The 57,671-nt window shown below is 56.6% G+C and carries 45 protein-coding genes and 4 pseudogenes (2 of these 49 running past the window's edge); 19 read left to right on the top strand and 30 right to left on the bottom strand.

Features of this window, described 5'->3' with window-relative positions; genetic code table 11:
• On the top strand, window positions 1-84 hold the final stretch of the coding sequence (locus tag ACVTFQ_RS27605; RefSeq protein WP_112950416.1) for a helix-turn-helix domain-containing protein. Its footprint begins 315 nt before the window's first position; the window shows 84 of its 399 coding nt (coding positions 316-399); its start codon lies off the left edge, out of view; it ends in the stop codon at window positions 82-84.
• Between the two features lie 282 nt (window positions 85-366).
• Complete coding sequence (locus tag ACVTFQ_RS27600) at window positions 367-1,470, top strand: NADH:flavin oxidoreductase/NADH oxidase (RefSeq protein ID WP_112950415.1); 1,104 nt, start codon at window positions 367-369, stop codon at window positions 1,468-1,470.
• An 824-nt stretch (window positions 1,471-2,294) separates the two neighbouring features.
• Here the strand turns inward: ACVTFQ_RS27600 and poxB are convergent.
• From poxB to ACVTFQ_RS27510, 18 genes and pseudogenes are all read right to left on the bottom strand, one after another.
• A complete protein-coding gene (poxB, locus tag ACVTFQ_RS27595) occupies window positions 2,295-4,022 on the bottom strand; it encodes a ubiquinone-dependent pyruvate dehydrogenase (RefSeq protein ID WP_112981857.1) in 1,728 nt (575 codons plus the stop codon).
• Between the two features lie 28 nt (window positions 4,023-4,050).
• Window positions 4,051-4,272 carry a hypothetical protein gene (locus ACVTFQ_RS27590; protein WP_112950412.1) on the bottom strand — a complete coding sequence of 74 codons (222 nt, stop codon included), beginning with the start codon at window positions 4,270-4,272 and terminating at the stop codon, window positions 4,051-4,053.
• A 687-nt stretch (window positions 4,273-4,959) separates the two neighbouring features.
• Window positions 4,960-5,046: pseudogene (locus ACVTFQ_RS27585) on the bottom strand (transposase); the annotation flags it as partial.
• A gap of 612 nt (window positions 5,047-5,658) precedes the next feature.
• Entirely contained in the window at window positions 5,659-6,345 is a 687-nt protein-coding gene (locus ACVTFQ_RS27580; RefSeq protein WP_470424293.1) for a VOC family protein, read from the bottom strand.
• Between the two features lie 50 nt (window positions 6,346-6,395).
• Entirely contained in the window at window positions 6,396-7,466 is a 1,071-nt protein-coding gene (locus tag ACVTFQ_RS27575; RefSeq protein WP_112950410.1) for an ABC transporter substrate-binding protein, read from the bottom strand.
• 24 nt (window positions 7,467-7,490) lie between these two features.
• Window positions 7,491-8,312, bottom strand: coding sequence for an ABC transporter permease (locus ACVTFQ_RS27570; protein ID WP_470424292.1), 822 nt, complete (start codon window positions 8,310-8,312; stop codon window positions 7,491-7,493).
• On the bottom strand, window positions 8,309-9,055 hold the full coding sequence (locus tag ACVTFQ_RS27565) for an ABC transporter ATP-binding protein (protein WP_470424619.1): 747 nt from the start codon (window positions 9,053-9,055) through the stop codon (window positions 8,309-8,311). Before ACVTFQ_RS27565 ends, ACVTFQ_RS27570 begins: the two co-directional genes overlap by 4 nt.
• A gap of 242 nt (window positions 9,056-9,297) precedes the next feature.
• A complete protein-coding gene (gene actP, locus ACVTFQ_RS27560; RefSeq protein ID WP_470424618.1) occupies window positions 9,298-10,923 on the bottom strand; it encodes a cation/acetate symporter ActP in 1,626 nt (541 codons plus the stop codon).
• A 26-nt stretch (window positions 10,924-10,949) separates the two neighbouring features.
• The gene (locus tag ACVTFQ_RS27555) at window positions 10,950-11,270 is read right to left on the bottom strand and encodes a DUF485 domain-containing protein (RefSeq protein WP_112950408.1); all 321 of its coding nucleotides are present in this window, start codon (window positions 11,268-11,270) and stop codon (window positions 10,950-10,952) included.
• Window positions 11,271-11,335: 65 nt separating this feature from the next.
• A complete protein-coding gene (locus ACVTFQ_RS27550) occupies window positions 11,336-11,746 on the bottom strand; it encodes a cupin domain-containing protein (RefSeq protein ID WP_112950407.1) in 411 nt (136 codons plus the stop codon).
• 20 nt (window positions 11,747-11,766) lie between these two features.
• A complete protein-coding gene (locus ACVTFQ_RS27545) occupies window positions 11,767-12,993 on the bottom strand; it encodes an FAD binding domain-containing protein (RefSeq protein ID WP_470424291.1) in 1,227 nt (408 codons plus the stop codon).
• 58 nt (window positions 12,994-13,051) lie between these two features.
• Window positions 13,052-13,771, bottom strand: a complete 720-nt coding sequence (locus ACVTFQ_RS27540) for a branched-chain amino acid ABC transporter ATP-binding protein (protein ID WP_112950405.1) — start codon at window positions 13,769-13,771, stop codon at window positions 13,052-13,054.
• Window positions 13,761-14,498 carry an ABC transporter ATP-binding protein gene (locus ACVTFQ_RS27535; protein WP_112982056.1) on the bottom strand — a complete coding sequence of 246 codons (738 nt, stop codon included), beginning with the start codon at window positions 14,496-14,498 and terminating at the stop codon, window positions 13,761-13,763. Before ACVTFQ_RS27535 ends, ACVTFQ_RS27540 begins: the two co-directional genes overlap by 11 nt.
• Window positions 14,498-15,472, bottom strand: a complete 975-nt coding sequence (locus ACVTFQ_RS27530; RefSeq protein ID WP_470424290.1) for a branched-chain amino acid ABC transporter permease — start codon at window positions 15,470-15,472, stop codon at window positions 14,498-14,500. Before ACVTFQ_RS27530 ends, ACVTFQ_RS27535 begins: the two co-directional genes overlap by 1 nt.
• The gene (locus ACVTFQ_RS27525) at window positions 15,469-16,320 is read right to left on the bottom strand and encodes a branched-chain amino acid ABC transporter permease (RefSeq protein ID WP_112982058.1); all 852 of its coding nucleotides are present in this window, start codon (window positions 16,318-16,320) and stop codon (window positions 15,469-15,471) included. The genes ACVTFQ_RS27530 and ACVTFQ_RS27525 overlap by 4 nt, the downstream gene beginning before the upstream one ends.
• 40 nt (window positions 16,321-16,360) lie before the next feature.
• Window positions 16,361-17,899 carry an aldehyde dehydrogenase gene (locus ACVTFQ_RS27520; RefSeq protein ID WP_112950401.1) on the bottom strand — a complete coding sequence of 513 codons (1,539 nt, stop codon included), beginning with the start codon at window positions 17,897-17,899 and terminating at the stop codon, window positions 16,361-16,363.
• A gap of 12 nt (window positions 17,900-17,911) precedes the next feature.
• The gene (locus tag ACVTFQ_RS27515) at window positions 17,912-18,895 is read right to left on the bottom strand and encodes an amidohydrolase family protein (protein ID WP_112982059.1); all 984 of its coding nucleotides are present in this window, start codon (window positions 18,893-18,895) and stop codon (window positions 17,912-17,914) included.
• A gap of 25 nt (window positions 18,896-18,920) precedes the next feature.
• Window positions 18,921-20,147, bottom strand: a complete 1,227-nt coding sequence (locus tag ACVTFQ_RS27510) for an ABC transporter substrate-binding protein (RefSeq protein ID WP_112950422.1) — start codon at window positions 20,145-20,147, stop codon at window positions 18,921-18,923.
• A 170-nt stretch (window positions 20,148-20,317) separates the two neighbouring features.
• Here ACVTFQ_RS27510 and ACVTFQ_RS27505 point away from each other — a divergent pair, with 170 nt between their 5' ends.
• The 4 genes and pseudogenes from ACVTFQ_RS27505 to ACVTFQ_RS27490 all read left to right on the top strand — a co-directional run bounded on the left by ACVTFQ_RS27505 (window position 20,318) and on the right by ACVTFQ_RS27490 (window position 23,604).
• Window positions 20,318-20,938, top strand: coding sequence for a TetR/AcrR family transcriptional regulator (locus ACVTFQ_RS27505; protein WP_112950399.1), 621 nt, complete (start codon window positions 20,318-20,320; stop codon window positions 20,936-20,938).
• Window positions 20,939-21,399: 461 nt separating this feature from the next.
• Window positions 21,400-22,517: pseudogene (locus tag ACVTFQ_RS27500) on the top strand (IS110 family RNA-guided transposase).
• Between the two features lie 308 nt (window positions 22,518-22,825).
• A pseudogene (locus tag ACVTFQ_RS27495) lies at window positions 22,826-23,108 on the top strand (transposase).
• A gap of 25 nt (window positions 23,109-23,133) precedes the next feature.
• Window positions 23,134-23,604 (top strand): transposase family protein, encoded by a 471-nt coding sequence (locus tag ACVTFQ_RS27490; protein WP_470424289.1) that lies wholly within the window; start codon window positions 23,134-23,136, stop codon window positions 23,602-23,604.
• A 252-nt stretch (window positions 23,605-23,856) separates the two neighbouring features.
• On the opposite strand, the gene ACVTFQ_RS27485 is transcribed toward ACVTFQ_RS27490, so the two are convergent.
• Entirely contained in the window at window positions 23,857-24,456 is a 600-nt protein-coding gene (locus ACVTFQ_RS27485; RefSeq protein WP_111565443.1) for a J domain-containing protein, read from the bottom strand.
• A gap of 554 nt (window positions 24,457-25,010) precedes the next feature.
• On the opposite strand from ACVTFQ_RS27485, the gene ACVTFQ_RS27480 reads away from it, so the two are divergent.
• The 3 genes from ACVTFQ_RS27480 (at window position 25,011) to ACVTFQ_RS27470 (ending at window position 28,772) form a co-directional block, all read left to right on the top strand.
• On the top strand, window positions 25,011-26,384 hold the full coding sequence (locus ACVTFQ_RS27480; RefSeq protein WP_413397614.1) for an ISNCY family transposase: 1,374 nt from the start codon (window positions 25,011-25,013) through the stop codon (window positions 26,382-26,384).
• A gap of 258 nt (window positions 26,385-26,642) precedes the next feature.
• A complete protein-coding gene (locus ACVTFQ_RS27475; RefSeq protein ID WP_470424288.1) occupies window positions 26,643-27,653 on the top strand; it encodes an IS30 family transposase in 1,011 nt (336 codons plus the stop codon).
• Window positions 27,654-27,758: 105 nt separating this feature from the next.
• Window positions 27,759-28,772, top strand: coding sequence for an IS30 family transposase (locus ACVTFQ_RS27470; RefSeq protein WP_470424287.1), 1,014 nt, complete (start codon window positions 27,759-27,761; stop codon window positions 28,770-28,772).
• A 379-nt stretch (window positions 28,773-29,151) separates the two neighbouring features.
• On the opposite strand, the gene ACVTFQ_RS27465 is transcribed toward ACVTFQ_RS27470, so the two are convergent.
• The 3 genes from ACVTFQ_RS27465 to ACVTFQ_RS27455 form a co-directional block, all read right to left on the bottom strand.
• On the bottom strand, window positions 29,152-30,468 hold the full coding sequence (locus ACVTFQ_RS27465) for a UDP-glucose dehydrogenase family protein (RefSeq protein ID WP_283193663.1): 1,317 nt from the start codon (window positions 30,466-30,468) through the stop codon (window positions 29,152-29,154).
• Between the two features lie 85 nt (window positions 30,469-30,553).
• The gene (locus ACVTFQ_RS27460) at window positions 30,554-31,477 is read right to left on the bottom strand and encodes a glycoside hydrolase family 16 protein (protein ID WP_112436884.1); all 924 of its coding nucleotides are present in this window, start codon (window positions 31,475-31,477) and stop codon (window positions 30,554-30,556) included.
• Window positions 31,478-31,504: 27 nt separating this feature from the next.
• The gene (locus tag ACVTFQ_RS27455) at window positions 31,505-32,653 is read right to left on the bottom strand and encodes a glycosyltransferase (RefSeq protein ID WP_112436883.1); all 1,149 of its coding nucleotides are present in this window, start codon (window positions 32,651-32,653) and stop codon (window positions 31,505-31,507) included.
• A gap of 335 nt (window positions 32,654-32,988) precedes the next feature.
• On the opposite strand from ACVTFQ_RS27455, the gene ACVTFQ_RS27450 reads away from it, so the two are divergent.
• On the top strand, window positions 32,989-34,014 hold the full coding sequence (locus tag ACVTFQ_RS27450; protein WP_470424286.1) for a glycosyltransferase family 2 protein: 1,026 nt from the start codon (window positions 32,989-32,991) through the stop codon (window positions 34,012-34,014).
• Window positions 34,015-34,027: 13 nt separating this feature from the next.
• Here ACVTFQ_RS27450 and ACVTFQ_RS27445 read toward each other — a convergent pair whose 3' ends face one another.
• Window positions 34,028-35,110 carry a glycosyltransferase family 4 protein gene (locus ACVTFQ_RS27445; RefSeq protein WP_470424285.1) on the bottom strand — a complete coding sequence of 361 codons (1,083 nt, stop codon included), beginning with the start codon at window positions 35,108-35,110 and terminating at the stop codon, window positions 34,028-34,030.
• A 61-nt stretch (window positions 35,111-35,171) separates the two neighbouring features.
• On the bottom strand, window positions 35,172-36,497 hold the full coding sequence (locus ACVTFQ_RS27440) for an NAD(P)-binding protein (protein WP_470424284.1): 1,326 nt from the start codon (window positions 36,495-36,497) through the stop codon (window positions 35,172-35,174).
• Window positions 36,498-36,766: 269 nt separating this feature from the next.
• On the opposite strand from ACVTFQ_RS27440, the gene ACVTFQ_RS27435 reads away from it, so the two are divergent.
• From ACVTFQ_RS27435 to ACVTFQ_RS27425, 3 genes and pseudogenes are all read left to right on the top strand, one after another.
• A complete protein-coding gene (locus ACVTFQ_RS27435; RefSeq protein ID WP_470424283.1) occupies window positions 36,767-38,749 on the top strand; it encodes a hydrolase in 1,983 nt (660 codons plus the stop codon).
• Between the two features lie 148 nt (window positions 38,750-38,897).
• Window positions 38,898-40,337 carry an oligosaccharide flippase family protein gene (locus ACVTFQ_RS27430; protein ID WP_470424282.1) on the top strand — a complete coding sequence of 480 codons (1,440 nt, stop codon included), beginning with the start codon at window positions 38,898-38,900 and terminating at the stop codon, window positions 40,335-40,337.
• A 239-nt stretch (window positions 40,338-40,576) separates the two neighbouring features.
• A pseudogene (locus ACVTFQ_RS27425) lies at window positions 40,577-40,777 on the top strand (helix-turn-helix domain-containing protein); the annotation flags it as partial.
• A gap of 520 nt (window positions 40,778-41,297) precedes the next feature.
• Here the strand turns inward: ACVTFQ_RS27425 and ACVTFQ_RS27420 are convergent.
• The 3 genes from ACVTFQ_RS27420 to ACVTFQ_RS27410 form a co-directional block, all read right to left on the bottom strand.
• Complete coding sequence (locus ACVTFQ_RS27420; protein ID WP_470424281.1) at window positions 41,298-42,953, bottom strand: Wzz/FepE/Etk N-terminal domain-containing protein; 1,656 nt, start codon at window positions 42,951-42,953, stop codon at window positions 41,298-41,300.
• A 10-nt stretch (window positions 42,954-42,963) separates the two neighbouring features.
• Complete coding sequence (locus ACVTFQ_RS27415) at window positions 42,964-44,976, bottom strand: glycosyltransferase (RefSeq protein WP_112436877.1); 2,013 nt, start codon at window positions 44,974-44,976, stop codon at window positions 42,964-42,966.
• 120 nt (window positions 44,977-45,096) lie between these two features.
• Window positions 45,097-45,822, bottom strand: a complete 726-nt coding sequence (locus ACVTFQ_RS27410) for a sugar transferase (RefSeq protein ID WP_112436876.1) — start codon at window positions 45,820-45,822, stop codon at window positions 45,097-45,099.
• A 319-nt stretch (window positions 45,823-46,141) separates the two neighbouring features.
• Between ACVTFQ_RS27410 and ACVTFQ_RS27405 the strand changes: the two genes are divergently transcribed.
• The 3 genes from ACVTFQ_RS27405 (at window position 46,142) to ACVTFQ_RS27395 (ending at window position 48,993) form a co-directional block, all read left to right on the top strand.
• A complete protein-coding gene (locus tag ACVTFQ_RS27405; RefSeq protein ID WP_112436875.1) occupies window positions 46,142-47,212 on the top strand; it encodes a glycosyltransferase in 1,071 nt (356 codons plus the stop codon).
• Between the two features lie 35 nt (window positions 47,213-47,247).
• Window positions 47,248-48,591, top strand: coding sequence for a polysaccharide biosynthesis/export family protein (locus ACVTFQ_RS27400; RefSeq protein WP_112436874.1), 1,344 nt, complete (start codon window positions 47,248-47,250; stop codon window positions 48,589-48,591).
• 108 nt (window positions 48,592-48,699) lie between these two features.
• Window positions 48,700-48,993 (top strand): hypothetical protein, encoded by a 294-nt coding sequence (locus tag ACVTFQ_RS27395; protein WP_112436873.1) that lies wholly within the window; start codon window positions 48,700-48,702, stop codon window positions 48,991-48,993.
• 15 nt (window positions 48,994-49,008) lie between these two features.
• Here ACVTFQ_RS27395 and ACVTFQ_RS27390 read toward each other — a convergent pair whose 3' ends face one another.
• From ACVTFQ_RS27390 to ACVTFQ_RS27380, 3 genes are all read right to left on the bottom strand, one after another.
• The gene (locus ACVTFQ_RS27390) at window positions 49,009-50,028 is read right to left on the bottom strand and encodes an NAD-dependent epimerase/dehydratase family protein (protein ID WP_470424280.1); all 1,020 of its coding nucleotides are present in this window, start codon (window positions 50,026-50,028) and stop codon (window positions 49,009-49,011) included.
• A complete protein-coding gene (locus ACVTFQ_RS27385; RefSeq protein WP_470424617.1) occupies window positions 50,018-51,646 on the bottom strand; it encodes a GMC oxidoreductase in 1,629 nt (542 codons plus the stop codon). Before ACVTFQ_RS27385 ends, ACVTFQ_RS27390 begins: the two co-directional genes overlap by 11 nt.
• Window positions 51,647-51,767: 121 nt before the next feature.
• On the bottom strand, window positions 51,768-53,441 hold the full coding sequence (locus ACVTFQ_RS27380) for a hypothetical protein (protein WP_349294049.1): 1,674 nt from the start codon (window positions 53,439-53,441) through the stop codon (window positions 51,768-51,770).
• A gap of 588 nt (window positions 53,442-54,029) precedes the next feature.
• On the opposite strand from ACVTFQ_RS27380, the gene ACVTFQ_RS27375 reads away from it, so the two are divergent.
• The 3 genes from ACVTFQ_RS27375 to ACVTFQ_RS27365 form a co-directional block, all read left to right on the top strand.
• Complete coding sequence (locus tag ACVTFQ_RS27375; RefSeq protein WP_470424279.1) at window positions 54,030-55,454, top strand: phosphomannomutase; 1,425 nt, start codon at window positions 54,030-54,032, stop codon at window positions 55,452-55,454.
• Between the two features lie 35 nt (window positions 55,455-55,489).
• Entirely contained in the window at window positions 55,490-56,917 is a 1,428-nt protein-coding gene (locus tag ACVTFQ_RS27370) for a mannose-1-phosphate guanylyltransferase/mannose-6-phosphate isomerase (RefSeq protein WP_470424278.1), read from the top strand.
• Between the two features lie 280 nt (window positions 56,918-57,197).
• Window positions 57,198-57,671, top strand: the 5' portion of a protein-coding gene (locus ACVTFQ_RS27365; RefSeq protein WP_470424277.1) for an acyltransferase family protein. It continues 648 nt past the right edge of the window; only the first 474 of its 1,122 coding nucleotides appear in the window; the start codon lies at window positions 57,198-57,200; the stop codon falls past the right edge of the window.

The following is a 57,671-nucleotide window of genomic DNA, read 5'->3' as shown; positions in this document are numbered from 1 at the left end:
AGAACGAGGCGTCTTGTGAGTGCGCTGATCAGGACACTTGCCGCCCGACCTGTGCAGCCAGAAGAGCTGCCGTCTGAGGAGTAAGCCTCCTAGTGCGATCAAAGCGAGACGCACGCCACCAGACCACCGGAGATTTATGCAATAAAAACCCGTGAAAATGTGGGATGTAGTCAGGGAATGACCGCGCCGAACTGATTTGCATTCACAACGACGGTGCACAAATTACGATCGCCGTGCCGCCCGTCACGCTTCCCCCTGCAGCAAAGGCGTTACATCGCTTGTCGGACAGCTAGATCGCCTACTTTTCCCACGCGATGGCTGCACGCTTTCGCGGCTCAATTCCCAAAAGCAAAAGGTAGTAATCGCATGCCAAATTCCGCTCTTTTCAAACCAATCCATATCCGGGAGCTAAAGCTCGACAACAGGATTGTGATCGCGCCGATGTGCCAATACTCGGCGGTCGATGGGTGCATGACCGACTGGCATTCTATCCACCTTGGCAATCTTGCCCTCTCGGGTGCCGGATTGCTCACGATTGAAGCGACTGCGGTCGTCCCGGAAGGTCGCATTACCTATGCGGACGTCGGCCTATACGACGACGCAACCGAGTTAGCCATGGCTCGTACGCTCGACACTGTGAGACGCTGGTCAAAGATCCCGATTGCTATCCAGCTAGCGCATGCTGGTCGGAAAGCGTCAACAGATGTCCCATGGAGCGGCGGTGGCCAGTTTCCGGCCGAGCATCTGAATGGCTGGCAAACCGAAGGTCCATCGTCGATAGCTCTTCGCGAAGGTTACGCAGCTCCATCTTATCTCGATCGCGACGGACTAGTGCGCATCCGCAATGCTTTCGTGAAAGCTGCTCAGCGTGCCGCTTACCTGGGAATTGACGCTGTCCAGCTCCATGGCGCCCATGGCTACCTTCTCCACCAATTCATGTCACCACTCTCGAATATTCGAACTGACGAATACGGTGGCTCGCTTCAGAACCGTCTTCGGTTTCCATTGGAGGTCTTCGACGCCGTGCGGGAGGCTGTTCCGGATACGGTCGTAACAATGAGAATTTCTGGCTCGGACTGGGTCGATGGCGGTTTTGACATATCGCAAAGCATCGAGCTTGCAAAAGAATTGGAGAAACGAGGCTGTGACGCGATCCATGTTACAAGCGGCGGGCTGCATCCCAGTCAGCAGATTACAGATGGCCCGAACTATCAGGTGCCGTTCGCCAGGGCGATCAAATCGGCGGTCAAGGTGCCCGTCGTGGCCGTCGGCCTCATAACGGATGCAGTGCAAGCTGAAGCGATCGTAGGGACCGGTGACGCAGACCTTATCGCCGTTGCCCGTACAATCCTGTACGATCCCCGCTGGCCTTGGCATGCTGCGGCGGCGCTAGGCGGGCAGGTTAATGCACCTGACCAATATTTGAGATGTCAGCCTGCCGCATACGGCGATCTATTTCGCTCGCGCTAAAAACGAAAAGATCCGGCGGAGCCAGGTTCCGAGGCTCCACCGGATCTTCCCTTTCTGTATCTCTTGCACCGCGGCTCCTTGAAGACCATCACAAGTAACGCAGGCGGAGGCGTTGAATGGCAGTAGAACAATTCAGACTGTCAACCGGCCGTCCCCGGCCTCAGGCTCACCGTCTCAAGCTCTTCGGAAGCTGACGTGGAGGACAAAACCGGTAGACTTCTGCCCCAGCATGTTTGCTTATCGAGAATTCGAGTGCGTTGTTGATAGAGATCTCGAAACGCTCAACAACTCGTGGCGCAACCCCAACGCCCGCATCAATGCAAGACTGGGACACACTAACCGATTTGCCACCTCTGCCAATGATCCGTGCCTCGCAGGCATGAGTGGACGATGAGGCCAAGCCTTTGCCGTCGTAAAAAATGATCGCTGCGTTAGCTGGGTCGGCGCATGATGAGCTTCTCTCGACGTACGTACCAGGTTTCAGCTGGAAGACACCGCCTGGTTTGCTCGATTGGTCCTGGCTCGCTAGGGCGAAGTTTGCAGACGCTAGCAGCACGAAAAGCGTCGTGACTTGCATGCTCCGTTTGGTGTTCAATTTCTGGTCTCCGGTGATCGAGCTGTTGGTCGGTGGGATTGAAGCTATCGTCCTCTCGCGTAGACCTACCACCAGCCGATCAGCACTTTGGCGTGGGTTAGATCGCTGCAGATCGACGATAGTTAAACTTAGGCATTCACACTTTGATTGCTGGATGGTCAAGCGGATGTAATCTAATCCGCCAGCGTCAAGCCCGGTGCCGTATTCGCGGGCACCGGGCTTGCAGATCCTAACGGGAGACGAAGTTCGACATAGTCAGGTCGATCAGTTCGTCGCCGCGACCATTCATGACGGCACGGATAGCCCACAGCCCGAAGCCTTTCACTTGAGCCGCTTCGATCTTCGGCGGCATGGAAAGTTCTTGGGTGTTCGTCACCACATCCAGCAATGCTGGGCCGGGATGGGCGAGGATCTCGCGGATCGCGTCTTCTAGTTCGGTGGGATCCTCAACACGGATCGCATGTACGCCCGCAGCGCGAGCGACAGCAGCGAAATCTGGGTTCTGCAAGGTCGTCCCGGTCTCCAGAAACCCGGAAGCCTTCATCTCCATCGCCACAAAGCCCAAGGTCGAATTATTGAAAATCACCACCTTCACCGGCAGCTCCTCTTGAGCGAGCGTCAGGAAGTCGCCCATGAGCATCGCAAAGCCCCCGTCTCCAGACAGGCTGATAACCTGTCGATCTTTGTACGTCGCCTGAGCGCCAATGGCCTGCGGTAGCGCGTTTGCCATCGAGCCGTGAGCTAGCGACCCGATCATCCGTCGCTTCCCATTCATTTTGAGATAGCGAGCTGCCCAAACGGTCGGGGTTCCCACGTCAAAGGTGAAGACGGCATCATCCGAAGCGTTCTCGCTGATGAGCCGGGCTAGATACTGAGGGTGAATTTTTCCGCCCGCCTTACCGGTGGCGAGGTCGTCCAAACCCTCTCGAGCGTGTTTGTACGCTGCGATGCAGTTGGTGAGGTGATAGTCGTCCTCGCTCTGTTGCAGCCTGGGCAAGACCGCATCAATCGTTGAGCGCACGTCGCCGATCAAAGCGAGGTCAAGTGGAGCACGTTTGCCGAGATTTTCTGGTCGCACATCCACCTGAATTATCTTGGCTTCTTTCGGATAGAACTGCCTGTAGGGGAAATCTGTGCCGAGCATGAGTAAAGTGTCGCATTCGAACATTGCTTGATAGCCGGACGAGAAGCCGATAAGCCCAGTCATGCCCACATCAAAGGGATTTTCCCACTCAACAAACTCCTTGCCGCCGAGAGCGTGTACGATTGGAGCCTTAAGTTTGCTGGCAAGAGCAACCACCTGATCGTGAGACCCTTCGCAGCCCCGGCCGCACAGGATCGTGGTCTTGCTGCTTTCCGTTAGCAACGCCGCCAACTGATCAATCTGCTCGGGTACAGGCGTCACATCAGGTTGCGCTAGAGCAAGCGCGATCGGCTTGGAGATCTTCGCGACAAAATCATTTAGTGCGATGTCGCCAGGGATAACGACAACAGCGACGCCGCGCTTGCCAACAGCGGCTCGGATGGCAGTCTCGATGACGGCAGGAAGTTGCTCTGGATTGCTCACGAGCTCGCAGTAGTGACTGCATTCGCGGAACAGCTGATCGGGATGGGTCTCCTGAAAATAGCCGCGCCCGATCTCGGCTGATGGGATTTGAGCAGCGATCGCTAGGACCGGGACGCGGGATCGATGGCAGTCAAATAGTCCATTGATCAAATGCAGGTTGCCTGGCCCGCAGCTTCCCGCACAGACCGCCAAGCCGCCGGTAAGATGTGCCTCGGCACCTGCTGCGAAAGCAGCGGTCTCCTCATGCCTTGTATGAACCCACTCGATATCGCCGCGCTTGCGCAAGGATTCAGTGAACCCATTGAGGCTGTCCCCTACGACACCATATATCCGTCGGACGCCTGCGGAGTGCAAAACATTTGTTAGCACGTCGGCAACCTTGGTAGCCATGATCTGTCTCCTTTATTGTTAGAAGGTTCTAATTCACTGCGTTTGTAATCTCGGTCGACATGGGCCGATCTTGAATGGCGAAAACCTTGTTCCAGGTCGCTAAGTTGACCTGGTGCTCCATGTTCTTCTGCGTGTCAGGTGAGGGGATGTCTCCAACCTTCGCCAGCAACTGGTTCGAGTTGGCTCTGATCATCTGCAGGCGGCTGTTCACCGCATGCCAGATTGCCAAACCACAATCATAGAAATCCAAAAGATGCGCTCGATTAGGGCGCTTTGGGTCCCCCTTGCCATGTAGAGCGCATCTGCGGCCGCTGGGCGTGGCTGTAAGTGTCATGTCTCACCTGAACCGTTGTGGCGATCCTGGAAAATCTAACGATCCTTCAGAGACATGACACTAGACAACGGTATAGGTTTCTATGGCGATAGGTATGCGGTTGCACATACGGTGGCGAGTTGCGTCGACGGGGCCGCCGCCACGGCCAAGCATGCCGGCCATTAGGCAAGCGGTACTCGATCTCTTCGCACGACCTCCAGCGCGACGATGTCCTCACTGTGATATGCTCCATGCCGAGGCCGCAAATACTAAAGTGCCAAAGTAGTGCAAAGATCCGCGTTTGGACCTCCATGTTGGGTATGAGAAAATGTCGAATGAACCTTGTTGCTTTGCCCCGTTAGCGCCAATACTCAAGATTTGCACGGTGTCTGATCCGTGAGGCGGCATTGAGCGAGCGGCGCACGTCGGAGGCTCGCTTATCTCCGGCTCTTGCCGCCCGCTGGCGTTACATTATTGGCCTCCACTAGGCGTTGACAATTTCTCGGTCGCCTGAAGCGCGCGGCTGCCGCAGGGGCCATCAAAAAAGCCCTTTGGCCCTGAATATGGATTGGACGCTCACTCTCCCAAAGGATTCGAACATGGTCTGAACTTCCCGCCCAGCTAACGGACGAAGCGGTTGTAGCAGGTGGTCGGCGGACCGTAGCGCTCCGGGATTTCCGCCCAGGGCGAGCCTGTCCGGAGCCGCCAGAGGGTGCTTTCCCGTTTCTGATGGCGCCAGTTGTCGTTTGGTTCCAACATTGGCACCCGAGCCGTAGGGAGTGGGTTCCGGATGCCAGTTACGGATTTCTGTCGAGTTTCGAGCGTCGACTTTCGGCTATCCGGATTTCGGTGTGAATCTGTCCCTCACGATGCCGGCCCACGTTGAACGGCCGGAATCCGGGTTACTGCGTCCGTCTTTGCTGAGGTCACTCGGAACAGCAGTCCCGGTCGATGACGTCTGCGAAGGCGGACGACCGCATTTCTCTTGGGACATATGCTTCCCCCAGGCATCGGAAACCCGAGGGCCGGTAGGCACGTCGGGATGCTGGCGGCGGTTTTGACTTTCTGATGGACTTCCGCCCAGCTTCCAGCTTGATCAGGCGGCGGCAATTCCTTCCGTCGGCTTGCCGACCACTCTTTCCGATGTGGGAAGGACGTCCTTGACGTTGGCCAAGCGCGTAATGCCGCGCCTGGGAATTTCTGTGGTGGACGCGCAGGCGTCCGGGGGCTCGAAAGCAAGGTTTCGAATGGCATACAATGAAAACGAGAACCCAGCGACTGGCCCGTCCGCAGAGCCGGTCGTTGTTGCGCTCTTATTCGCTGCTAGCGAACCAGCTTTCCGGTGGTGCCAGCCAAAACGTCTCGCCGGATTGTGAGTTCGCCTTGATCCGTCATAACGCCCATCGCGTGGAGGCCGTATGCTTCGCCATTAAATCGGAGGTTGAGTGTGGAGGCGTGGACCCCCAGGTACTCGCTCATCTCTTCTTCTGTGCCTCCCAATTCAAGCCAAGAGATCCCAGTCGCATTTTTGGACCCAAACTGCGGAGAGACACGCGACGGATGCTTCGTCATGTCAGTGACCAAAAAGAAGTTTGGGATGCCTGCACCCCAGCAAGGAATAGTCTCCGGAGTTCTTACAGCGATGCCTGTGGCACCATCGGGCCTTTGACGAAGACCGCTTTCGTATATATCCGAGCCTAAGCGCTTTGCCAGGCGCTCCAATTCCTCCCGTGTATCGACGCGAGCACACCAGCCAATGAAGACATCGCCGCTCTCGCACTTGTCCTTAAAGAAACGGGCGGAGGGGTTCCCCGACTCGTACTCAAAGACATCAACAACACTTTCTACTTCGATGTACGTGTCGTTTCCTGTCGGAAAGATTTTGTTGGCAAGCCCCAGCTTTGGGAACCAACCACCCTCGTAGCAACCTAGTCCGGTTTCCTCGCGAAGTCGCTGAGAACCTTCGAAGAAGTTCTTTACGCCAAGGCATACGTGGTCAACTTGGATCATTCATAACTCCATAGGATGATGACGTTCAGATGAGATTGATTCAGCAACCGCTAGAAGCCTGCACAGGCTTTGGCCTCCGCGATCACAGCTGCGTGGTCGAAGTTGTTGATTTTCTCAAAGAAAGAGGCGTCATCCGGAATCATCTTTGACGGATCAATCTCCTGCTGGATGAGAGCATTTTCCTTCAAGAACGACTGGAGTTTGCCGAGCCCTTCTGGGGAGGCCTTCGCGCGTAGTTTCCCGCCAGCTTTGTCAAAGGCAATCTTCGTCTCGTCGACATTGGATCGCTCGATCTCTGTATCTTGCTCAAGGGTCGTTGTGCGGTTCGCACCATAATTTTTTCTGTAGATCTTAGCTACGCATTCTGGGTTAGCCTCAGCGAACACCTGTGCCTTGGCGATCCCACGAGCGAGCGCTTCGACCAGTTCGGGGCGATCCTTGAGGACTTCGCTCGTAGCGACCAAACCGTAGTCAGGAAACTCCAGCCAGCGATCGTCGTAGAAGTAGGATGCGTCGTTCCCGAGGGCTTTAAAGTTCGCAATCTCGGACATGAAGGTCAGGCTTGCATCGACCCGACCTGACTTAAGAGCTTCGTAAGATTGGGCTCCCAGCCCGATGACAGCCTGTCTAACATCGCGCTGGGGATTGATGTCTTTCGCCGCGAGCATACTGTTTAAGTACATCGCGCCCCCCGAACCCGCCACGGCTAAGCCTACGGTCTTCCCCTTGAGGTCTTCAGGTCGCTTTATGCCCTTATCGGCCATTGTCAGAATGCGCCATGAGGTGTTGCGCATCGCGGCAACCATCCGAATGTCCGCCAGACCCTTAGTATCTGCGGCAAGCCATGGCGTGGAATTCATCATTCCGATATCACCACTTCCACCGATGACACTCTGAACTGCTGCCGATGATCCCTGCGAATACACGACTTGAACGTCGTACCCATCGTCCTTCCACCAACCGAGCGCCAGGGGGACGTAAAGTTCATAGACCGCGGTGATCATAAGCGGATTGCCGTGCACAATCTTTACGGTCTCTAGGGCGCTTGCGCTCTGCGGCGCCAAAGATGAACTTGCTACAAGTGCCAGGACCGCGCTCGCGTATTTGACGTACTTCTTCATTATCTGTTCCCTTGAGTGTTGTGGCTAACGTTTTGCGGCTTCCATCCAAAAGACGACCTTGCGTCCTATGGACTGCACGGTGGCGCTCGCAGCGGCAGCAATGAAAGTCAGGAGCGCTATCGCTGCGAACACACCTGCAGTATCAAGCGCGAACCCTGCCCGTATGATTGCTGCGCCGATTCCTTCTTGAGCTCCGACGAATTCCGCAACGATGGCGCCGATGACGCTCAATGTTACGGCAACGTTGAGCCCGCCGAAAATGAATGGCGCGGCATTGGGTAGTTTCAGGTAACGAAACCGATGCCATGCAGACGCACCATAAACGGTGAAGAGTTCGTGCTGCTCGGCGGGCGTGGCCCGTAAACCGATGACAGCGTTTACGAAGACCGGGAAGAATGTAATCAGAGAGACGATGACAACTTTGGATGTCATTCCGAACCCGAACCAGACAACAAAGAGGGGCGCGATGGCTACTTTAGGGATCGCTTGAAGTGCCACAATATATGGCGAAAGGATCCTTTCAGCCGTTCGAGATCCGGCAACCGGGATCGCCAACACGAAGCCAATCAACGAGCCAAAGAGATAGCCCAGAAAAACCTCTTGTAGGGTTATCCAGGTGTCGGCTAGCAGGTAGCCGTCCGTCATTCCTGACCAAAGTGCAAATGCGATAGCGCTCGGGCGTGGCAGAAGCGCGGGGCTTATATTGGTAAGAGGTATGAGAACCCATTCCCAAAGCGCCAAGAACGCGATCAAAACGAAGACTGAAACCGCAGTCACTCCATCTACGCGCGGAAGTGTTTTCGCCTTCGGAGAGGCAATCATCGTTGCACCAACGGCTTCACTCACTGGACCACCTCCTCAGTTTCGAAATGGCGCCTTACCGCAGACGCGTAGTCTCCGAATTCTCTTGAGTTGATCATCTCAAGGGTTCTTGGGCGGGGCAGGTCTATGTCGATGTCATCGATGACTCGGCCCGGGCGTGGCGCAAGAACGATAATGCGGTCTGCGAGAAATACGGCCTCCTGGATGCTGTGCGTCACGAATAAGACGGTCTTTTGGCTGCCCATCCAGAGCGCCTGCAGCTCGACTTGCAGCTTATCCTTCGTCATTGCGTCAAGGGCGGCGAACGGCTCGTCCATCAGAAGGACTTCGGGATCATGCACGAGAGCGCGTGTGATGCCGACACGCTGCTGCATTCCTCCGGACAACTCGCCGGGATACTTGTTTTCGAACCCCTTGAGACCAACCAGCGATAGGAACCGGTCGGCGCGTTCATCTACAGCCGCCCGTGTTGAACGACCAAGGTCGGCTGCAAGGGTCACATTCTGACGCACTGTCCGCCACGGAAGCAGAACCGGAGACTGGAACACCATGCCAATTCCCGGCGTAGGGGCGCTTATTTCTGTTCCGGCAATCGATACGTTCCCGGCGGTGCGACGTATCAGCCCACCAACGATCCGCAGCAGTGTGCTTTTCCCGCACCCACTCGGACCAACGAGAGCGACAAACTTTCCCTTATCGATTGATAAATTAACGTCAGAAAGCGCGACGATGTTTTCGCCTGAGCGAGTGACGTAACTCTTCGACATGTTTCGCAGTTTTATGAAGCTTTCTTCCTGTCTCACTGATCCACCTCATTTCTTCTTTGGCGTGGCGTAGCGGCGATAACGCAGCAAGCCAGCACCAAGAGATTATCAAACGATAAATAGGAAGGCAACGTGCAGCTCTGATTGTGGGGTGAGTTCGCGTCGATTGCGTGCATCGACAAGAGCCACCGGCGGCGGCTCTTTGTCAGCAGCGGGTGCAGCGATTCGTTCGCACTAAGTGGGCTCTAGGTTGGTTGCTGCAAACGAACGCCGGTATGCGCGGTTACGTACTGGTCATCAAACCTTGCCCTTGACACCGCGGCTTCGGCGCTACGGTCCATGCGAGACACCAGTATTGTAATCAGGAATGACAGCGGTACCGAAAATAGAGCCGGGTTGTCGTATGGAAAAGGTGCTGCACCTAAGCCGAGGGTCGACGTCCAAACCGCCGGGCCAAGAAAGACCAGGGAGAGCGCAGATATGAGACCTGTCAGCGATCCAATGACAGCGCCACGCGTAGTAAGTCCTCTCCATGAAACAGAGAGAAGAATAATCGGAAAGTTTGCGCTAGCAGCGATAGCGAATACCAAGCCTACCATGAAAGCGATATTCTGATTCTCAAAAAGAATACCCAGCACCATCGCAGCGACACTGATTGCGACGGCAGAAATTTTAGACGCACGCACTTCTTCGTCTTCTCTCAGGTTCCCGCGTCGTATTGTGCGTGCGTACAGGTCGTGTCCAGCAGCGGAAGCGCCCGCTAGCGTGAGCCCGGAGACTACAGCTAGAATGGTCGCGAAGGCCACCGCGGAGATGAAGCCCATCAGCACAGAGCCGCCTAATTTGTCAGACAGATGGATCGCAATCATGTTTGCGCCACCAATAATCTTCCCTGCCGAGTCGAGATACGCACCATCACCCGAGAGCAGGGCAATCGCACCGAACCCTAAAACAAACAGGAGCGAGTAGAACACTGTGATGAAGCAAGTGGCTACGAGTACAGAGACTCTAGCCTGCTTTGCGTCGGAGACCGTGAAAAAGCGCATCAAAATGTGTGGGAGGCCTCCGGTTCCAAATATCAACGCTATCCCTAGTGATAGTGCGGATATCGGATCTTTCATCAAGCCTCCCGGGGCCATGATTGCAATGCCTTTCGGATGGACCTGCACAGCGGTTCCAAAGAGCTTGCTCAGGCTGAAATCGAAGTGCCACATGATCAACGTCGACATAATGACAGTTCCAACGAGCAGCAGCAGAGCTTTGGTGATTTGGACCCAAGTGGTCGCCAGCATGCCGCCGAACGTCACGTACAACATCATTAGACCGCCGACCAGAACGACAGCTAGCCAATACGGCAGGCCGAAGAGCAATTCGATAAGCTTTCCGGCCCCCACCATCTGCGCTATCAGATAGAAGAGTACGATCACGAGCGTGTTCACGCCAGCAACTGTCCTGATCGGACGCTCTGAAAGCCGATAGGCGGCGAGGTCGGCGAACGTATATCTACCCAGATTTCTCAGGGGCTCCGCAATTAAAAACAAAATCATCGGAAAGCCGACGAGAAAGCCGATTGCATAAATCATACCGTCGTACCCGGAGCCGAATACGAGTGCAGTCACCCCCAGAAAGGTTGCCGCAGATGTGTAGTCCCCAGCGATTGCGAGCCCGTTCTGCACCCCTCCAAGGCCTCCGCCAGCAGCGTAGTAGTCGCTTGCCGTTCTCGTGCCACGGCGAGCAGCCCAAGCGGTCACGCAGAGAGTGACGCCCACAAATGCTACAAACATCCCGATTGCTAGCGGATTTAGCGCTTGTCTTTGCACCTGACCTGCCAAGGCATCTGCAAGCGCAGGCGAGCTGATCGCCAAGGCCATGAACGATGCGAACGTCAGCTTGATTTTCAATGGAAGTCCTCCAGCAGCTCGGTCGTGAGCGCATCAAGCCTTTTGCTAGCGTAAACAGCGTAGACGCCCGTCAGAAGGAGACCAGAGACCATCAGCCCAACGCCGCAGACAACACCCATACTAACTACAGAGCCGGAGGACACCGGAATGGCCAAGATCGCAGGGCGAAACGCGACAACGAAGATGAACGAAAAATAGAGGGTAGCCATTACTAGCGCAAGCACTCCTCCTAAGCAGTTCCTCTCGAAACTGAGTTGGCGAAAACGCGGGTGCGATCGGATGTCGCTGGGTCTGGCAGATTTGAGGCTTCCGTCCATTTTCGTTCCCTGGATGTGAGGCGCTGACAGCACGGCCTTGTGACTGAGCTGTCAGCAGGTCCGTTCTACTGAAGGATCAGGGGAGCATTCGCGCTTTCCTTGAACTCCACCGTTGTAAAAATTAGATCAGTATCACCTATGTTCTCCAAGTCATGTGTCATGAACTCTCCAGCACCGAATGTGTGATGTTGAGTGTCGCCGGGCTTGTATGACACCTCAGAGATACGGCCGTCCCCGTAGTGTGACCTGGCCCGGCCGCCCGTAACTGCTGTCCAAAAATAATCAAGGACGTGAGTATGAAAGCCAATGCGTTCCGACGGATGGAGAGTTAGTGACCAGACGCGAACGCGATCAGTCTCGGAAACCAACGTCTTGCCGACCCGGCCGCTACCGGCATTGCGCTCGAACTCTGCCTTGCGTTCATCCCCAAGGTTTTCGGGAGCGGGCGGCCAGTTTCTAATCTTGTGAGTTCCCATCAAAATATCCTCTTTGTCAGTTACGCCGCTATCCCGGTCGAAACAGCGGTTTCCATCATTATCGCTTCGGGCTGGCGGTGCCGCTCGGCCATTTCTCGCTCTTCATCGGTCAGGATCTGAGCTTGCATGTACGCCCCCAGATGACGAGCTCGTCGGATGACTGCCTCACCAAAGCGCAAGCGTCTCAACTCGAAATCCTCAAGCGCGGACTGGAGATCATTGTGGTTCTCTAAAGCCTCGACCAGAGCGAAAGCGTCTGCAGCAGCTTTTGTCACACCCATGCCCACGTGGGGCCTTGCAACGAAAGCCGCATCGCCGATCAAGGCGATACGCCCCTCAAGAACCATTCTCGGCGTCTCCAAATCCTGTATCGCTTGGATGAATGGTTGAGTGGTTCGAGCGACTACCTCAGCGAACTGTGGAGAAAGTGTATTCTGCGCTGCCTCTCTCATGCCGGTGATCACTTCCTGCCTAATGCGGTTTGGGGGAATAGAAAGAGCATGCGTAACGCCGTCCACGTCGGTCAGGAGCTCCTTTAGTTCACCATCCACGGCAGCAGGGCGATACCACACAAAATTGAACCTACGCTGACCTGGCTCGGTGGATTCGTCTACTCCAGCTACCGGGTAACCGAGCATCTGTTCTCCTGTCGGAAGTGAGAATGAGAAGTGGTCGCAGAGAGCTTCCCTTGTCTCTGGAGAAAGATCCTTTTCATCTACGAGCCCACGCCAGGCAATGTAGCCGACATAGCTAGGCATAACCTCGGGCAGAAACTGGGCGCGCACGGTGGAGAAGATACCGTCCGCGGCGATAAGAATGTCGCCTTTCGCCACAGCTCCGTCTTCCATGACTGCCTCAACGCCGCTTTCCGTGACGTTGACCAACTTCAAGTTCGCGCCATGATGATAACAGGAGGCCGGTAGCCCATTTTTCAATATCGCGTAAAGTCGACCCCAAGACGTTAGCACCTGAGGATGGGGTCGCTCCGCGACTATAGAACCATCATGGCCAAAGACCCTTCGTCCCTCGACCTTGACCCCAACCCTTGCATTTTCACTGTCGATGCCGCACGCGTTGAGTATCTCGAATAGTTCTGGGTGGGTGACTATTCCGGCGCCTCGACCCGCGAGTTCCGAGGATATCCTCTCGTACACATCTACCGTCCAACCTTTGCTAAGAAGGAGACGAGCGGCGAAGAGGCCGCCCATTGACCCGCCAATGATGATTGCGTGCCCGGGTTTGATCATTGCAATACCTCCATTCGATGTCGTAACCTCTCGCCATTTGGCGGAGTTGAAGGCGTGACTAATGCACGCCAAGGTAGGCTTGGATGAGTTCGTTGTTCGCCACGATCTCGCTGGCTTTTGCTCGTGCGACAATCTCGCCGGTGTTGATGATCACGACATCGTCCGCCAGACGCAGAGCGAAGTTCGTGTGCTGCTCCACCAAGACAATTGACAATCCTAAGCTTCTCAGCTCGGTGATGATTTTTCCGACTTCAGCGACGATCTGAGGGGCAAGACCCTCAGTGGGCTCGTCCATTAATAAAACTGAAGGACAGGTCATAAGTGCTCGGCCTATCGCGAGCATTTGCTGCTCCCCGCCCGAAAGGCGATCCGCTTGGTTGTGTCGCCGCTCATTCAGCCGAGGAAATAGCCTAAAGATATCGGCGATGTCCCATACCACTCGACCGGGAGGTGTTGGGCGGCGTCTCGCCACAAGAAGGTTCTCGGTCACTGTCAAGCTCCGGAATATCCGGCGTCCTTGAGGCACGAGAGCCACGCCTGCGTTGCAGATGCTTTCCGGTGCAGAGCCTGCAATTGGACGGTCATTGATTGTCACGCTACCGCTTCGCGGGCGCATCAACCCAGCGATGGTATTCATGCAGGTGGTCTTTCCAGCCCCGTTGCGTCCAAGCAACGCAACAACCTTTCCGGATCCAACCGTGAAAGATACGTTCTGGAGGATATGGCTATCGCCGTAGTAGCTGTTGACGGAATCAACTCTCAAAGCGTTAGTCGGCAAGGTATGCCTCCCTCGTTTTTGGATCTGCTATGACCTCATCGCGACTCCCGTCGACTAGAAGCTTGCCGTTTTGCAGCAATGCGATTCGATCAGCAAAGCCGAGGGCGACGTCCATATCATGCTCAATCATGACAACGGTCAGGCTGCGGGGCAGGGCCAATAGAAGCTGCTCGACACCTTTGCGCTCCTCTTTTGATAGACCGGCAAGTGGCTCATCCAACAAGAGCACTTTAGGCCTTTGGGCCAACGCCATAGCGATCTCTAACCTCCGCTGTTCTCCATAGGAGGTCTCACTCACCTGCTTCATCGCAAGATGATCCAGCATTACCGAACCGAGTATATCCATCGCCTCTTCGCGGCGGGCTTGGTCGGTGTCGAGCGAACCGAAGGGGCGCCACCTATCACGCGACCTACCGAGCCCGGCGAGCATCACGTTGCGGAGAACTGTTTCCTTCGGGAACAGGGTTAAGATCTGAAAAGTTCTACCAATTCCTTGGGCTGCCCGTTTATGTGTGGGGAGATGCGATACGTTTTTCCCTTCCAGTGAAACCGTTCCATCGCTTGGCCTTAGGTCACCTGCGATTAGGTTAAACAGGGTTGTCTTGCCAGCGCCATTGGGGCCAAGGATCAAACGTCGCTCACCCGCCATGACGCTAAAGGATACGTCCTGGATGACATGCAGGCCACCGAAGCTCTTTGATAGTCTGTTGAGTTCGAGCGCTATCATTATTTCGCCCTCTGCGTCTCAGCCAAATGAGATGAGTCTCGGGTGCCTATGTTGAAGACCCTGAGGAAGTTGCGCAGAACCCTCTTGGCGCCCGGAAGCAAACCGTCAGGCATTGCCAATATGATTAACAGGAAAATGCACCCCAGGAGAGTCGGCCACCGATCAGTATAGGCGCTCGCGACGTTCTTAAGGAGTACAACAACGCCCGCGCCCAAAAGGGGCCCGAACAACGTGCCGATGCCACCAGCTATAACCATCAGTACCGCTTCCGAAGATACGGCTAGCGAAAGAGCGTGCGGACTAATAAAACGGAATACTTGAACGTATAGAATACCTGCAACAGTGGCAAAGAGCCCAGAAAGAACGTACGTCAGGTAGCGCAGTGCCCAGGTGTCAAATCCCAATGTATTCATTCGCCGGGGTTGATCTCGCACGCCTTTTATCGCGGCCCCTAGCGGGGATCGGAAGAGGACTGCAATCAGGCCGAATGAAATGACGACTACTGCAAGGCAAAGAAAGTAGAGGCCGAACGGATCCACGACTAGAGCTTGGTCGGGTGATAGATTTAAGCCGTTATCGCCATTGGTGAGATCAGTGTACCGGAAGGCGATTCCCCACACAATCTGTCCGAGTGCCAAAGTGATCATGAGGAAACTTAACCCGCTGGTCCTGAGCGCGATTAACCCAAAAACGGCTGCCGCGGCGGTACCTATGAACAAGGTAACGATGGCTGCTGAGGCGGGACTCAACGAATATGCGCCGACTAACAACGCGTAAGCGTACGCCGCGATACCGAGAAAGGCCGCGTGACCAAGTGAAACCATCCCGCCATAGCCAGCCAGAACGTTTACGCTCATAGCGAAAAGGCCATAAGCAAGTATCTGGGTCGCGATGCCAATGTAGAAGGGACCGGGTAGAATGAACGGAAGTGCTGTCGCAGCAACCGCTGCAGTTAGTGCGAATAACGCTTTCATGCAGCTTGCCTCCCAAGCAGACCTTCCGGGCGCACCGCTAGAACGATGACCATCGGGAGAAAGAGGATGACGTAGGAAAGATCCGGCAGGAGTACCTGGCCAAAAGTGTAGATCACACCAATCAGGATGCTACCAATCAGTGCACCGACGAGGCTGCCGATTCCTCCCAGGATCACAACAAGCAAAGCCAGCGGCAGCATCTCGGTGTCTAGGCCTGGATATACCGACATAACCGGCGCAGCGAGCGCACCTCCCAGTCCTGCCAACGCCGAGCCAAGGCAGAATACGAGCGTAAAAAGCCACGGCACCGGAATTCCCATTGCGCGAGCCATTTCACGATCGTCGACCGCAGCTCTGATCTTTGCGCCCAAGGTCGTACGCTCAACCCCGATCCACAATGCAGCTGCAACAGCAGCAGCGAGAACGATCAAGCACAACCGGTAAAGCGGAAATGCAAAGGGGCCAAGCCGCGCCGCACCCTGTAGAAGATGCGGCGGAGACATTGGGATGGGGTCACCGGACCAAATGAGCAAGCATTGGTCGGCGATAATGAACGACAGCCCAAGCGTAGCGAGTACCTGGGCAAGTTCTTTGCCTGCGAGGCGTCTAATCAGAAAATGTTGCACCAGGCCACCCAGTAGGGCGCAACCCAGGCCCGCCGCGAATATCCCCGCAGCAAATCCAAACCCTGTAGCGGAGGTGGCAAGGTAACCACCAAGCATGAAAAACGCGCCGTGTGTTAAGTTTGCGACCCGCATCAATCCAAAAATCAACGAGAATCCAGCGGCCAGCAGGAACAAAATGGCCGCGAAAGCCAAGCTGTTGAAAAGTCCGGTTATCCAGAACATTGGTGTGCTCCTCCACTCCCAAGGGTTAACGGGTATGGGGCTAGTTCAGACGCACATCGGCTGCGCCCATGTCGTACCAGTCGAAAGGCTTATCACCCACATTGACCATCACCGCTTTTACGTCGAAGTAGGCATCGAAAGCCTCTTTGCCGAATTCTCGGCCGATGCCAGACGACTTGAAGCCGCCCCATGGTGAAGCCGCGTCCACTCGATGATGATCGTTGATCCAGATAATCCCGGCCTCAATCTGATCCGCGATGCGATGAGCTCGGGCTACGTCCCTAGTCCTGATTGCTGCCGCAAGCCCGTAAGGGCTGTCGTTCGCGATGCGCACGGCTTCAGCTTCCGTGTCAAACGGAATAACCACGGTAAAGGGCCCGAAAACCTCTTCCTGTGCGACACGCATACCGGGATCGACGTCGGCGAATACTGTCGGCTGAACATAAAAGCCGCCGTTAGGCTGATTTGCAGGGATCCCCCCGCCAGCGACAAGACGCGCTCCTTCATTCTTGCCAATTTCAACGTAGTCTAACACCCGTGCCCGCTGTCTTTGCGAAATCACGGGTCCCATTTGCGTTGATGTGTCAAAAGGGTCGCCAATGCGGATGGCAGTAGTTTTCGCGGCGAGCTTTTCAACAAACTCAGCGTACACGCTCCGCTGAACGATGTGCCGAGCGGCGCATACACAGGTCTGCCCGGCGCCAACGAATGCGCCGAACGCGGCGTAGTTAACCGCTTGATCGACGTTGAAATCTTCAAAGACCACGACCGGAGTTTTGCCGCCAAGTTCGAGCGTCTGGCGAGCGAAATTTGAGGCGGCCGCGGCGCCAGCAAGCCTACCGGCTTCCGTTCCGCCAGTGAGGACAAGTTTGTTGATGCCCGGGCTGCTGGACAACGCTTTTCCAGTTACGGCACCGTTTCCGGTGACTACGTTAAAGACGCCCGGTGGCAAACCAGCTTCGCTGAAGAGTTCGGCAAGCCTGAGGGTCGTGAGCGGCGTATATTCCGACGGCTTGACAACGGTGGTGCATCCCGAAGCAAATGTAGGCGCGAGATTTCTGCTAGCAATCAGTAGCGGATGATTGAAAGGAGTCACATTCGCGACCACCCCGACAGGCAAGCGTTTCGTGTAAGTGAGATAATCTCCTTCCACGGGTATGACGTCGTCCCGCTTGGCCATAATGAGGCTTGCATTGTATCGGAAAAGGTCCGGAACACGCGCCAACTGAGCCCGCGTCTCGCGTATGGGCCGCCCGTTGTTCAGGGTTTCCAGATGGTATAGTTCCTCGAGATGCTGCTCCATAACATCGGCGAGCTTGTTCACCAGACGGGCACGTGTTCTTCCCGACATTCGAGCCCAGTCAGGAGACTGGAATGCCCGGCGGGCGCTTGCGACCGCAGCTTCGACGTCGTCAGAGGAACACAGGGATACTGTCTCGATGACGTTGCCCGTGCTCGGAGAGATTATCTCCATTACCTCTGTCGATCTGGAAGGTGCGTGCTGGCCGTCGATAAAAAGGCCACGTGGTGCCGAATGTTCGGCAGCTCCATTCGACAGGTGCTTAATTTGATCCGACATCGCTTTTCCTTCCTAAACGGCGCTGACGAGGGTGAGCGCGTTCTCGCCTTGAATGAGATCAAGTTCCGATGCTGACACGCCTGCGTGTTTCAAATTTTCCATGGGAGTGAGATCTGCCATGTCGAACGGAATGTCCGTTCCCAAGAGGACGTGCTCCGGACCGACGAGGTCGATAAGGTAACGAAGCGCCTGAGGATCATGCGTAATGCTGTCGAAGTAGAAACGCTTCAGAACATCTTTTGGAGACGTTGCAATGGTCTGAGCTTCCTTCCGGACCTTTTGTCCGTGAACCAATCTCCCTATTTGATAGGGTAGAAATCCCCCTCCATGAGACAGGCAGATCTTCAGGTTCGGAATTTCCTCCATTGCCCCACTGAATATCAGCTGTGCTGCCATCACGGCCGTGTCTAGGGGGTTTCCGATCAGGTTTGTGAGGTAGTACGGCTCGAGTCCCGGCTTGACGCCGAAGTAGTAGGGGTGTGTGAGTATGAAGACATCGAGCTCCGCCGCCTTCTTTAGCACAGAACGATATTCCGGCGCGGCAAGTTGGATGCCGTCCACATGCGTTCCGATCATGACCGCGCGGATGCCTAATTTAGTCACCAGATACTCAAGCTCTAGAACCGAGGCCTCCGGCGACTGCATTGGCAGTGTGCCCATGGCAATCAAACGGGTTGGAGCGGACGCCGCGAAGGCCGCTACTTCATTGTTAAGGGTGCGGACGAACTCTGCGTTCCGTTCCGCGTTTTCACGGTAAAAGAAGAGTGTCGGCGAAGGCGAGATGATAGCTTTGTCAAAGCCCCGCTCGTCGAGCTTCTGGACTTTCGATGCAGGGTTTAGGAACTCATCGAACAGCGGATACGCAAATCCTTCGCGATGGACAAGACGCGTCTGCGAGTCGCCTTTGTCAACTCTGACACCAAATGCCTCTGGGTCTGCATCGAAAAGCGAAACAATCCCTCGGGGAATGACGTGGTTATGTGCATCGACAATCATCCGACGCTCCTCTTCCTATTTCAAATTAGATCTGTGTCGGGTCGTTACGTGAATAAACAGGCGCACCCAGGAATTGCTCCGGGGGATAGTTCCAGAACTGGGATACCTGGTCGTAGGTTTTGATGACGGTGTTCACCAGTTTTCCGTCCTTCCGCTCGACCTTGCGGATGTATATGTTCTCGACCGGGTTGCCGTATTTATCGAGCTTCCATGGACCACGCGGGTCGTTGGCGATAGCAACGTTGCGAAGGGCTTTGAAGAAAGCGTCCTTGTTGTCGACCCCGCCATCTATCGATGTGAGTGCTGCTTCGATCGCAAGACCTGCGGAATAAGCCCCAACCGAATAGAAGCCGGGGTCAACCCCTGTGACCTTCCTAAGGTTTTCGACAAATTGTTTGTTGCTAGGGGTTTCCAGGGCGGCCGAGTACCAGCCTGCGGAAACGATGCCAACCGCCTCATCACCCATCGTGTGCAGTACACCTTCATCGACCGTCGTCATCGCTGAGATGACAGGGATCTGACCGACCATCCCATACTCGCTGTACTGGCGCAGGAATCGTAGACCATTTGCCCCGGCAAATGCTGCGAATACCGCGTCGGCACCAGCAATTTGCGAAATGTATGCGCCGTAGTCTGGGGCATTGAGCGGTGCCCAAAGTTTAGTGGTGATCGAGCCTCCATTCGCCTCAAATACGCGCTGGAAACCCGATGTTTGCTCTTGGCCGAAAGCAAAATCGTCTGCGATCGTTATGATATTCTTATAGCCGAGTTCCTTGGCGGCGTATTCACCAAGGGGATGGCAGGGCTGAGCCGAAGTTGAGGATGTTCTAACGAACCAAGGGTTGAGCTTGCGTTGGGTCAAATCCTCCGCAGCGGCTGAAGAACATATGAATGGGATCTTTGCCTCGGCGAGGTAATCGTTGATTGCCAGTGCCTCGAATGCGGCTACCGGACCGACAACCATGTGAACATCTGACCGCTGCACTAGTTCCTGGGCTCTCGTTTTGGCTAGCGCAGGTTGGCCTCCAGTGTCGGCGACGATCAATTCAACGGGTCGACCGGCGATTTTGCCACTGCGCTCGTTCAGAAACAGCTGGAAACCGTCTTCCATCTGGCGGCCACCTGCGGCCAGGGCGCCGGATTTGCAGCTCAAGAAACCAATTCGGATTGGCTTTTCCTGAGCAAGCGCTGGAATAGCGGTGGCACCTGCGAGTGCAATTGCTGAACCCAATACTTGTCGTCTATTTAGCATGACATCCTCCCACATCTGCTATTTATCGATTGATAAACTGAGCGTAATGTTGGCATCGGTCAAGTGGCTAAATCATAAAAAATGCAGGGGCGTACCGCGTGAAGTGTTTGATTTGGGGGTTTGCAACTGATAAATTAGACGCGAAAAGTTGGGGATTTGGAGGGAAAATCATGAAGTCTGGCCGCCGGTTATCACCCGACGACAGGGAACAGGAGATTGTCCGCGAAGCCGTTAATTTCTTCGCTGAATTTGGCTTTGAGGGAAACACACGGGAGCTGGCGCGAAGACTGGGTATAACGCAACCGCTTCTTTACCGATACTTTCCGACCAAGGACGCTTTGGTCGAAAAAGTTTACGAGGCCGTATTCATGCGCCGCTGGAATCCGTTCTGGGAGGATTTGCTTCAAGATCGTACGAAGACGCTGCACCAGCGACTCCGCGAGTTCTACAAGGATTACTCAAAAGTGATTTTGTCGTACGAGTGGGTGCGCCTGTTCATGTTCGCAGGCCTCAAGGGACTTGATTTCAACACCCGATATCTCGAGCTCCTCAGGCAGAGGGTCTTCTCTGTGATCATTGGGGAACTCCGTGTGGAGTATCAGCGTGAGCCGGTATCCAATGTGCCAATCACCACTCTCGAGGTCGAGGCGGTATGGGGCCTTCATGCGGCCATTTTCTACTTGGGTGTCCGGAAGTTCATCTACGACATGCCTGTCGACAACATCCAAACAGTTGTTGAAATGGAGTTGGACGTCTTCCTGAATGGAGTTCCGACGGTGCTCTCGAAGTGACAAAAATCAGACAACCAGGTCGAGTTCGATCCGAGTGTCTGGAGCTTTATAGGCAGCCAAAATATTGCGCGTATTGTATCGTCTATGCCGCAATTATTTAACCGAAAGACCCAAAAGAGTTTGCGAGTTTGTCGATTTGTCGTGACTTTGTGGTCTCGGTCGCTTTCAGCACCTGTTCGAGAGGCTTCAGATCAGTATACGTACCCGCAGTCCACCGAGCTTCGTGCAGATTTTCAATACGGAAGCTGATATTAAGCAGATACGCATCATCTGACAATGCGCCAGCATCGTGCAATTTTTTCGTGAAATCCAACCAAGTTGACCTGCCACTGCGAATTTCCTCCAGAATGGATTAGACCGTATGTTCGCGGGGTGAGTGTGGCCCGCCCCCGCGGTAAGCTGAATTCGGGGGTTGCTCTGGATTGGCCGGAGCCTTGCCCCATGCTTAGCGAGGGCGAACCATGAAAGAAGATAGCGTATTCTTCATTGGCCTGGATACATCCAAGTCGAAGATTTCAGTTGCGGTTGCCGATGGAGCGCGCAACGGCGAGGTGCGGTTTTTTGGCGACATCTCCTCGGAACCGGCGTCTGTGACGTCGATGGTCAACAGACTTTCAAAGCGTGGAGGGAAGCTTCACTTTTGCTACGAAGCAGGTCCGACCGGTTACGGCCTTTACCGTCAGATTATCGAACTGGGACACGACTGCGTGGTGGTGGCACGATCGCTCGTGCCCAGGCGTGCGGGCGACCGGGTGAAGACAAACCGCCGGGATGCCGTAAGCCTGGCGCGGCTGCACCGGGCGGGCGAACTGACCTCGGTCTGGGTTCCGGACGAAGGTCATGAGGCGATCCGCGACCTGGTACGAGCCCGCGAAGCTGCCAACGACGCGCTGAAACAGGCGCGTCAGCAACTTCAATCTTTCTTGTTGCGTCACGGCCGCATCTATACCGGACGCAAGCCATGGACGCGCGCCCATGTACGGTGGCTGGCGTGCCAGGGATTTGATCACCCCGCCCACCAAATCCTGTTGGCAGAATATTGCCAGGCCATCGAGGATGCCGGCGTGCGTCTGGACAGGCTAACGAAGTTGGTGGCGGAGACCGCAGCTTCCTGGTCGATGGCGCCGGTTGTGGCCGCCTATCAAGCGATGCGCGGCGTCGCGTTCATGACGGCGGTCACCTTTGTCGTCGAAATCGGCGACGTCAGGCGCTTTGATAATCCCCGTCAGTTGATGGCATATCTTGGCCTCGTGCCGTCGGAGAGCTCGACGGGCGAACGGGTCAAGCGTGGTGGGATTACCAAGGCGGGTAACACAAGGGCTCGAAGAGTTCTCATTGAAGGGGCTTGGACATATCGCTTCCCTGCACGGGTAAGCCCGACGATCCAGGCACGGCTGGAGGGACTGCCAAGGACAGTTCGCGAGATTGCCTGGAAAGGCCAAATACGGCTTTGCGCGCGCTATCGAAAACTAATCGCGGCAGGCAAGCCGAAGGTCGTCGCGGTCACCGCCATTGCGCGAGAAATGGCCGCGTTCTGTGGGCGATTGGGCAGGAGGTCGCTCCTGCAACAAAGGTTTAAAGCGCCGACCGTCGGCGGAAAATTATCGAGAAACTCAATCATCTGTCTGATGTGCAAAGTTGGAGGCAGGGCTCCGGTGGGGAACCCTCGCGGACTCTATGTGGCGGATACATCCATGCCCGAGATTAGACAGAGGCAGCCCCAGACGAGCACACGGAAATGCGGTACCCAACCCGCGTATAAGAGTATGCCAGCCGTCGTCTAAATGCCCTGTCTCCTGCTTTGTGCATCAGCTTTACGCATGACCTCCTCGTCAAAGGCGAAAGAAGAAACGCGCCTAACGAGCTTGCAATTTAAAGGGCGGACGCATGAAGAAGCAGCGATTTACGGAAGAGCAGATTATTGCGGTATTGAAGGAGCAGGTGGCCGGCGCGAAGGCGGCCGACCTTTGCCGCGGGCATGGAATCAGAAGCAACGTTTTATAACTGGAAAGCCAAATACGGCGGCATGAAGGTCTCTGAGGCGAAGCGGCTGAAGGCGCTTGAGGACGAGAATGCCAGGCTGAAGAAGCTGCTCGCCGAACAGATGCTTGATGCGGCCGCCCTCCGCGAGCTTCTCCAAAAAAATGGTAGGGCCCGCCGCCAAGCGTGAACCCGTCACTCACCTGAGGACCGTCATGGGGCTTTCGGAACGGCGGGTCTGCCAGATCATAACTGCCGATCGCAAGACGATCCGTTACCAGTCGAACCGACCGTTGGAGACCGAATTGCGAGCAGGGCTGCGCGAGTTGGCTAATGAGCGAAGGCGTTTCGGCTACCGTCGACTGTTCGTCCTGATTCGCCGTGAAAGAAAGCCGTCCGGCGTCAATCGCATCTATCGGCTCTATCGCGAGGAAGGGCTTTCAGTACACAAGCGGAAGACCCGACGCCGTACTGTCGGCACGCGTGCTCCGATCGTGGTCGAAGCGAAGGCAAACGCCCGCGGGTCGCTGGATTTCGTCCACGACCGGTTTGCCTGCGGACGGGGGTTTCGTGTGCTCAACATCGTCGATGATGTGACGCGTGAATGCCTGGCAGCAATTCCAGACATCTCAATCTCCGGCCGCCGTGTCGCACGGGAGCTGACGATGCTGATCGAACGAAGGTGAGGGGCGAACCAAGGGGTATTTAGCTAAATATTTCGCATCCAATCACCCTCGCATTAGCGAGGGGTCCGCCGCCAAAGTTTTGAATTTGGAAGAGTGATCACCAAAGTGCAGTCCATTCCAACGCCACCTGGCGCAGTAGGTAATCGAGCGGCGCATTCAAGCAGGCTAGTAGAACGTCACATCGAGAGCGGGATCGTAGAGCCGTCTTGTTCCGCGTAAAACGTCAACGAGGGCTCGCTCGAAATTCCTACGTCAGCAAAAACCGTTTAACTTCAGTATCTTGATGGCTTCGATCGTCGCCCGCAGTCGGTCCTCTGACTGCCGATTGCCGTTATTTGCATCGGGATGATGTAGCTTCAGCCGCTCTTTGTATCGTTGTCTGATGTCCTCAGGCGCTGCTGTTTGTTGAAGCCCAAGCGTTTCGAAGGCCTTTGCCTCAAGTGGCTTGAGGGTCCGCGAAGATGTTGCCGCGTTCTGTTGGCTCGCCTTGCCTCGTGCTCTCAGTGATTTCGCTGATCCCGACGGGACGGACGACGGCAGCGGGGTCTCGAATTTTGGCTGGTCCGTTCGTACACCGCGCGTGCCTATCTTACCAGCAGCCGCGTCGAGCTGGTACCTTGCTATAGCGGGATCCGAATGGCTTGGATAATAGCTGTAGCCCTTACCGTATGCCTTTGAATGCTCTAGACAGAAGGTGAGGTAAAGTCCCTCGGCGGCACTGCCTACCGGCGCTCTTTGAGTTCCCGAATTTTCGCAGCCGTCCCATTGGCACTTAGGCCCGCTCGGCTGGGTGGGCTTGTCACGGCTGCTGCGGATTGGCCTCAGGCCAACGAAGATTTTCGAATCATTCATCGGCATCATATATGGTGGACGAGGTGTCCTCAGCAAGGTCCGAGCTTGTTAGGAAACTCGTCTGCGGCCATTCGCGCGTTCTGATCATTCGACCTTCGCAGGTCGCCAGAACGTTTCAAATGCCTTTTTCAGGCGCTCACCTGTAAGGCTTGGTCAAATGTGTCATTTCTTGATGTGTATCACAGTTCGGATCAGTCCGACTAAGGGTACGACTTAGCACGTGCCCGTGACAGCGGACAGAGCAGATCAGTTCCAGTTGGGTGCAGACGTCAATTGATCGGCTGTTGCCGTCGGCGCGAGTTCACGCCACGGTTCTTAGTAGGAATGATTTTGCTTTTTTCCCGCTGATCTGGCTACCTTGCCAATTATGGGCGTTTCGTTCCTGATAATCTGGTCTTGGTCCGGTTTCACATGATCTGGTACGCTAGCTCATGGTGTAAAGTTCCATAAGCTATCTTATGCGATCTTTTCATGTAGCCGCAAAGTTAGAATGTCCTAATTTAGCAAAGTTAGAGTGTCACACTCCCCGCGTTTGATAACGCGGAGACGAGCAGATGGGATTGATAGCGATGAGCGAGCGGGATCTGCGGCGGATCGAGGTTTTGTCGAAGGTGGCGGCTGGCCGTATGACGATGGTGACGGCGGCGCATGTGCTTGACGTGAGCACGCGCCAGGTGCGCCGATTGTTGACCCGGATGAGCATTGGAGGAGCCGCATCGATCCGCCACAAGGCGATCGGACGTCCATCGAACAACCGGATCAGCGACGGCGTTCGGGATTACGCGGTGACGCTGGTCCGGGAAAGTTATGCAGACTTTGGCCCGACCCTCGCGTCAGAGATGCTGGCGGAGCGGGATGGATTGTGTGTGTCGCGCGAGACGTTGCGTCATTGGATGATCGATGCCGGCATCTGGTTGTCGCGCAAGCAGCGCCGGACCTTCCATCAGCCAAGATTGCGTCGCGAGGCTTATGGCGAACTGGTGCAGATTGATGGCTCCGACCATCGCTGGTTCGAAGATCGTGGCGATCCGTGTACGTTATTGGTGTTCATCGACGATGCGACCGGCAAGTTGATGCAATTGCGGTTTGTGCGATCGGAAAGTGCGTTTTCCTACTTTGAAGCGCTAGGGCTTTATTTGCGTGAGCACGGTGCCCCAATCGCGTTTTATTCAGACAAGCATTCGGTGTTCCGAGTGGCAAGGAAGGATGCCAAGGGCGGCCAGGCCATGACGCAGTTCGGGCGTGCGCTTTGCGAGCTAAACATCGAGATTCTCTGCGCAAATTCCAGCCAAGCCAAGGGTCGTGTCGAACGGATGAACCGGACATTGCAGGATCGCCTGGTCAAGGCGCTGCGACTGGCCAGGATCGATGACATGGAGACTGGCAACGCGTTTCTGGCGAGTTTCATGAGCCGGTATAATGCGCGATTTTCCATCGTCCCTGCCCGTTGCGATGATTTGCACCGGCCGCTGAATCTGGCGCCGGATCGATTGACCGAGATCCTATGTAAACGCGAGCAGCGTTACGTCGGAACACAGCTGACGTTTTCGTTTGAACGCAAGCGGATCATGTTGGCGGAGACCGACGTGACGCGTGGTCTGGTTGGCCATTATGTCGAGACCTATGCCTATGCGGATGGTCGCCTCGATGTACGCTGGAAAGGATACTCCCTACCCTATACGGTGTTCGACAAGGACCAGCGGGTAACGCATGCGGCAATTACCGAGAACAAGCGGCTCGGTGATATTCTGGCTTACGTCAAGGAGCGTCAGGACCAGCATGTGCCGCCGGTCGTCAAGACCAATAGCGAGAAGATCGGTTACCAGCCACGGGGTCGAAAGCCGGGACGGAGCACGGATTTCATGAATGATCCCGCGGTGATTGCGCGGCGCAAAAAGGCGCTGTTGAAGCAGGCAGCCGCGGAGTGAGCTGAAGGTCGAATAACCTCAAAGCTAAAGCCGAAGAGGTGTGTTTGCCACCCGCCCCGATCTGATCTTGCAAGCGGGATTAGCCGCTCCGATCGGGGCTGGTCGGTGTGCCGTGTAGCGACCAGTCGGACATTTCTACTTTGCATATCGGCGGACATTTCAACATGGCTGCCACATTTCATGTAGCAGGGGTGGGTTCAAGGATGAAGTGCGACTTGCGAATGATACCAATGGGTTGTCACTCGCAAGGAAGCTGCAATGAAACGCACCTACTCCCACATCGACATGGATGAACGGCGTAAGATCGCCCGCTGGCGCATGGCGGGCCTGACTGTTGACACCATCGCCGAGAAGCTTGGGCGCCATCGCTCGACGATTTTCCGGGAGATCAAGCGCAACATGTTCACCGATGAGGTCATCCCGGATCTCAACGGCTATTACTGTGTAACAGCGCATGACATGGCCTGCGAACGACGCGCCAAGCTGAGGAAGCTGGCGCGGTTCTCGCGCGTCCGTCAGTCGGTGATTGATCGGATCAAGCACGGTTGGTCGCCGCAGCAGATCGCCGGCCGAATGCGGCTAGAGCGACATCCCGTCTCGGTGAGCCACGAAACGATCTACAAGTTCGCGTATTCGGCCGATGGTCAGGCGATCAAGTTGTGGCGACATTTGCCCGAACATCGGGCTCGGCGGCGACCTCGACATGCAAGACGCAAGCATGGCCAACGGTTTAGCCCGGAACTCAACATTCTGCGCCGCCCTGATACTGTCGCTGACCGAAAGCAGTTCGGGCACTGGGAATGCGATCTCATTCAGTTCCGCAAGAAGTTCGGAAAAGCCAATGTGACGTCGCTCGTCGAACGCGTGAGCCGCTTTGCCATCTTCCTGCGTAACAATGACCGGCAATCCAGACCCGTCATGGATGGCCTCGTCCAGACCCTGCAAGCCCTGCCCCATCTTGCGCGTCGCTCCATCACTTTTGATCGCGGCACGGAGTTCACCGACTGGCCTTATCTGCAAGCCAGCATCGGTACACAGACCTGGTTCTGTGACCCGCAGTCGCCGTGGCAGAAAGGAACCGTCGAAAACACCAACGGCAGAGTGCGGAAATGGCTTTCGAGAGATGTCGACCCTTTATCCATCACGGATGCCGATCTCATCGAGATCTGCAACCGGCTAAACGCGACGCCGCGCAAATGCCTTGGCTATCGAACGCCAGCAGAGGTCTTTCGAAAGAAACTGCTCGCGCAGATTCGTTATGCTGGTTAGCTTGGCCGAACCCGCAAGTCGCGGTTCAGCATGAACTCACACCGGGGCAGATTCCATTTTCAAATGCAACGAGGACAATAATGGCCATGGTTTCAGGAGGATGGAATGGCCCGCTCTTTTGTGCAGTTGAGTTTGGATGAACGCCGCATCATCGCGCGGATGCATGAGAAGAAGATCAGTCAAGCGGAGATCGCGCGCGCCCTTCGCCGCGATCGCTCGACGATCTGCCGGGAACTGCGACGCAATTTCTGGCGTGATCGTGACGTTCCGATTGCCGAAGGATACTGGCACGTCACTGCACATGGGATGGCGGTCGACCGACGCCGCAAATACCGCAAGCTGCTGCGGGATCCTGGTCTGTGTGCCGCCGTGATAGATCGCTTGAAGGATGGCTGGTCTCCGGAACAGATTTCCGGGCGGCTGCGGCTTGCCGGTGGTGCCGCCACCCGGCTGAGCCATGAGACAATTTATCAGTACGTCTATTCGCAGGAAGGCCAGGATCAGCAATTGGCGCGTCACCTGCCTGAACGACGCCGCAGACGGCGGCCGAGATATGCACGCAAACCAAGAAACCTCGTATTTCCAATGGAATGCGCCATTCGCAACAGACCTGACATCATCAATTCCCGAAGTGAATTCGGTCACTGGGAAGCGGATCTGATGATCTTCAGAAAGGAGCATGGCGCCGCAAACATCGCCACCGTCGTGGAGCGCAAGAGCCGTTACACTCTGCTGTTTCGCAACAATGACCGGCGCTCGAAGCCGATCATGAACCAGTTGATCCGGCATCTCGCACCCCTGCCCGTCCAAGCCAGGCAAAGCCTGACATTCGATCGAGGACTGGAGTTCGTGTCATGGCGCGAGCTCGAGCACGGCATGGGAACGACCGCCTGGTTCTGCGACCCCCAGGCTCCCTGGCAGAAGGGCACGGTCGAGAACACAAACAAGCGTGTTCGACGATACCTGCCGCCAGAAACGGTCGTACTGGATGTCAGCAATCAGGAGATCCGTTCCCTGTGTAACAGGCTGAATGACACGCCGCGCAAGTGCCTAGGATTTCAAACGCCAAGGGAGATGTTCAGCAGACCTCTATTGGATCTGGAAAGGCAATGTGAGTAGCTTACGAAGCAACGTTGCATTCAATCTGGAACCAGCAATCGTACGTTAAATCAACAGCGAAGCCTGAGCCATTTGCACCGCTTTCTGACCTAAGCTCGCTTGCGGAGACCATAGACGTTGTTTCATCGCCTACGCCACGTGCAGCTTAAAAATTGTCGCCGAGTGAGCTGGAAGGAAGTTTCGCTTGAAAGCCGTCACATAGTAGACGAGAAAGGTAGTGTAATCGCGGACGAGGAAGTCACTGCTCTTTGTTTTTGAAACTCCGAGCCATTGAAGATTGCTACGCCAGTTGCGGCGATAACCATTTGTCCAACCACGATCCAATCACCATTTCGGAGATTGGCGTCGATTAGAAGAAACTTCCTGGAGTCAGGTTCTCTCATCCCCTGGCGGACTTTCTCCCAACCGGTTGATAGCTGAAGCCATGTCTCGTGACTTCGGCGATCGGATAGATGTTGCGCAGATCGACCAGCACCGGCGTCTTGACGAGCGTCTTTAGCCGCTTGAAGTCGAGTGCGCGGAACTCTTCCCATTCGGTGACCAGCACCAGCGCATCGGCGCCTTCAGCGATCTCATAAGGGTCGCTGCCGTAGACGACCGGGCCGAGCAGGTCTTTCGCCGCATCCATCCCCTCGGGATCATAGACGTGGACGGTGGCACCACCGTCGAGCAGCGCCTGGATGATGGTGATCGAGGGCGCATCGCGCATGTCGTCGGTATTCGGCTTGAAGGTGAGGCCGAGGATGGCGATCTTCTTGCCACGCACGTTGCCATCGCAGGCCGCGACCACCTTGCGGCCCATGGCGCGCTTGCGGTTGTCGTTGATGGCGACGGTGGTCTCGATCAGCCGCATCGGGCTGTCATGATCCTGCGCGGTCTTGACCAGCGCCAGCGTATCCTTGGGGAAGCACGAGCCGCCGTAGCCTGGACCGGCATGCAGGAACTTGTCGCCGATGCGCTTGTCCATGCCGATGCCCTTCGCGACCTTCTGCACGTCGGCGCCGATCTGCTCGCAGAGATCGGCGATCTCGTTGATGAAGGTGATCTTCATGGCGAGGAACGCGTTGGCGGCGTATTTGATCAGCTCGGAGGTGCGGCGCTCGCAGAAATAGAGCGGGGCTTCGTTGAGATAGAGCGGGCGGTAGACTTCGCGCATGACCTCGATGGCACGCGGCTCCTCGGTACCGAGCACGATGCGGTCGGGGCGCTTGAAGTCGGTGATGGCGGCACCTTCGCGCAGGAATTCCGGGTTCGACACGACCTCGATGTCCTTGTCGGGAAACTCTTCGCGGAAGATGCGCTCAAGCTCATCGCCAGTGCCGACGGGGACCGTCGACTTGGTGACAACGACGGTGAAGCCTTCGACGGATGCGGCGATTTCACGCGCGGCGGCATAGACGTAACTGAGGTCCGCATGACCATCGCCACGGCGCGAGGGCGTGCCGACCGCGATGAAGACGACGTCGGCGGCGGCCACGGGGGCGGCGAGATCCTTGGAGAAATCCAGGCGTCCGGCGGCGCGGTTCTGTGCGATGATGGTGTCGAGGCCGGGTTCGAAGATCGGTACCTGGCCTGCTTCTAGCGCGTCGATCTTGGCGGCCGACTTGTCGACGCAGGTGATATGATGGCCGAAATCCGCGAGGCAGGCCCCCGAGACGAGGCCGACATAGCCCGAGCCGATCATCACAATACGCATTCGACCTCACAATTCCGGGGCGATGAAGCGCCCCAACTTAGCAACGAGTTAAACTGTCAATTGAATGGGCAATCGCCTTCTGCCCTCAGGTATAGACCCTAAAATAGTCCACACGCATATGCGTCAACTTATCCTCGTCCCGCAAAGGTTGTGGAAACGGCACGTCGGTTCTCAACGCAAGCGTCAAAAGGGGCCAGAACACGTCAAACTCATCGTCCAGCCGTTCGGACCGTGTGATCGGCCAGTTCGCAACTTGCCCCGTCTTAGTATCCACCACTGGTTTGCGATTGAAGTACGGGACGCACCGTGTGTCATCGACGAGCATGCCGTAGAGGCAATAGCCCGCCGTCATGTCGACTGACGTCTCAACGCCCGTGCTTCTGCTACTTGCGTCCGGGCCTCCCCATTCATGAAGATATGTCCCATAAACAGTCGGCTCCCATCCCTTGTGCTCCACGACATCGAGCTCAATACTGGTTTTGGGCTCCAGGATACTGCGACCGTTCAGCAACCAGAATGCCGGCCAGGTTAGGGGATGACGCGGAAACAACATTCGGGCCTCGAAGTAACCCTTCCGCCAGCCTTTTAGAACCACCCCATCCTTGCGTGCGGATTGGAGGCTTCCGGAAATCCACTGAAATTCGGGCAGAGAGTTCCCATAATACTTGCGCACGTCCATCGGACGGCCAATGTATTTGGCGGCTATCTGCAGTGCCTTGCCGTCTTCGGCAGCATCGTCATCGACAATCGAATATGGATTGAACCCTTCCTCTCCGTGTCGGGTCGCAAAGGCCGAGCGGCCATAGAATCCGGTGCCGTCTGTGGTTGCTTTCGGCCCGGCGTTCCAGATTGACCAGTCGAGCGAATTGAATCGATCCTCGAACACGATGTTCCTGGATGCCGTCGGGTCATTTGTCGTTGCCGCTTCGGATGAAAAGCCTCCACACGGCATCGCTAGCAAGGTGGATGCACCTTGAAGAAACCGACGTCGATCGAATAGTTGCATCATGTGCGCGCCCCGTTCCAACGGTTGTTTCTATGCAAGCTCCTGGACAGCCGAACGAAGCGCCTGCGCGTGAATTTCAACCACGCGTTCCGGGCTGTATCTTTCGATGAAGGCTTTCCGGAAATCAGAATGCGCCTTTTCGCTCGCTATGTTGTCGCAGTAATAGATCATTGCCTCGACCAACGTCGCGCCACCATCCAACGCGACGAGCCGGCCAAGACGACTGTCCACTAGGATATCGCTAGGCCCAAAGTCGCAGTCCGTGGATACGACCGGCAAGCCGAAACGCAATGCCTCGCATATAGCAAGCGACCAGCCCTCCCATCGCGATGTCGAGACGTAAACATCGCTTGTCGCAAGAGCGGGCTCAGGGCTGCTAGGATAGTGCTCGATACGGACAACCTCATCCAACCCGAGCTTTGAGATCTCAGCGCGCAGACTGGCTTCCTCGCTGCCGTATCCGACGACCTTCAGTCTGACGTTTGGACGAACCTTGACGAGCCTCGAGAACGCATGGAGGAGAATGTCCTGGCCCTTTTGAAAGGCAAAACGCCCCACATTGACGAATGTGACCACGTCGGACGACTGGTCGGAAGCTGATCCATTGTCAAGATCAAAAGACCGCACCGGATTAGGCACCCACACTTGTGGTGTTTTGCTGTTGAACATCTCCTTGAAAGACTCCAACTGCCTCGGAGAGGTGCCAAAAACATATGACACTCGAGACAGGAAATAGGTCCGCATCAAAAAGAACAGCACCTTTGCCTTGAAATGGGCCGCCTCGCGCTTCGGATTCCCGTGCAGATGCACGGCAAACCGGCGCTTCAGGCCTAGGCAAGCCGCCATGCACATGACGGTCGGCTCGATTTGCGGGACAACGACGAGGCTGTAATCTGTCGCCTTGATGACGCTCCTGAATGTCCGGATCAATTCGATCCTGCTACGCGCGACCCGGTCGATACTGCGATAGCCGCGTGCTTCGGTGGGGCGGTTTTTATGGACTGATGTGTAAAGGACATCAACCTCGAAATCATCCGGATATCGGTCCGCCAGCATCGCGCAGACGGCATCGACCACCCGCTCTATGCCGGCAAACGCGCTCGTTCCAGGCTGGATATAAAGGATTTTAAGGCGGCGCTTCGGTTTATCGCGCACGCTTGACCCAACCTGAATGTTCATTCGTCCTCCGGGCCAATACTTGGCTAAACACGAGCCGCCGGCACAGGCAGATGGCTTTCACAAAGGGTTTTCACTCGACAGTTGTCGCCGAGACCATCTCAACGTTCGGCAGGCACTTGCTGTGATCGTCGCCACCTCGGCGGCGGCGTTGAACGCCGTGCCAAAGACCGACGATGATGGTTATATTGCAGCCTCGGCATTACTCGGATGTGACAGTTTTATAGACAATACTATCTCAATAAAGATGCCGTGGCTGAGGCGTTATTTTCTAGACGTCTTGCACTGCACTTGTTATGCTGCTTTGCAACATAATCTGTGCGGAGAAGGTTTGCAAGATGTTAAAGTCTCAGCCCCTGCTAAGCGTCATCATTACTTGCTATAACTACGAAACGTACATCGATGAATGCATTCAAAGTGTTCTCTCTCAGGACTATGATAATCTAGAAGTAATTGTTGTTGATGACGGGTCGACCGACGGCTCTTGGAGTAAGATCCAGAAATATGGTGACCGGATCACCGCCATTCGAGGCGAAAACAGTGGCCCGCTTAAGGCGTGTAGAAGTGGCTTGTCACGATCGCATGGCGCCTTCATCTATTTCCTTGATGCCGATGATGCTTTGTGCGAAGGCGCACTGACGGAACTAGAACCCTATCTACGATCTGACGTCTCCAAGATTCAGTTCATGCTACTGCCCGTCGACAAAGACGGGAAGGCCATTGGCAATCCGTTTCCTGAACTGCGTAGATCGGCCAACTCCCAGCAACTTATCCAGTCCATTCGACAAAAGGGTCACTACAATACGCCGCCGACATCCGGAAACGTCTATCGTCGGGATGTCTATGACGGGTTGGGCGAGATGACGTATGAGCGGGCGATCGACGGGGTACCCTATCTTCTGGCGCCCTTCGTCGGAGAAGTCATCTCCATCGACCATCCGCTTGGCCGATACAGAATCCACAACGCTAACCTCTCGTCCTTTTCCGACATCAGTTCCAAACGCATGAAAGCATATGTCGAGCGTTTTATGGGTCGCCTCCACCATCTGGCCGAGCTCGTGGAAGCAAGGAGCGCCACGGCCGCCAAAGTCAACGTGCGTAACGACTATGCCTACGTCACGGAATTGAACACGATGAGTCTGGTCGTCGATGGGAAAAGACCCAGCGTTGGGCAGATCTCGGCGCATATCGGCGCGGTCGTGCGCGAAAATTCTGGCATGAAGCGGGTTGCACTATGCCTATTCGCAGTTGGACTGTTCGCACTTCCAAATGTTCTGGCGAAGCACCTGGCCGCCGTCAGAATCGATCCTTCCCGCGCGCGTCGGATGCGCTCGCGCCTCAAGCACGTCTTTTCGCTCGCTTGACTTCAACCTACGGTTAGCTTGCCATCGCTGGGGAGGCCGCCGAGGGCGCCCTTGCCTCGTTATAGACCTCAAGTGTTTCCCTGGCGACACGTTCAATCGTCAGACGCTCTATTCTGAACTGGCTTTTCTGGCGCCATTCGGACAGGCGACTGGGAGCTTCCAACAAATGTCGAAGCATGTCGGCAAGGGCGGCCGGATCACGCGGTGGTACCAGAAGACCGGCTTTGCCATGTTCCAACAGCTGTGGAATTCCATCGACAGACGAACCGACGACAGCGCAGCCGGCCTCGCGCGCTTCCGACAGGACGAGAGGGGCCGGATCGGCGTGCGACGGCAAAACGAAGATGTCGGCGCCCAGCATGTAGGGATAGGGATCGGTGGTCGAGCCAACGAACGTGATGTCGCGCGCACTGTCCAACGCCGCGGCTCTGGCTTTGTATTCCTCGCGTAGCGGGCCGTCGCCAACGATGTAAAGGCGGGCATCCGAGTACGATTTGTGGACGACTTCAAAAGCATCGAGAAGATCGGGTAGGCCCTTGCGCGGGTGGAGGCCACCAACGAATAGGATGCTTGGGGAGCGCAGTGGTTTCGGCTCCTCGCTGCGGCCCGTCGACCGGCTCGATCCGATTGTGCCGTTTAGCACGACCTTCAACTTTGAGGGACGCACACCTCGTCGTTGCATCGAGGCGCCAACGACGTCGCTAACAGCAATGACGCGGGTGCCAAGTCCCATCAGCGTTGCGCTTTTCTCGAACTCATTGTGAACAGTGGTAATCAGCGGAACACCCCGCAACTTGCAGATCGGGAACGCGATCACTGCGCTTGTCATCATATGCGCGTGGACAACATCGACGTCATATCTGCCAATCGCACGATGCAAACCAAAAAGCGCCCTTAAAAGATGCGGAATTTTCCGCTGATGTGGGATGTAGATTGTCTTGACACCGTTTGCCTTTAGCAGGCTGTCAAAGTCGCCACCCTCGCTCGCCATGAAGACCTCATGCCCAAGCTTTACTTGCGCACATGCGAGGTCGACTGCGGCATGGACATGCCCGTTCAGGCGACGCGTGTGATTGAGAACATGTAAAATCCGCATGGTCGACCTCGTGTGACACTCTACTGAGACCCTGATCCGATCTCCGTTGATCGTAGCAATCTCATTGCGATGAGACGGCATTTTCAACGTCCAACGTCGAGACCCGGGCCGTCGGCTGATAGTTGAAGCCGCCCTGGCGGCCGATCGATTCCACGCCGAAGGCTTTCAATCTCGAGATCGCCCGGGCAGCGTCCTGCGCGGCACCTTTAGCGTAGATCGGATAGGCGTTGGCGAGCGTATGGCTTCCTTCGAGCTTGAGATCGCCGAGGAACAGTCGATTGGCATTGGCGTGCCGGCGAAAATCTGCTTCGGCCTCTTCGCACGAATCGACTTGGCCGGCGATGACCTCGACTGCAAAATACTCACGACCATCGACGCGACCGTAAAAGTCTGAGTAGACCGTCAAACGCTTCCATGCACCCTCGTGTGAGAAATTGTAGATGATCGCCTGGGAAAAGCCCTTGTCGCCGGAAAAGCTGAAGTAGAGCGTAATCAGTGTGATCGTCTTCAATCCCGAGGTTTGAACGTTGCCGCATATGCGTTCGGCAACGCTAATCGGAACCGTCGACACGACTCGCTCGGCAACAAGCGTTTCTCCCTTGTGGAACAGTTCATAGCCCGTGGATGCCCGGCTGAGGTGGAGGGCCTCAGCCGATAGTGTGAACACCACACCACGACCTTCGAGCTTGCATCGAGCGAGGCAGTAAAGCGCTTCGAAGCCTTCTCGTGGCCGCGCCATTTGACGATTCTTTGGACCGCTTGCCTTTTTGCGTTTCAAAAATCGACGGCTCAGATTGATGATCGAGGCATATTCGGAGATCCAAAGCATGCGTTTTCGTGCGAGATCAAGGTCGATCTCTTCAGCGGCAATACCATAGAATCGCTGCATGTAAGTCCCCAGTCCGGATCGGTGTAGCAAGTAAGCGCCGATCCAGTAGCGTGCGAAGTCACGCGCGTTTTCCATGCGGCGGCGAAACAGGCGCGCATAAAGGACAGAAGCGAAAATACGCACTACGCCGAGAGGCCCGGCTGCTAGAATGTCGTCGCGTATCGAAATTGGATAAAGCGTGATTTTCCCCTGCGGATTTAGTCTCCCCCAGCTCGGCTTGATGTGTACGTAGCGTTCAAGGAGCTCGGGAAAGTGTCGGAGCAATGGAGAATCGTCTTGAAATATCAGGCTCCCGACATCAAAGGTGTAGCCCGCCCGCGACGACCAATCCATGTGGTTTCCGCCCACATGGGAGTACTCGTCGACAACGGCAACCCGCTTGCCTTCCCCTGAAAAAATCGCCGCGGCAACCAGGCCTGAAATGCCGGCGCCGAGCACGATGACGTCAAAATGCTGCACTGCGGACATGCGTGAGGGTTGATGGCTCACATCATCCATTGTTCACCCCCGAACTGCTATCACTCACGAAAGTGATACAGTATAATTCAATTGAAAAAGCGTCGTTATATCAATCGATACGACGACCAAAGAATAGATAGGTAAATAAATTTTGCAACTATTCTGCACTGCAAAATAAATAATTTTTGCACTTGATGGAATTAAAATAATGCTGCAGAATTTTTGCAATTGCGAATTCACTGATCCAGTCCTTGTTGCAGCGCATCCACAGCAACAGTACTGTCCAATGACAGGAACGGGGCCGATCGATGGCAAAGGGTTATTCGGTGCCACGGCAAAGCCTCGCCCATCTGCTGCAAGCACCCCTGGACGGTATCGACTTGATATCGACAGATGTGTTCGACACCCTCCTCTTGCGGCAGCCTCGATCCCAAAGATCGCGCTTGATACAAGCCGAGAAGCTCTTTTCAGGAGTGCTGCGAGATGAGGGATTTCACATCAGCCCAGATCATCTGTTTCGCACGCGCCAACTTGCCGAGCGCTTTGGTTACCGCGCGCTCAATATCGGTGGCGGGGCCGGAGAAGTTCGGCTTGTCGATATCCTCAAACGTCAGTTCGCAATTCTCGGCCTGCCGGAGCGCTTCATCGAGAAGCGCATCGCGATCGAGGTGGCGATCGAAAAGCGCTCACTGTCGGCAAACCAGATGCTTGCCCGAGTGCTGCGCGTTCATCGCCGGACCGGCATTCGCATTGTTGCAGTCTCGGACACGGCACTGCCAAAGCGCCAACTGTCGGAACTGATCAATCATTTCCACGGGCCCGGTCTGATCGACGATATCTACTCGAGCGCCGAGGTCGGGGAAAGCAAGCGTTTTGGTCATCTCTTTTCGCATGTCCTCCTGACGGAAGGCATTGCGGCATCACGTCTTTTGCATCTCGGAGACGATCTTCTTGCCGACTGCACGGTCCCAAGAACCATGGGTATCCACACGCTGCATCTTCCTAAAGGACGCCTTAGGCGCCTCGCCACGCAAGCCGACGGTGCCAGGTCGCAAGCAGCCCGTGGCGTTCGCAATACCGTCATCAAGCCTGCCCGCGTGCCACATCTCGCAGATCGGGAAGGCTTCGGCCGAGACGTCTTCGGTCCTGTTGTCGCGCAGTTTTGCTTCTATATCTGGCTCTACGCCCGACAGGCGGAGATGAAAGGCGATGCGGCTCTCCTGTTTTGTGCGCGCGGCGGTATCGGCATCCGCGCAGCCTTCGAGAAGCTGGTCGCCAAACTTGATCTCCCGATTGCAATCCGACGTGAGAATATTCTCATTTCACGCCTGATTGCCGCGCGATCAGCGCTCATCCAGCAAAGCCCCACAGTTCTTGATGAGTTGGCACGTGAATTCAAGAAGAACACATTTGCCGAGGTAGCCGACGCCCTTGGTGGCGCAACCTACAGACTGTCCGACGCCTGGCAACGACCCTTTGATCCAGCCCAGTTCTACGGGTTGCTGGAGACCACCGAAGGCGGCCGCGTGCTTGCTGATATCGCGCAGCAGAACGCGCTCTTCGAGCGCCATCTGGCGCAGATTGCCGGCGATGCCAAACGCATCATTCTCTGTGACACCGGTCTCTATGGAAGCACCCAGCGTCTCGTCGCAGCTGGGCTCCCCCAGCGCAAATTTGAAACGATCCAGTTCGCGCGGTGCAACTACAAAGGCCTCAGCGAAGATCACTTCTCGCGCGTTACGGGTTTGGTCGTTGAAGAAGACCTCTATAACCCGCTACGGATCGAGACGGTGATTTTGCGTTACTGGCAGATCATCGAGAGCCTGTTCGAACCAGCAATCCCTTCGGTTCGCCATCTTAGCGAGTCGGACGACGGATCCGTTCATAGCAACGCCGGTCCGATCGCCTATGGGCAGCTTGATCCAGCGCAGGTCAACCCCTTGCTTACGGGTGTCTTTCAATACATCGATCGTGTCGAAAGCGGTGCAAGGGTCATGTCGGATGCAGACCGCGCTTGGCGGAGACTTAAGAGGGCAATCACCAAGCCTGACGCGTTCGACATTATAGCACTGGGCGTGGGCGCGCGATCCGTCGATTTCGGACGTGCCGACAATGTCCACGTTCTCGAGAAATCGAACGCACCCAATCTGGCCAACAAGCTGACGGAGATCAAGTCACAGCTGTGGCGGGAAGGTGCGATCGTTCGAGACTTTCCGTTGCTCAAGAGCGCGTTGCTCCCAGCCCTGGAGATGGTCCACATTATCAGGCAGGTGTCTGCACGGCTCAAATAGCCGCGCCAAGACACTGTCCACAGCAAGTCAGATTTCAGCACAGTGATTAAGTTACCCGGCATGGGGGCCTTTCAAGATTGCATGGCCCCGCACAATCACAGCTTTACAGCCTGGCGCAGTGAACGAGCGCTTGAACTTGGAGTAAGAGATGCTTGCGGTAAAGACGATCAAGGGAGCCGGATGGCTGGTCTTTTCCCGCTTTCTCGGACGCATCATCGACTTTTTCACCCTGCTGGTCCTCGCCCGTGTGCTGACGCCGGGCGACTTTGGCCTGGCGGCGATCGCCACATCGCTCGTCGTGGTCGTTGATACGGTGCTTGAGGTTCCTGTAACGCAGGCCCTCGTTCGGCTCCCGACAATCAACAAATCCCACCTTGATACCGGTTTTACCGTAGGCGTGATGAGAGGTGTCGTTATCGGAGCGATAGTCCTGGCGATCGCGTGGCCTTATTCCTGGATCAATCACGACAGCCATCTCGTGCTGCTTGTCGCTGTGCTAAGCCTCGGCCCGATATCCAGGGGGCTGGCCAGCCCAGCAATGGTGAACTTCGCGCGGGAGCTGGGATTTCGTCAGACGTTCATTCTGGAATCATCGGGCAAGTTGACCGCCGCGCTCGTTGCTGTCTTCGTTGTCCTTGCCGGTGGAGCGTACTGGGCAATCGTCGCCAATTTCGTTGTCGCCTCGCTTGCATCAACAATCGTGTCCTACGTCCTCGCGCCCTACCGTCCCGCCTTCTCGCTCGCGCGTCTTCCCGACTTCGCCGGCTTTATCGGCTGGTTTTCCTCGGCACAGCTGATTTCTGCATTGAACTGGCAGTTCGATCGATTTCTTGTGGGAGCGCTGGCAGATCGTCCGACCCTCGGTCGCTATGCGGTTGCAAGCGATGTCGCGGTGATCCCAACGCAAAGTCTGATTGGCCCGGCTCTTCAGCCCGTCATGGCTGCTTTTTCGCAAATCAATACCGATCGCGTCCGCGTAAGGCAGGCCTTTTTGAAGGCCACGCGCATCGCGATGATGGTATCGGCCCCCGCCTGCGTGGGCATATCGCTGACAGCAGATCTCGCGACCGATATCCTGCTTGGCGCGAAATGGGAGCATGCAGCACCCCTCCTCAGCCTGCTGGCGTTGGCCGTTGCGCCAATCCCCTATGTTCAGACACTCTCGTCAGTGAGCATCGCGCTGGATCGGCCGCAAATCATCTTTCGGCTGAACGCTATAGACCTCACCTTTCGCGTGCTGCTGATCTCGATAGGCTTCTACCTGGCTTCCGTCACTGGCGTCAGCGTGGCCAGGATCGCCTTGTCCTCGCTCATGTTTGCCTTCTACCTTGCTGAAGCGCGCCGGCTGCTCGACGTTTCCTTTGCAGCCCAACTGCTCAATATTTGGAAGGTGGTGGTTGCGGTGGCTCTCATGGCTGTGGCCGTGTGGTTTTTACGAGAAGAGCTTGCCGGAAGAAATTTTCCGCACGTCGTGGAGCTTGGGATCGCTATAGCCGCCGGTGCAGCCACCTATGCCGCAGGGCTCCTGCTCCTTGGGGTTAGGGTGGCGGCAGGTCGCGGCCGGTTGGCGCTCTACGACAGATATTAAGGTACTGCTCAGCAGGCCTCCGCCGTCAATGGGGGCGAAAAAGCACTGCCAAACCCCAAATTGCGCGAGGCAGTAACCCGGCCTGAGGCGCTTATCAAAACGGGACCAGCTTAGAGTTGTCAGTACCGGAGCAATACTCCCCATTCGTGCCGTTTCATCTTCCCCAGGTGCTGCGGCCGCTGGTCTTCCGGGGCGCGCGCCGGAAGACCAGCGGCGCGTCATCGCCGATACTCCTTCCGATGGTCGGAAGGGGGACATTGGTGATCAAGCTGAGGGGGACGATCATGATCCTGGATCTGCATCAGCAGGGGCTGACGGTGTCGGCTATTTCCAGGGAAACAGGCATTGATCGCAAGACTGTGCGCAAATAGATTGAACGAGGCCTTGAGGCTCCGGCTTATGGACCGAGAAAGCCTCGCGCGACAGTTATCGATCCGTTCGCTTCATCGGACTGATTGGCATAGTCTTCTATGCTGGCTGGTTCTCCAGGTGAGGCGACGGAAGCGCGAAAATCATGCATAGGCGGATGATGGTCGGATCAAGGGCGACATCAACTTCCCGACCGCATACTTCAATCGCAAAGGTCATTTTTCCGAGCGCAACAAAAACGCAAGGCTAGTTCATATAACGCGTTGACCTGACGCATTGCTTCGAGCTCGCGTCGATCTGTATGCCCTACATCAAGGAGACGCGCGGAGACAACGACCTGGCCGAGTTTGGATTGGCGCCATTCGACGGGCACCTTCACCGTCGTTTTTGATGGTCGCTCGGTGACACCATCCTCCCCCCGGCTCGGGCGGAGGTCGGCATCGGTGCCGTCATGGCGCCGGTCTATACCGCAATGCAGCAGCGCTCGCATGCCACAATGACCCGACATGGATTTGGGCGCTCAGTCGCTCGCTGTCGCGTGACCTGAGACAGTCTCAGTCGTCCGGCCGCAGGAAAACCACTAGCCTTAGCCTATCCACGCGTACGGTTGATCACCGTTCCAATAACATTTGCTCCTGCACGGCGCAGCAACTGAACCGATTCCGATATCTCCTCGATCGTCGTGTGCCCGGCGCGGGCAACGACAAGAACAGCATCGGCATAGCTTGCCAAGGCAAGCGCATCCATCGAGTGGCGCAGCGGCGGCAAGTCGAGCAGAACATCACCTCGAGACCGCGCCACTTCAAATATGCGCCGAACACGAGGATTTCGAAAGTCGGTGAACAGATTGGCGTTGGCGTCTCGCGAGTGGATTGGCAACACCGCAACGCCACTGACTTCCTCAAACGACAATTGCTCCGGCATAAGCCCAGCAAAGGCCGCCCCGGCCAAGGAAAGAGCCGGGCCATGGTCCTCAACTGCGTGGAGATCGGCGCCATCCGAAGCCTTGAAAAGCGTAACCTGCCGACCGCCCCGACTGATCAACTGCGCGATACTGGCACATAACGTTGACACCCCGGCACCCGGGGTCCAACCAACAATGGCGATTACGATGCTTTTTTCGTTCCGCAGGCTCGTGCACGCGATTTCAATGGATGTACGTAGATCTCGAATTGCGGCGACGTACTTCTGTTGCTGAGGGCTTGTAATATGCCAGGGAACGCCTTCTGCCCCGGGCACGTCAGGGATAGATCCCAAACAGCGAAGATCGACTTCGTGCGCCAGTTCTTTAGCGCTGCGCACGCGCCGATCAAGTGCCATGCGCAGGACCACCACGCCGGAACCGAACAAAAGTCCGACAACGGCGCCAAGCGCCATGATAAGTGATCTGCGGGGCGCCGACGGTCCAAGCGGCGGCAAGGCTGCACCGATAATGCGGGCGTCGGCGTCAGGAGTTGCGATCGCCGGCAGGGTGCCGAGGTGCATCGCTTCGCGCGCTGCATCGGACTGCCGAGCAAGCGAATCCAGCCGCCCTTGTAGGGCCTCGGTGCCCGCGCGAGCAATCTGTTCCTTGAATGCCACGGTCTGGTAGATGTACCCCGAAATCGTCGCATTGGCGACGCGCGCCGGTAGCTTCGGGTCGGAAGAGGAATAGTCGATCTGGATTACGAAGGACTGACCGACGCGCCGCGCGTTCAGCCGTGAAAAGAACTTCAGAAAGGCTGCCCGGTCCGCATCATTGTCAAGCTCATCGGTGGCACTGGTTGCACCTGACGCGGTGCCGGTGGTGTCGGCCACGGTATCTGCCGGTCTGGGCCCGAGTAGGTCGAACAACCGCGCGATGAAGCCTGGCTGCTTGCCAGCAAGCTCCGGATCGCTTTTCATGTTCAGGCTCTCAAAAACCGCCGACAGAAGACGCTCGGACTTTATGGTCTGAAGCTCGCTGTCGGCACGATTGAGATCAAGCGTCTGCTGAGCGCCAAATTCCCCCGAAGAAATCACCGATTGACGGGGCTCGAGCAGCAGTGTCGCGGTCGCCTGGTATGTGGGTGGTAAAGAGTAGGCGTAGAGCGCGGAAACGGCCAGGCCGACCGCGCAGCAAATCGCAAGCGTGGCCTTGTGGCGGGCGGCAAGTTCGATAAGAGCGCGCAAAAGCGCGATTGGCCCATCGCCAGCCACGTTGGCTTGCGCCTCATTTTCCCGCCAGAACCTCGATGTGACGTCAATTGGGCGAGGTCTGTTGAACATTGTTCTGCTCCTAGCGTTCATATGGCTTGGCGGCTGGTCGAGGTGTCTCGATCGCTGCAGCGCGTTCCGGCTCAAGGCGCCCTCGTAGGGCGTCAAATGCAGCCAACAGATTGCCGCGGACCCGGCCGCGTCGGTCAATGAATGGCTCGGGCCAGAAGGCTCCGATAAAATTGCTCGCGGTATTGCGGAAGATTTGACCGACGACTTTGGGCAGGCTCATCGTGCCTTTGGTCAGCATGTAAAGCGGGTTGATCACCTGCGAATAGCCAAGCCGGTCGCCACTCACACGCCCGCCTTTTACACCCATATGAACGCCGAAGGATCGCCCCGATTTGACGAGCCGGCCACCGCGCTTGGCAAGAGCAGCGGCGAAGTCGCGATCCTCCAGCCAGCCGTAGAGAACCAAGCGCTCATCGAACCTGAGATCTCCGATGGCCCTGAACCGGAAGGCCATGTTGCAACCATACGGACTGAACCGCTCCTGCCACGTTGCGTCCGATCGTCCTGCCTCGACCAGGTCCACCGCCTGCTGAAACGAAATTCCAGGTCCCTTGATCCCATCCGCGATGACGTTGCCTGTGTAGCCGACAATCTGGTGTTCGTCGCGAAAAGTCTGGATCGCAGCCGCAAGCCAGCCTCCATCGGCGACAAAATCGTCATCGAAGAAGGCAACGATTTCGGTATATGGCGCTACATGCCGCAAAGCCGTGTTGCGCTGCGCGGCAAGACCTGGAGGCCCAGTGATGATCGTCACGTCCGGATGGTCGCTGAGGTCTCCGGCATCGGCCACGTCTACACCGGAGACAATGATCTTATCGGGCGCCACGGTTTGCGTCGCGAGAAATCGACGAACGCTAGCGGCCACGACATCGGGACGCCCGCGCGTCGCGAAGATGACGCTTACACGTGGCAGGCTTGGATCAACGGTCTTGTGCGCGCGGATTTCGGCCTTCGGATTGTCCAGCAGGTCGACATATCCGCGCGCAGAGGTCTCCCATGAAAACTGACGTCGCTGTTCGTGACCAGCACCCACGAGATCGCAACGTAGCTGCTCTGAGGACGCAAGGGCTTTGATCTGCTCGATCCACTCGCGAGGCTCGAACGGAGACGCCGCGAGCGCGGCTTTTCCATAGACTTCGGGCATGCTCGCACTGTGTGACGAGATGACAGGACAGGATCTGGCCATCGCCTCCACGATCGGAAGCCCAAAGCCTTCCGCTAGGGAAGGAAACGCTAGACACAAGGCACGGTCCAGCAAGTAAGCCAAATCATCATCGGAGACACGTCCGAGGAAGTACACATTGCTGCGATGCCGCAAGGTTTGTTGAGCAAATATGCCGTCACCTCCGCCGGCGATGACGACATCAAGGCCCATCTCGTCGAGGGCTTCTGCAATGTCGATCAGAAGAGAAAGGTTCTTATGGATCGCGCGCGACCCAAGCGCCAGAACGAACGGTCGCATTGTCGATCTCGTCGCCAGAAATGTCGGCGCTGCCCGTGCTAGCGAAGGATCCCAACGAAGCGCATGCTCGTGTCCGTTTGGTAGAACCGCGATCTCTGACACGCGAACCGGTAGATATCGGGCCAGCTGTCGCGCCGCAGCGTGCGACACCGTGGCGACGCGAAGTGAACGCCGAACCAGGAGTGGTTGAAGCGTGTGATACAACGCGCGAAACGACCGGCTGTAGCTTTGCGGTGCTGCGAAAATGTTGGCATCATGGATGCAGACAAGCTGATCGCCCTTAAAAGCCGGGGCCGTGTTGCAAAGGTTCAAAAGCGTGCGGTTGCTGCTTAACAATGGCAACTCGACTTGCTCCCAAGCATGACCGGTTAATCGCCCGCGTGTCTCCGATCGTAGTCGTTGCAAAGGGAGTTCGCCGGAAGGCTGCGGCGCGATCAGGACGGCGTGCTCGGCGCCGGCAAGCGTGTCCATCGCAGTGACGATGTTTCGGGCGTAACGCTGGACACCCGTGAGCTCCTGGGTGAGGAAGCGACCATTGACCGCGACGTCTGTTACGCTCATGCACAATCTCCCGGCGACCATCAATCCGCGTCTTGACCACGCAGCTTGACGCACGTGCCGTGAAGCACGTTGCAACAACAATCACGAAGGTGGAAAGGCGCGGTGCCGCGCCGTGTAATGTCAGTAGCTGCCGCGCGAGCGAAGGACCGCCGGAACGGTTTTCAGCATGATTGTCAGATCGCCCAGAACCGTCTGTTCCGCGACGTAGCGCACGTCGAGCTGTACGCGTTCGCTGTAACTGGTGTCACTGCGCCCGCTGACCTGCCACAGACCCGTTACACCCGGACGAACCTGGATGTAATCAGCATAATGAATGCCATAGAGTTCAGCTTCGCCGGCAACGATCGGCCTTGGTCCGACCAGGCTCATCTGACCGCGTATGACGTTCAGAAGCTGGGGAATTTCGTCAATGCTGCTTTTACGCATAAGCGCACCTAGCGGTGTGACGCGAGGATCGTCTCGCAGCTTGCGCGTCGCGTTCCATTCCGCGTTGAGCGAAGGGTTTGCCGCCAAGTGCCGATGGAGAACCTCGTCTGCATTCTTCACCATTGTCCTGAACTTCAGGCAGGGAAACATGATGCCGTGCCGGCCGATGCGCCTATGCGCAATAAAGATGGGCTGCCCCTGCAAGACGAGAAGTACCACGACCAACATCGCAATCATCGGCGCCAAGACGACGAGGCCTACGACTGCGATTGTCGCATCGATGCCATATTTGATGCCATCGAGAATGGCGGAACGTTTTCCGCTTTCAAAAAGATCGGACCGTCGGGATGTCGTCCTGCGAGCGGGCCGCGGCGCCTTGTTGAACCGGCCGAAGTTCCGACTGAGATCAATTTCACTCATCTGCGTACTCCCTTGCAATAGTTCGGAATGTGGGCACGTGCAGACAATGCCTTGTGGCATGCAGAAGAAAGTTAACAAGTATTAAACGGTTTGACAATAAAATTATTGCGCTGCACTATGTAACGGTGCAATGCGGGAAATAACGTCACTAACTGTTCATAAAACTGTTTTTCGTGCCTAATATAAATGCCGAACGTCTAATTATTGATCGATATTTCGGCAAGAACTACACCCGCAATGCAAGCCACGATGTTTTCGATCGATGTATCTCGGGGAGCTTGGCGTGCGCGTAGCAATTATTCACTACTGGTTGGTCGGAATGCGCGGTGGCGAGAAGGTTATCGAAGCCTTGTGCGATATCTTTCCCACAGCTGACATATTCACGCACGTGTGCGATTTGTCCGCGATTTCCGACAAGATTAAGCGGCACAAGATCCAGACGACCTTCATCGGCGGTCTCCCCTATGCGAAGCGGATGTACAAGCGTTATCTTCCGCTGATGCCGATGGCGCTCGAGCAAATCGACCTTTCTCCGTACGATCTCGTTATCAGCAGCGAGTCGGGACCGGCCAAGGGCATTATACCGACCTCGCCTGCGCTTCACCTGTGCTACTGCCACTCCCCGATGCGTTACATCTGGAACATGTACAACAGGTACTACGAGAGCTCCGGGTTGATGACGCGAATGATGATGCCTCCCATGGCGCACTATTTGAGAACATGGGACGTCGCAACGGCCAACCGCGTGGACGGTTTCGTCGCCAACTCGACAACCGTCGCTCAAAGGATCAAGAGCTATTACCGACGCGAGGCCGATGTCATTCATCCTCCCGTCGACACAGCGGCCTTCAGGCCGGTGGCGAGCCGTGAGGTCGAGGACTACTATCTGATGGTCGGCGAACTTGTTAGCTACAAGCGGCCGGACCTTGCAGTCGAGGCGTTCAATCGGATGAAGGCAAAGCTGGTCGTCATTGGCGGCGGCGAAATGCTCGATCACCTCAAGAAGATTGCCGGGCCAACGGTCACCGTTCTTGGCGCGCAGCCTTTCGATTCTCTCAGACATCACTACGCGCACTGCAAGGGGCTGATTTTCCCGGGCGAGGAAGACTTCGGCATCGTACCGGTAGAGGCGATGGCAAGCGGCCGGCCTGTGATCGCCTTTGGTAGAGGGGGTGCAACCGAAACCGTCGTAAACAACAAGACGGGCGTTTTTTTCGAGACCCAAACGACCGATGCCCTCATCGACGCGGTCGAACGGATGGAGCGGCTGGATTTCAATCCCGCAGATGCCGTGTCGCGCGCAGCCGATTTTCGAAGGGACGTCTTTGTGGATCGCTTTCGAGGCTATGTTGCACAAGCCACAGGCGTGAAGCTGGCTGTGTCGGCCTGAGCCCAGACCGGACCGTTGTCAAATAGGAGTATACGATGCCGCTTTCTGCCCTCCCCCGAGTCCTCGTAAGAGGATGCGGCTTTCTTGATCTCCGTTTGATCAGACGCGCCATCAATGCTGGTGTTTGCATCATCGCGTTGACCGCCACAGCTGCAAGCGCAACAATAGCCCATGCCGCAGAGGAATACGTTCCAGGACCGCAGGACACGCTGAAAATCCGCGTCTACGAGTGGCGGCCCAGTACCATGACAGCATTCGAGTGGGCTCCCTTATCCGGCGACTTCGTCGTCTCTTCCGCCGGCAACCTCTCGCTGCCGATCATCGGAAATGTATCGGTGGCCGGCAAGACGCTTGAGCAGATCTCCGAGACCATCGGACAGCGTCTGCAGACGGAAGTCGGTCTGCAAAAGCGACCAAGCGCTTCTGTGGAGATCTCGTCCTATCGTCCCCTCTTTGTCACGGGGCTCGTGGCCAATCCTGGTAAATACAACTTCAGTCCAGGCCTTACCGTCGTTCAGGCACTAAGCATGGCCGGCGGAATAGGGTCGACGGATGCCAACATAATTGGTCTGCAACGGGACGCATTGTCCAGCCAAGGCCAGGTGCGGGCACTGGAAGCAGAGCGGCTCGGGCTCCTTGCGCGGCAGGCACGTGTCGATGCGGTCTTGAGCGGAGCGTCGTCGGTCTCATTCCCACAGGAGTTGATCTCAAGAGGCAGCGAGCCTCGATTTGCCAAGATGATGGACGAAGAGCGGTCGTTGTTTGCGACGCGTGAGCAATCGATGAGGACGGAGATTGACGCTCTCGGCCGCGCCAAGGTTCTCGCCAACAACCAGATCGCGGCACTGAAGGAAAAAACAGTAGCTCTGGCCAAGCAGATTGATCTGGCAAGCAAGGATCTGTCCTCGGTCAACAAGCTGATATCCCAGGGTTTGACAATTTCCGCCCGCCAACTGGGCGCGAACCAGACGGTGGCCGAACTAGAGAGCCGAAATCTCGACGTTTCGCTGGCGATCTTGAAAACCGAGCAGGATCTCGCCAAAGGTGACCAGGATATCGCCGATGTACGAAACCGCTATCGTGTCAGCGCGCTAAGCGAGGCGGCGGAATTGCGTGACCGATTTGCCTCCAACGCTGAAAGGCTTCGGACGGAACGAGACCAATTGAGAAATCTTGAAGTTCGCGCACCGTCGGCAATAGCCTCTCTTGCTGACGAGCAGAACCCCTTTGCATACCTGATGACGGTCAATCGGGTCGTAAACGGCAGCATGGAAACACTCGTCGTCGACGATAACGACCCGGTCACTCCCGGCGACATGATCAAGGTAGAGCGGCGCGAAAAGACTGCCGCCGCGCCGGCTGATATCAGCAGCAATTAAGCTGTTGCCGTTGTCACACGACGGGTCATAATTTGCACTTGCCTCGACATCTCATATGCGGAATTATATCTGCCTGCGGTTCCACGGATTGGGAGTCAGGAGCGACCTATGGGCTGGGCACTTGTTATCTCGCTGCTGATCGGCGCGATCTGTGCCTTGCGCGTGCCTGTGCTTGTGTTCGCACTGTTGGTCATAGCCGTTTTGGTGATCTACGCCGTCGTCAGCTACAGTAGTGGAAGCACACTGTGGCACGCGGTCCTGTGGGGAGGCGCCTTCGCGGTTATGCTAGAGGCTGGATACGTTTTGACCCACGTCCTTCTTCACGCCTTCTATACCCGTCGGGTCGATAACGATGAGAAACGCACCCCGCAAGGCGCGAATCCCAAATACCCCGCTGACTAATCAAAAGGCCTGGGACTAGACCGTGTTGTTTTGCGGAACCGCTTTCGTCTGGGCGCCCGCCTTTGCCTGATCGTCCAGTCGGGAAAGGGCGAGTTCTTCCGCCTGGGCCATGCCGAACTTCAATCGGTATCCGGCATCCCGCAGCCGCCGGCTGGAAAACCGCATGCGCCATAGCGGGTTCCTCAACGGGAGCGTTCTGAAGCGAAGGAAGTCGTGCAACCAGTCGACAGCTGAGGGCGCACTCACGACGCGGTAATGCGGGTCCCCACTTGCCCTGAACGCCTTACGCATAAAGTCGATATGGCGTGGTTGTGGCCGATCGTCTTCCGCAAGGTTGAAGATCTCGACGTCGCCTGGGGTTCCCCGGCCAGCCAATGCCTGTTCGACAGACCAGATGAGTGCGTCGGAGACATCCCACACGTATATGTGATGGGCATGTCGATGTGACGCAAGCATCCGCTTTACCAAGCTCCAGTCGCGTATGCCGATGATCTGGTCCAAATCCACGACGACAGCTGGCCTGAAGATTATGCATCTCATCTGGTCGGCAACGCGTGAAATGGCTCGTTCGCCTGCAAGCTTCGTGCGTCCGTATTCCCGCACGTAGTCGAGCGCCCAATACTCCGAAGCGTTATCCTCATCAATCGACAGCACCGGCGAAGCTTCGGAGATCTCGATCGAGCGTCCGGAACCATAGACGGAAACTGAACTCGTGTAGCAAAACGCCCCAACCCGCGCGTCCTGCGCCGCCTTCGCGAGCCGCTCGGTCGCATCTTCATTGAGCGCCCGCATCCGGCTCTTCTTGCCGATTTCTGCAGCCAGATGGATAACCGCATCGCAACCATCCACCAGCGGAAGTAGATCGTCGTTGCGGGCCAAGTCGGCTTGACGCCATTCGAGCCGCTGAACGCCTTCTGATGGCGGCGACTTTGAAGTAACCGCCCTAACGTGATATCCACGCTGTAGCAGATCGGAAACGACGACCCGGCCGATCCGACCGGTGGCGCCTGTGACGAGCACGATTTTATCCGACACGGGCCATCGTCTCCAAAACCAGCGGACGTTGGGCTTTTTCCCTTACATGATCGGCCAGGCGAATAGCCATCGCGACAATCATCTGCGTCGGGTTGCAGTGCCCGGCGGTGGGAAAGACGGAGCTACCGGATACATAAAGTCCCTCGACCCCATGAACCTGGCAATCAACATCGACGACACCGTTCGCCGGATCGCTTGACATGCGTGTCGTGCCGGTTGGATGAGCAACATCGACGAAACTTGTGGGAATGGGTGCCTTATCGCGTACCCAATCGGCAAGCGCTGCAGTAGGAAAATTCAGACGGGAGAATTCGCTGGCGACCAGTTCAGCCATCCGGTGCATCGTCCGCGCCTCGGCCGGATGGCTGCGCCAGTCGATTTTGGGAAGCGGCATGCCATGACGATCGCGACGGTCCGAGAGCGTTACCCTGCTGTCTGCATCGGGCATCTGCTCGCACATGCATTCGAGAGTGAGTTCTCGCAACTTGCGTGGCAACCCATTGCGCGCGACAAAATAGTCGACCGCGCCGCGCACCATAAGTGGAATATTGCGCGCCACGTCGACGAGGTCGTCAGGCAACTTCGGCTTTCGGGCGGCCAAGCGCCGCATCGCGTCCCATGGATCGTCCGGCGCCAAGGTCTCGCCGAGCCAGGCCGCGCAGTTAAGCAGGCGCTCCTCGCGCTGAACCGCAGGGCTAAGCCTAAGGCCCGCCCGGAAAAATCGACCTTGAACGTTGTAACGTCCGAACCTGCGCTGCAGGGCAGCGGAACCTGGCACGGAAATGAACGCTGCCGGGCCGCGCAGATGATCCATGAGATAGCGGCCAACCTGGTCGCGATCGTTGCCAAGTGCCGGACGACCGGGCTCATGTGAGTTAAGCAGAAGACGAGCATTTTCGATGCCGCCGGCACACAGAACCACGGAACCTGCCGCAAGCGTATGCGTACGTCCGTCACCAGTCGCAAACTCCAGCCCGCCGACCTTATTGCGCGTGTCATCGACCAATAGGCGCAAAGCGGTTGCTCCAATGACAGTTGTGACATTGGAACCAAGCCGCTTGGCGATATGGCGACCAAACCGCATGTATTCAAACGGGTAGCTTTCCGCATCATCTCTGCTGAACTGCCAGAAGAATGGCAACAGCAGGTTGGCACGAAATTCTTCCTTCGGTGCTGGTCGTCCCGAAATTCCCCAAAAGCGATCATTGCTGTATCCGGTGCCGACTGCGAGTCCGAGATGAACAGCGCTGCGTTCCAAATAGGGGTCCAGCTCCTTCATGGCGATCGGCCATCCGGAATGATCAACCCACTCTCGATGTTCGAAATCGATAGCGTCAAACGGGCCGCATCGCCCCCCCCACGTGTGCGAGCTCCCGCCAAGAATTCTATTTCTGACGGACCACTGGTCGCTCGCACGCGGCCGGCCGACATTGTCGATGTCGTTTAGTGCATCATTTTCCGCCTGTCGTGTTGTGCCGCCACTCTCGAGAAGGACAATGCTTAGCCCTGACCCCGATAGCTCTCGCGCCAACGTGGCGCCAGCCGGCCCTGATCCGACAATGCACACGTCGCATCGAAGCAATGGTACGATGCTGTTGCCTGGCTGAAAATCGATCATTGGCATTGTCAGTCCCCCGCGGGTCGTTGCCGCGACGCCGTGCAAGGCGTCTCGGAAATGCACTGTCCTCGTCCTAACGACGCATTCTGGTTATTCGTATGAGATAACTTGGCTGATACACCTAGCTCGTCCCCCACCGGGTGGAGAGCCTGTTCTGCTCGCTTAGCTGGAGAAACGGTGCGGGCGCATCGGCAGTGGATGTCGGTCGGGATGCGGCCAGACCCGCTAGAATGAAAAATAGAAGACCAAGATCGACGGTCGGCCCAACGATGAACGATCCAGTAAGCAAACAAAGGCATCCATTGCGTGCCGAAAGCTGAACATCGGCGGTGAAGCTTCTAGCCATTGCACCCGAAGGGCCAAGCGCCGTTGCGATGAACAGCAGGTAGAATACTGCTCCCGGGATGCCTACGTTCGACAACACTGCTACCAGGAAGCTCGAGGTTCGCGCCGTTCCAAGCCCCACACCAATGCCATATGTATCGAAGAAATTCTGCATTCCGTGCGTGTTCCACGCACCGCGCTCCATACCTGAAGCCGAGGTCGATTTGCTTAAGATAGCCATGTCGATATAGTCGTAGATCGAGTTGAATATATCGGTCTGCAGCACAACAGCGAGGCCGACAGCGACGGCGACCAACGGCGCAAAGATGACCACCGCGCTACTGTTGGCGCTCCCATGCGAAGTCCCACTTCGGATCACAGCCGTCACATAGAAAATGGCAAGGCAGACGGGTGCGGCGACAAGCCCACCGGATGAGGTCGACAATATAATCAGCGCAAAAGACGTCAGGGCAAGTGCCCCTGTCCACCTGGAGGATCGCCCACATAGCCACAGCGTGGACGTAAAGCCGAACGCGCCGAGCGTCGTGCCGGCAAACGCGGAAGCTTCTGGCCAAGAGCCAACGATACGCTTCATTCCGTTGATTTTGTCATTGTCATGAAAGACATACTGCGCATTGCGCATAAACTGCAGCATGTCTTGGGCACCGATTGCCCCGGTGACAACGTCGAGCGCCGCGAACACGATGTTGAGAGCCGTGTAGGCTATGAGGCCGCTGATTATGGCCCGAAACCCCTGGGTCGTTGAACCGATCGCCGTCACCAGCAGGAAGCAAGCGAGGTCTGCGATCAGATAAACGGTTTGGGTCAGGTTGCTGGAGACTGGAGCGAGTGACACAACGCCGCTGGTCAGCGGCCGGTCGGCCACACCCAAGGGAACGATCATCGTTGCATCCGCAAACAGGCGCGGAAGAAAGTACGCCGAAAGGCCTCCATAAAGAACCAGGCATCCCAACCAAAATCCTGGGCGACCGAAATGCAACCCATCCGCCAGCGGCGTGGTTTTCTGGGTGCCGCGGAAGATCGAAAGAGCTACAAAAAGAAGAAACAGATGTGCGGGCTGAACGCTGGAAGAGCCGACCACGAAAGCGGCTGCGGCTCCAAGCAGCGTCAACGCAACAAAAACCTTCATCGTCGCAGCCTGATCGAGCGACAGGCAATACAGTCCGAGAGTGACCGTAAAAATACCGATCGGCTCGAAACTCATGGCAAAACGCCCTCGTCCCGGCGCTTCGTCGTCAAATCGCAGCAGTGCATTCCGCGGAGAATGAGATCGACAGAAGAAAGCAACCCAAGGTGGATAACGCTTATGGGCGAGCGTCCCGTGAACGAACTCTTCATCGACATGGTCATTACTCCCGCCGCTGCGCACCGGATTAAGGCTAAATACTACGCTGCGTCGCACAATAGGACGGATTCTAAGATCTGCAAAGAGGATATTGCATTGCGACACTATCTGGCACTTGAGATAAAATATCTAACCAAAATTCCCTCGGCCCATCAGTCTACTAGGCGATCTTGTCGCTAGGAAAGATGACTCACGCATTAAAATGTTGATTATTATAGATTAAATATAAGAAGATGAATATGCGACGTCGGCCTAATCTGGGCCTCAGAATGTTGCGGCGCGTCAAATATTCGTCGCGAGACCGGTGAATTTCCGCCTTGGACTAGGTGACACTTCTCCAATTGTGTTGCATTGTTTGATTAACCATGAGAAATATTGCCAATGACTGGAAATAAAATGACGCGCTTTATCCAGTTAATGCGAGCACCAGGTATCTACTTCAGGATATTCGGCGCTACTTTTGGATTCTCTATAATCGCATATCTGCATTACAGATCCGTGACTTTGACGTTATACTACAGCGTTATTTGCATGTTTCTTATGCAGGTTGGCTACATTGGAGGCGTTCTGTTCCTTATCTGGCGGGAGGGGGTTCGTCAGAAGATCCACTAGGGGTTGTTTCGAGTTCGTGTGTCATGCCCGGGATTGGAGGACCCGGACATGGGCGCACACATTACAGGGTCTATGTGTGTGATGAAATTTGGGACAAGCGGGCTTCGCGGCCTTTCCGAGGATCTGAAGGGCCGGGCTTCGGCGCTCTATGCGACGGCGTTTGGCCGCTATCTTCTCGAAAGCGGCCGGGCGAAGGCGGGAGACCCGATCCTTGTCGGTCGCGACTTCCGCGATTCCAGCCCTCAGATATCAGCCGATTGCATCAAGGCGCTCGGCAGGCTCGGCTTTGCGATGATCGATTGCGGCACGATCCCGACGCCGGCGCTGGCGCTTTACGGCCTGCATCTCGGCGCCGCCTCGCTGATGATCACCGGCTCCCACATCCCCGCCGACCGCAACGGCATCAAGTTCTATCGGCCGGATGGCGAGATCGACAAGGCCGACGAAGCCGCGATCACGGCAGCGGCAACCGATCTCGACCGCACCGGCTTCGAATGGCCGCTGGATGACCGGCAGGCCGAGGATCGGTCGGTCGCATGTCTCGATCTGTTCACGAAGCGCAACGCCAGCCTGTTGCCCGCCAATGCGCTTGCCGGCCTGAAGGTCGGCGTCTACCAGCACAGCACCGTCGCCCGCGATCTCATGGTCGACCTGCTCGAGCACTTCGGCGCGGAGGTCAAAGCGTTCGCGCGCTCCGAACACTTCATTCCCGTCGACACCGAAGCCGTCTCGGAAGAGACCGTTGCACTGCTGAAGCAGGCTGCACGCGATCATGGCCTCGACGCCATCGTGTCTGCCGATGGCGATGGCGACCGGCCGCTGGTCACAGATGAAACCGGCACCCCGCTGCGCGGTGACCTTCTCGGCTTGATCGCCGCCAACTTCCTCGGCGCGGACGCCGTGGTGACACCCGTCACCTCCAATTCCGGCATCGAAGCATCAGGATCGTTCAGCGTCATCCGCACCCGTGTCGGATCGCCCTTCGTGATATCGGGCATGCAGGACGCGCTGGCATCGGGCAAGACCGGCGTCGTCGGCTTCGAGGCCAATGGCGGCACGCTGGTGGCAAGCGATTTCGAGCTCAATGGCACAACATTGCTGGCGCTGCCGACCCGCGATTGCTTCCTGCCGATATTGGCGACGCTGGCGCAGGCGGCCGCAAACAAGCGCCCCCTGTCGGTCGTCGCATCCGGCTACGCGCTCCCCTTCGCCGCCGCCGATCGGCTGGAGAGCTTCCCGGTCGAGACCAGCGCGAAGCTTATGGCGCATCTGCGCGCAAGCCCCGCCAATCTCTCCGACTTCCTGCAGCCGATCGGCGAAGTCGACAGCACCAGCGACATCGACGGCCTGCGTGTGACGCTTGCCGACAAGCGCATCATCCACTTCCGCCCATCGGGCAATGCGCCGGAAATGCGCTGCTACGTGGAGGCAGAGACGGAGAGCGCAGCCACCGACCTTCTCGCAGCCGGTCTCGGGCGCATCCGCGCCTGGGCGAGCGCAAACTGATCAACGATTAAAGACCATTTCGAGGACCAATGCAGATGACGCAGAAGATCGTTCCGGTAATCATGGCAGGCGGCAAGGGCACGCGCCTGTGGCCGCTGTCGCGCGCCGCCGCCCCCAAGCAGTTCATCCGCTTCATCGGCGATACCACCCTCGTTCAGGACACGTTGCTGCGCGTCTCCGACAAGGCGCTCTATGAACCGGCGATCGTCATCACCAACGAGGAATTCCGCTTCCTCGTCGCCGAACAGGCCCGCGAACTCGATCTGACGCTGTCGAGCATCCTTCTGGAGCCGATGGCCCGCAACACGGCCGCCGCCGTTGCTGCCGCCGGTGCGCTGGTGCGCGACCGCTTCGGCGAGAGCGCCATCATGCATGTGCTGGCTTCGGACCATGAGATCGACGCCGATGACGTCTATTTCGACGCTGTGCGCGCCGCGATTGCCGCTGCATCCGCTGGCAAGCTCGTCACCTTCGGCATCAAGCCGACGGAACCCGCAACCGGCTATGGCTATATCGAAGGCGGCGAGGCGCTGCCGAGTGGCGCGCTGACGGTCAAGCGCTTCATCGAGAAGCCACCGCTCGCGAAAGCCGAGGAGATGCTGGCATCCGGCGGTTTCTACTGGAACTCCGGCATGTTCATGTTCCCGGTCGCCAAGCTGCTCAGCGAGATGACCACGTTTGCCCCCGATGTCCTCAAGGCCGCCGGCGAAGCCGTCATCAAGGGTATCAAGGATCTCGACTTCATCCGCCTCGACAAGGCGGTCTTCGCTGAAAGCCCCGATATCTCGATCGATTACGCGGTCATGGAGAAGACCAAGAACGCAGCCGTCGTTCCCTCGCCCTTCCAATGGTCTGATCTCGGCAGCTGGGACGCGATATGGAAGAGCGGCAATCCTGACGAAAAGGGCAATGTCGCCGCCGAAAACACCACCGTCGTCAACACCCGCAACTCGCTGGTCATGACCCACGGCGTGCATCTCGCGGTCAATGGCATGGACGACGTCGCCGTCATCGCCAGCGAGGATGCCGTCTATGTCGGCCACCTCAAGGACAGCCAGGACGTCGGCGCCATCGTCAAGATGCTGGCCTCCAGGCCGGCGACATCGAAGCTCACCGAGACGCACCCGACCTCCTACCGCCCCTGGGGCGGCTACACCTCGATCTTCAACGGCGACCGCTTCCAGGTGAAGCGCATCTTCGTCACGCCGGGCAAGAAGCTCTCGCTGCAGAAGCACCACCACCGCTCCGAGCACTGGATCGTCGTCAAGGGCACGGCGGAAGTGACGATCGGCGAGAACGTGCAGATGCTGCGCGAAAACGAATCTGTCTACATACCCCTTGGCGAAGTCCACCGCCTCGCCAACCCGGGCAAGATCCTGCTCGAACTGATCGAAGTCCAGACCGGCTCCTATCTCGGCGAGGACGACATCATCCGTATCGTCGACGAGTTCGGCCGTAGATGACGACAAAGATTGACATCCAGAAACTTGGAGGCGCGCAAATGGGTAACAGCCTGACGGAACATTCATCCCAGACGAGGCAACAACCCGCCCTTGTCGGATTCAGTCGACTCCAGCGTGAAAGCCGGTTCTTTCAAGAAGATTTGGACTGCGGATCGGCTTGCGGCGGCGACAATGCCATCCCTGAATTTGAACCGTTACGACGGCTCAGAATTGGAAGGGTGGATTTTTGAGCGCTTGGCGGTGGCTCAAGCGCCGATCCTCATAGACCGGAGATCAACCGATGCAATCACTCATCAAAACGCAATGGCTCAGACTGCGTGGCGAAATCGAGCGAGGCGACTCGAAAGGACATCGATATGAAGGTTTGGACATACTAAGGGGCGTCGCCGCGCTCGCTGTCCTTTTCAAACACTTCCACTCTCGTCTCGATCTTCCCTATCTCGCTCCAAACGGCTACCTCGCGGTCGATTTCTTTTTTGTCCTCAGCGGCTTCGTCATCGCCAACGCATACGGGAAACAGCTCGAGGATGGAACGCTATCCACAGGCACCTTCTTTTGGAAGCGATGGATCAGGCTCATGCCGCTGATTGTCGTGGGTATGATGATTTCTGTGATCGCGCAGCTCGGGCGACCCGATCCCGATCAGACGCGGCATTTGAGCGATGTAGCAATTGCGCTAATCTTTGGTCTGAGCTTGACGCCGATCCTTCAGACGTCGTTTTTCAAGACGCCGACACTTGAGCAATCGGTATTC

It is taken from the genome of Rhizobium sp. O111 (assembly GCF_055616315.1).
The sequence above is the reverse complement of the archived record's forward strand: the minus strand, read 5'-3'. Positions and strand labels throughout refer to the sequence as shown.

What these genes read in the sequence shown, in the direction of transcription:
- ACVTFQ_RS27470 (WP_470424287.1), top strand. Translation starts at nt 27,759, where the DNA reads ATGGCCCGCTCTTTTGTGCAGTTGAGTTTGGATGAACGCCGCATCATC.
- ACVTFQ_RS27580 (WP_470424293.1), bottom strand. Translation starts at nt 6,345, where the DNA reads ATGATCCAAGTTGACCACGTATGCCTTGGCGTAAAGAACTTCTTCGAA.
- ACVTFQ_RS27600 (WP_112950415.1), top strand. Translation starts at nt 367, where the DNA reads ATGCCAAATTCCGCTCTTTTCAAACCAATCCATATCCGGGAGCTAAAG.
- actP (WP_470424618.1), bottom strand. Translation starts at nt 10,923, where the DNA reads ATGGCCTTGGCGATCAGCTCGCCTGCGCTTGCAGATGCCTTGGCAGGT.
- ACVTFQ_RS27565 (WP_470424619.1), bottom strand. Translation starts at nt 9,055, where the DNA reads ATGTCGAAGAGTTACGTCACTCGCTCAGGCGAAAACATCGTCGCGCTT.
- ACVTFQ_RS27530 (WP_470424290.1), bottom strand. Translation starts at nt 15,472, where the DNA reads ATGAAAGCGTTATTCGCACTAACTGCAGCGGTTGCTGCGACAGCACTT.
- ACVTFQ_RS27435 (WP_470424283.1), top strand. Translation starts at nt 36,767, where the DNA reads ATGGCAAAGGGTTATTCGGTGCCACGGCAAAGCCTCGCCCATCTGCTG.
- ACVTFQ_RS27485 (WP_111565443.1), bottom strand. Translation starts at nt 24,456, where the DNA reads ATGAATGATTCGAAAATCTTCGTTGGCCTGAGGCCAATCCGCAGCAGC.
- ACVTFQ_RS27575 (WP_112950410.1), bottom strand. Translation starts at nt 7,466, where the DNA reads ATGAAGAAGTACGTCAAATACGCGAGCGCGGTCCTGGCACTTGTAGCA.
- ACVTFQ_RS27375 (WP_470424279.1), top strand. Translation starts at nt 54,030, where the DNA reads ATGAAATTTGGGACAAGCGGGCTTCGCGGCCTTTCCGAGGATCTGAAG.
- poxB (WP_112981857.1), bottom strand. Translation starts at nt 4,022, where the DNA reads ATGGCTACCAAGGTTGCCGACGTGCTAACAAATGTTTTGCACTCCGCA.
- ACVTFQ_RS27480 (WP_413397614.1), top strand. Translation starts at nt 25,011, where the DNA reads ATGGGATTGATAGCGATGAGCGAGCGGGATCTGCGGCGGATCGAGGTT.
- ACVTFQ_RS27410 (WP_112436876.1), bottom strand. Translation starts at nt 45,822, where the DNA reads ATGAGTGAAATTGATCTCAGTCGGAACTTCGGCCGGTTCAACAAGGCG.
- ACVTFQ_RS27515 (WP_112982059.1), bottom strand. Translation starts at nt 18,895, where the DNA reads ATGATTGTCGATGCACATAACCACGTCATTCCCCGAGGGATTGTTTCG.
- ACVTFQ_RS27465 (WP_283193663.1), bottom strand. Translation starts at nt 30,468, where the DNA reads ATGCGTATTGTGATGATCGGCTCGGGCTATGTCGGCCTCGTCTCGGGG.
- ACVTFQ_RS27405 (WP_112436875.1), top strand. Translation starts at nt 46,142, where the DNA reads ATGCGCGGTGGCGAGAAGGTTATCGAAGCCTTGTGCGATATCTTTCCC.
- ACVTFQ_RS27415 (WP_112436877.1), bottom strand. Translation starts at nt 44,976, where the DNA reads ATGAGCGTAACAGACGTCGCGGTCAATGGTCGCTTCCTCACCCAGGAG.
- ACVTFQ_RS27430 (WP_470424282.1), top strand. Translation starts at nt 38,898, where the DNA reads ATGCTTGCGGTAAAGACGATCAAGGGAGCCGGATGGCTGGTCTTTTCC.
- ACVTFQ_RS27550 (WP_112950407.1), bottom strand. Translation starts at nt 11,746, where the DNA reads ATGGGAACTCACAAGATTAGAAACTGGCCGCCCGCTCCCGAAAACCTT.
- ACVTFQ_RS27475 (WP_470424288.1), top strand. Translation starts at nt 26,643, where the DNA reads ATGAAACGCACCTACTCCCACATCGACATGGATGAACGGCGTAAGATC.
- ACVTFQ_RS27445 (WP_470424285.1), bottom strand. Translation starts at nt 35,110, where the DNA reads ATGCGGATTTTACATGTTCTCAATCACACGCGTCGCCTGAACGGGCAT.
- ACVTFQ_RS27420 (WP_470424281.1), bottom strand. Translation starts at nt 42,953, where the DNA reads ATGTTCAACAGACCTCGCCCAATTGACGTCACATCGAGGTTCTGGCGG.
- ACVTFQ_RS27400 (WP_112436874.1), top strand. Translation starts at nt 47,248, where the DNA reads ATGCCGCTTTCTGCCCTCCCCCGAGTCCTCGTAAGAGGATGCGGCTTT.
- ACVTFQ_RS27525 (WP_112982058.1), bottom strand. Translation starts at nt 16,320, where the DNA reads ATGTTCTGGATAACCGGACTTTTCAACAGCTTGGCTTTCGCGGCCATT.
- ACVTFQ_RS27385 (WP_470424617.1), bottom strand. Translation starts at nt 51,646, where the DNA reads ATGATCGATTTTCAGCCAGGCAACAGCATCGTACCATTGCTTCGATGC.
- ACVTFQ_RS27510 (WP_112950422.1), bottom strand. Translation starts at nt 20,147, where the DNA reads ATGCTAAATAGACGACAAGTATTGGGTTCAGCAATTGCACTCGCAGGT.
- ACVTFQ_RS27520 (WP_112950401.1), bottom strand. Translation starts at nt 17,899, where the DNA reads ATGTCGGATCAAATTAAGCACCTGTCGAATGGAGCTGCCGAACATTCG.
- ACVTFQ_RS27535 (WP_112982056.1), bottom strand. Translation starts at nt 14,498, where the DNA reads ATGATAGCGCTCGAACTCAACAGACTATCAAAGAGCTTCGGTGGCCTG.
- ACVTFQ_RS27555 (WP_112950408.1), bottom strand. Translation starts at nt 11,270, where the DNA reads ATGGACGGAAGCCTCAAATCTGCCAGACCCAGCGACATCCGATCGCAC.
- ACVTFQ_RS27460 (WP_112436884.1), bottom strand. Translation starts at nt 31,477, where the DNA reads ATGATGCAACTATTCGATCGACGTCGGTTTCTTCAAGGTGCATCCACC.
- ACVTFQ_RS27455 (WP_112436883.1), bottom strand. Translation starts at nt 32,653, where the DNA reads ATGAACATTCAGGTTGGGTCAAGCGTGCGCGATAAACCGAAGCGCCGC.
- ACVTFQ_RS27490 (WP_470424289.1), top strand. Translation starts at nt 23,134, where the DNA reads ATGGGGCTTTCGGAACGGCGGGTCTGCCAGATCATAACTGCCGATCGC.
- ACVTFQ_RS27505 (WP_112950399.1), top strand. Translation starts at nt 20,318, where the DNA reads ATGAAGTCTGGCCGCCGGTTATCACCCGACGACAGGGAACAGGAGATT.
- ACVTFQ_RS27370 (WP_470424278.1), top strand. Translation starts at nt 55,490, where the DNA reads ATGACGCAGAAGATCGTTCCGGTAATCATGGCAGGCGGCAAGGGCACG.
- ACVTFQ_RS27450 (WP_470424286.1), top strand. Translation starts at nt 32,989, where the DNA reads ATGTTAAAGTCTCAGCCCCTGCTAAGCGTCATCATTACTTGCTATAAC.
- ACVTFQ_RS27395 (WP_112436873.1), top strand. Translation starts at nt 48,700, where the DNA reads ATGGGCTGGGCACTTGTTATCTCGCTGCTGATCGGCGCGATCTGTGCC.
- ACVTFQ_RS27545 (WP_470424291.1), bottom strand. Translation starts at nt 12,993, where the DNA reads ATGATCAAACCCGGGCACGCAATCATCATTGGCGGGTCAATGGGCGGC.
- ACVTFQ_RS27440 (WP_470424284.1), bottom strand. Translation starts at nt 36,497, where the DNA reads ATGGATGATGTGAGCCATCAACCCTCACGCATGTCCGCAGTGCAGCAT.